We start from the raw sequence: 57,671 nt of genomic DNA on the forward strand, positions 1-57,671 counted from the left end.
GCTTCTTAAAATCAAAAGATCGCAGCCTGCGGCAGCTCCTACAGGAAATGGGGGGTACCGGGAGATTGGAGTCAGGTCTGGAACCATTCGTGGCGTTCGTTGAAGGTGTGCTGGATGAGTTCGACCAGCGTTTGCACTTCGGCCACGTCTCGGGATTCAACGTTGACTGCCAGCCATGCCTGTAGCTGCATCGCCTCAGTAAACAGCCCCGGCAGCGCAATCAGCCCGCGATCGAAGCGGCTCATGTACGCCGGCAGCAAACCGATGCAGGCGCTGCAGCGGATCATTTCCAGCATCAGCTCATAGGACTGCATCTGCACCACGCCGGCCAGACGTTGTTCGACCAGCTCATTCCACGGCCGGAAGCCGTCGATCTGCCTGTCGTGTTGCCATTGCACCAGCATGAAATCACTCAGGTCGTCAGCGCTGGCGGGGCGTGCGGTGACGCGGGAATAGCGTTTGGCGATGTGCGGCAGGTAATCCAGGCGCGCCAGGGCTTGCGGTTGGCTGGTGGCGAAGGTCGGGCCCGGGCTTGGGCTTTCGCCATGGGCCAGCCACAGCACCACGTCGGCGCTGACCGCGCGCAACGACAGTTCGCTGTCCAGTGCGATGATTTCCAGGCGCACGCTGGCGTTGCGGCGCAACAGCGCGATCAGGTCGCGACCGAGGATGTCATGCAGGATCGACTCGGCGACGGCCAACCGAATCAGCGGCTGCTCGACCACCGGCAGTTTGCGTTCGTGGGCCAGCGCCACCAGTTGCGCCTGAAGTTGCTGGCCCTCGCGGGTCAGGCTCAGAGCGCTGCCCTGAAAGGTGAACAGCGAGTGCTGCAGCGCTTGCTCCAGTTGCGCCAGTTGTTTGCGCAGCAAGGTCGAACGCACGTTAAGGCTGCGCGCCGCCTGCATGAAACAGCCACAGCGGGCACTGACCAGAAAGTATTGTGCGACATCGGCATCGATGGTCGCGGCTTGCGCCAGCCACGGCTCGCGCTCGTCCTGTGCCCAGCGGTAATCGGGGCTACCCTGTCGTCCTGCGGGTTCGGTGAATGACATCGATGACTCCCTGTCGATCTTTGTATTTAGACATTGCGCAGATCCCTTGTAGGAGTGAGCCTGCTCGCGATAGCGTCGGCACAGCTGACATCTCTTTGCTGACACACCGCTATCGCGAGCAGGCTCACTCCTACAGGGGGTTGTGGTGTGCCGGTTTTCTAGAGCTTGGTTTCCATGACTTTGTTCAGCTCGGCCCCATCAATACTCAGCGTCGCCGTGTCAAGCATGCCATCCAGATACGCCTGGGCAATCTGCTCCTGACGCTGGGCGCGCAAGGCCTGGGTCAGTTGGTCGCGCAGCTCGTCGAGGGTCGCGGTGCGCGCCGGTTGCTGTTCGGTGAGTTTGATCACATGGAACCCGGCGCCACTCTGCAGCGGCTCGGAAACACCGCCGACCTTGAGCCGCGCCACCGCGCCCCGCACCTGCGGCACCAGTTGCTGCAACGGTTGCAGGCCGGTATCACCGCCGCGCTCGGCGGTCAGTCGGTCCTGCGAATATTGGCTCGCCAGCGCGGCAAAATCCCCCGGCGCGGCCTGAGCCTTTTTGCTCAGCTCCATCGCCTGTTTGCGCACCGCTTCGAGGTTCTGCGGGTCATTCACGGCGAGGAAAATCTGGCTCACCCGGTACAACGCCGGGGTTTGCCATTCGGCCTTGCCGGCGTCGTAGGCCTGTTGCAACTCGGCCGCACTCGGGTAGTCCGACGGCACTTCGCTGACCGAGCGCAGGTAATCACGGAAGACGATCTGCTCGGTGGCCGCTCGGGTTTGCCGCACCACGTCAGGACGCTGCGCCCAGCCTTGGGCGTCAGCCTGCTCCAGCACAGCCTTCTCCGCCAGACGTGTGCGCAACCAGCGCTCCAGTGCTTCACGGTTGCCGCGCAGTTGCTCGCGGGTTGCCGGCGGGACGGTCGCCAGCAACGCCTGCAACTCCTGCGGCGTTACCTGCTGATTGCCCAACCGCGCCACTGCCGGACCCGCAGCAACCGCCGCCAAAGGCGACGATTGCTGCGCGGCGACCGGGCCTGTGCCCGGTCGCAGCACCAGCGCGACGGCTACCACCAACAGCGCCACTGCTCCGGCGCCGATCACCATGGCAGGCTTTTTCACAGCGCGACTTCCTCTTGCTCGGCGACAGCGACCTTGGCCGTCGAGGTTTGCGCGGCCTGGCTGAAATCACGCAGGTAGACGATGAACTCCTGCAGCAGGCGATCCCACAATTCCAGATTGCCGCGCAGGTGATCGTTGCTCACCCCGGCCGCCACCACCACGTCCATTTCCATCACCAGAAACTCGCCCTGCAACGACAACCGCGCAAAACGCCGGGTGGCGTTCCACTGCTCGGCCACACCCTGTGGCAACTCACCTTGCACCCGCAGCGCGCAGCTGAAAGTGAAATCGACGTAGCTGCCCTCCTCCACCGCCGGGTTGCCGAAACGCACGGCATAGCCGATGCCCTGGCTGGCGCTGAGCAACTGCACGATGCCGTTCTGTTCGGTCTGGTTGACGCGATAACCGGCCGCTTGCAGGACTTCGGTCAGCGATTGCGGGGAAACGTGGGTGATCAATTGAGTCATGACTTCTTCCTTGTTTATCAGTCTTTTAAATCAGTGCGCGAGCGCGGCTTGCGGCGCGTCGAATTGAGTCTTGTAGAGCTCGTCACCGAACCCCTGGGCCAGTTCCTCGAACTTGACTCGGGCGCTGCCCGCAAAGGGCTGGCGGATCTTCATCACCTCGGCCACATCGATGTTTTCGTAGGCGGTGAGGATCTGCTTGGCGACGCCGTACATCTGCTGATTCTTGACTGAACATTGCTGCACTTGTGTGTCACGTTCAGCCAATTGCGCCTGAAGCTTAGACCGTTCTGTCTCTTTGGCACGGGCCATGACCAGCAACTCGTCGTAGGCCTTCTTGAACTTGCCGACCTGCTCGTTGCTCGCCGCGACTTGCGCCTGGGCCTGGCTGTGCAGGTTCTGCTGCTGGTCGACCAACTGCTCGGCAACGCCCTTGGCCTTGGCCAGCTCGGCGGTCAATTGCTTGATCTGCGCCTGCGCGGCCCTGGCCTCGTTCTGCGCCGCCAGTTGCGCGGCGCTGGCCTGGGCCTGCTGGCTTTGCAGGGCCTGCAATTGCTGGGTGGTGCTGCGCAACTGGGTGCGCAGACGCTCCTCCATGCCTTCGGCACTGGCCCCCTGCGCGATGAACAGACTCAGCCCCAACAGTAAAACTCGTGCGTGCATGACCGTACTCCCGGCGCCTTAGAAGCGCGTATTGATCTCAAGCTGCAAGACGTCGATGTCGAACGGCGCGCCGTACACCGCCTCAGTACTCATCCAGCGGCCGGTGGCGTAGACGTTCTTCGCCAGACCGTAATTGCCGCCGAGGAAATAGCCCTTGGCGTTGGTGCCGCCGAGGTGGAACGAGGAATCGTTGAAGCCGTCCGGCAAGGCGTCCGGCTGGATGTACTTGTAGCCGGCGAACAGGTTCCAGTCGCCCTGCTTGTGCAGGTCCAGCGCGTTGCCGAGGGTGAACTGCACCATCCACGCGTTGGCGCCGCTTTCGATCTCGCCATTGCTGTTGAGGTTGTTGACGATCTGCCCCTCGGAGCGCTTGCGCATGTCGCCTTCGTCGTAACCGAGGTTGTGGATGTAGTTGCCCTGGCTGCGCAATTTGAAGTCTTGCGGCAGATCGGCGTCCCACACCAGGTTCAGGTCGAGCAGGTTGAACTCCGATGCGAGGCCGACGAATTGCGGCTGCGGCGTGGTGGTCGGGTTGGCCGGGTTCGGCGTGATGTCGCGCAGCAGGAACACGCTGTTGCCCTTCTGCATGAACGCTGCGCGGGTGCCGTCGGTGTCGCAGCCCGGGGCGCCGGCCCACGGTGTGCAGGGGCTGGAGCGCTGCCCCTGAATGTCGTCGAAACGGTAGTAGGCCAACGCACCTTTGAGACGGTTGTTGCTGTTGATCGCCCATTTGGCGCCGAGCTGCGCGCCATACAGCCACTTGTTGTCGCTTTCTTCCTTGTCGAAGCCGTTGCTGGTGGTGGTGTCGTTGGTGTAATCCACCGGGAACGCGCCGACGGTGCCAAACACCCCCCAGTCGCGGTTGAGCTTGTGGTCGAAAATCGCTGCCACGCCATCGAAGTTCAGGTCGTTGGAATACAGCATGTCGGTGGACATGAACGGGTTGGCGAAGCGCCCGCCGGTCAGGGTCAGCTCATCCGTGGGTTTCCAGTTCAGGTAGCCCTGATCGAGCCAGATGTCTTTCTTGGCGAAACCACCACCGAGGTTTTGGGTAGTCGACACCGGGTTGTTGTCCGAACCGGTGCCGATGCGAATGCCGGCGGTCCAGTCCGGCGAAATCACCGCTTTCATGCCCAGCCGCGCACGAATGCGGAACTGATTGGTGCGATCTTCGCGGGTGTTGAGCAACGGTGGCAGGCTGGTGCTGCTGTTGGGGTTCACGTCGTACGGGCCGTTGTTGTTGAGTTTGGCGAAGTCGACGATTTCGTTGCTGTTGCTGCCCGAGTAGTAGCGTGATTCGTCACGCAGGCGAATGTCGCCGTCGAAGCTGATGCGCGACGCCCAGTCCGGAAAAGTGTTGGGCGCCGCCCAGTTTTCCTGTTTGGCGGTAGCCATGACCTCAGCCTTGACCTGATCGCGAATCTGATCGCGCACAGCGGCTGGCACGTACTGCACACGCACATCGCCCGGTGCGGCCACCGGACCGGCTGCGACCGCTGTGGACGCTGCGGCCTGTTTGGCCTGCGCGGCTTCGTTCTGGGCCTGGGCGATCAGCGCGTCGGCCTTGTCCTGTTTCAAAATGCCCTGCTCGACCAGCAAGCGGATCAGATTGATCGTGGCGTTCTCCGAGGGCGCAGGCGCTGCCACGGCCTGACCGACCAGGGTCGCGATGACCATGCCGACCGCCAGGGACAATCGATTCACATTGGAAATCATCTGCACACAACTCCTTTTGGCAAAGCTTGAATGCTTGGCAATGAATAAATTGGGTTAACCCGGACGCCGCCCTTGCAGGGACAGGCGCACGGGCAAGGTCATGGAGGCCGGAGGCCGTTCGCTTAAATGCGGCGCGTTGCGCAGCGCCGCCAGCACCTGGGTGTCGATCTCGGGGTTGCCGCTGGACTTGATCAGCTCCACGCGAGTGATCTCGCCAACGCTGCTCAGCCACACATCGGCCTGCAGCGAAAACGCGAGGTTGCGCAGGTCCGGGTTCTCACGCAGCAGCTTCTGAAAGGTGAACGCGAGGAACTGGCTGTAGGTGCCGGTGCCCAACCGCCCGCCTCCGGCACCGGCCATGCCGCCGCCCTTGCCCGCACCGATGTTGAACGCGTCGCTGCCGCTCTGGGCGTCGCCGTCCATTTGCATCGGGTTGGCCAGATCGTCCGCCGGCGATGGCGGTGCTTCCTCTTCGGGCTTGACCTCTTGCGGCTCGGGCGTGGGCTCGGGCTCGACGATTTTTTCTTCCACCGGGGTTTCCGGCTCCGGTGGCTTTTCCGGGGACGGCGGCGGTGGTGGCGGCAACGGAATGATCGTCGGCACCTTCGGCGCTTCACGGCGGATGCCGCTCATGTCGTTAGCCCACTGCCACAGCCAGTACGCGGCCAGCGCGCCGAGCAGCAGCCCGGCGCCCCACTTCACGTAACGCAGCGGCGAGCGTTTCACCGGCAGTGGCTCGATCGGAAGTTGTGCGGTCATCACTCAGCCCTGCGTCGGTTTGCCGGTCACCAGACCGACCTGGGACAGTTCGAGCCGGCGCAGCAGATCCAGCACTTCGATGACTTTCTGGTATTGCACCGTGGCGTCACCGCGCACGATCACCGGGAAGTCAGGGTTCTGCGCCTTCTCGATGCGCAGGCGTTCTTCCAGCTCGGCCAGGGTCACCGGGTAGGCATCGAGGAACACCTGACCGCCGTCGTTGACTGAAATCGCTTTGGTCTTGGCTTCGGACAGCGACACCGAAGCGCTGGCCTTGGGCAGGTTGATCTGGATCCCCGAGACCTGCGCGGTGGCGGTGAGGATGAACATCACCAGCACCACCATCAGCACATCCACCAGCGGGGTGATGTTGATGCTGTCCACCGCTGCATCTTCGTCATCGTCGTGGGAGGCATTTACAGACGCCATGTCAGTGCTCCTCAGGCCGGTACGGAGTGGTTGGCGTGATGACCGCGCTGATGCGCCGCTTCACTGGACTGGCCTTCGCCGTGCATCTCCGCCAGGCGCGTGATGAACTCGTCGACGAACACGCGCATGTCGGCGCTGACTTCCTTGTTGCGGGTGATCAGGCGGTTGTAGCCAAACAGCGCCGGGATCGCGACGAACAGGCCCATCGCGGTGGCGAGCAACGCTGCGGCCATACCCGGAGCGATGGCGTTGATGTTGACGTCACCGGCCATGGCGGTGCCGAGGAACACCACCATGATTCCCAGCACGGTGCCGAGAAGGCCGATGTACGGGCCGCCAGCGATCGCGTTGGACAGGGTCGAGAGTTTCGAGCTGAGGGCCTGGTTCTCGCGGGTGCGCACGCCGTCCATCGAACAGCGGATGGCTTCGATGGTTGCGGCAGACACAGAAGAGGTATCGGCGCCCTGCTCGCGACGGGTGCGGATCTCCTTGACCGCCACCGAGTACAGACGCCACAGCGGCGAGTGCTGCAGACGCTGGGCCAGTTGTGCGTCGTCGGCGAACATTTCCAGGCGCGTGCCGACCTTGGCGAACTGTTCGCGGAAGTCTTCATTGGCCTTGCTGACACGGCTGAGGGTGTGGTTCTTGCGCAGCATGATGATCCACGACTGGAACATCATCAGCACCAGCACGGCGATGATCACCCAGGCGTCCACCGGCACCGCGTTAAGCAGGAAACCGAGGCTGCCGAAGCCGAAACCGGACTGCTCTTCGTCAACGCCGTAGGTCACCAGTTTCGACTCGGCGCCTTGCGAGGTGGCATCAGCCAGCAGCAACGCCGCCGGGCGGGCGACTTTCGACAGGCGCAGTTCGTCGATGGCGCCCACGAACGGCTGGAACGGACCTTCGTGCAGATCCGCCCCCATGGCCATCACCGAGTTGAACGCCGGCATCGCCTGAGCGAGCGTCGCGCCTTCACGACCATTGATGAACAGGCTGACTTTCGCCCCCTCGGCGGTCAGCGCGACGTGTTGCCATTGGCCGGGATTCAGCGCCTGAGTAGCAACCGCGCGCTGGCCGTCGATCTCCACGAACGGCACGCCCTGATTCACGCCGACCAACAGGCTGCTGGCGCCTTCACGACGGGCGAGGATCAGTTGCTCGCCATTGGCTTGATCCAGACGCAACCAGGCGCTGAAGGTGAACGCGCTACCAGCGTTGTGCTGCAACGACGGGCTGGCCGGCAGCAGCAACGGCTGACCGCTGAACTGCAAGGCGCGCCCGACGACACCGTCAATCGCCGCGCCGGTGGCACTTTGCGCGGTGTTGCCGTAGGCGGTGGTGTCTTTGGCCGGGGTGCCGGTGGCGCCGTCAAAGTGATACAGCGCGGTGTAATTCGGATCGAACGTCAGTTGACCGTTGCCGGTAGCCGGGGCTTTCTGATTGCCGTAATACATCCAGATGTCCTGACGTTGCCCGCCCTCGACATTCGGCACATCGACCCAGATCAGCGCCATGCCCATCAGCGCATCGAAGCTTTCGATCTGGTGGTTGAGCACGGTTTTGTCATCGGCGGCGACAAAGCGCAGGTCCGAGCCGTCTTCCTTGACGCCATCGAAGGTGAAGTTGCCGGTGTGCAGACGCACCAGCAGCGCGGTGCGGCCCAGGGCCTGATTGATCCCGGCGCCTTGTGGCGTGGTGTCGACGGCGATCTGTTTGCGGTAGTGCCAGTCGTCCTGCCACCAGGCCTGAGCCGTGGCCGGGAGCACGAAGCCCAGGCAGATCAACAACGAAAGAATGAGGCGCTGCATGAACGTGCTCCTTTAGAAAGTGGCTTGAAGGTTGAAGTGCAGGCGCGATTCCTGCTTCGAGGTGTTCGGCCCTTCGAGCAGCGGATAGCCCCAGTCGACGCTGCCGGACAGCCATTTGCTGAGGCTGGCGCGGGTGCCGAGGCCGACGCTGGCCAGGGCGTAACTGGCGTCCTGGTCCGGCAGTTCGTCGCGCAGGTACAGTTGCGCGCCTTCGGCAAAGGCGTAGAAGCGCCACTCCTGCATCCAGCTGCCGGCGTATTTCGCGAGCGACGGGGTGCGCAGTTCCTGGCTGAGCAGCACGCCGTCGTCAGCGGTGCGTTCGGCGGCCAGATAACCGCGCACCGAGGTCGCGCCGCCGGCGGAGAATTGCTCGTTGGAGACCAGTGGCCCCGACGCCAGCTGGAACGCGCCTTTGCTCGCGCTCTGCCAGTCGTTGTCGAAGGTCCAAGTGAAGTTGCTGTCGCCCTTGAGCACGGCAAAACTGGGCTTGGCGCGGTAGCGCTTGTAGTCGAAATCTTCGTCGGAGCTGCCGTAGCCGAAGAGGCTGCGGGTGGCCACCACCAGGCTCAGACCGAGGCCCAGCTGGCTCTTTTCGGTGTAGCGGAAGCCGTTGTAGGCGAAGGTGAACGGTGCGTATTTCAGCGGCACCTTGTCGCTCTCGCCAGACAGGGTCAGGCGTTCGTCGAAGTCCTTGAAGTCGATGCCGGCCGACAACGAGTTCGACCAACTGCCGCTGGACGGCAGCGTGTAGATCGCCGACACGCCGTAGGAATGGCCCTTGCCCAACACGTTGCTGCCGCCGATGGTGGCGACGTTGCTGTCGGACTGGTAACCGGAGAACTGCACGCTCCAGCGATCGGTCAGGGGCGCGGTGTAGGAGCCCGACCAGACCTTGGCGTTGTCGGTGTCCTGCGGCGCGGTGAAGTACGTCAGGTTGATGCTGTGGCCGAGCTGCCAGAGGTTGTTGTAGCCGAGGCTGGTTACGGCGCGCAGTTTTTCGGTGTCGGCGCTGTAGTCGTTGTTGAGGCCGACGCTGGCGCTCCACGGGTTCTGGTCCTCGACCTGCAAATCGACGTCCATGGTGCCGGGGCGCTGGCCTTCGCGCACCAGCGGCATGACCTGGCGGCCCGGGGTTTTGTTCAGTTGCGCCAACTCGCCCTGGACCTTGGCGAAGTCCGGCACCTCGCCCTCTTTCAGCGCCGGGACGTTGTCGCGGATGTCCAGCGGCGAATAGTGTTTAGCGCCGACCACGCGCACCCGTCCGACCTTGGTTTCGCTGACTTGCAGGTAGACGATGCCGTCGGCCACCGCTTGCTCCGGCAGTTCGACGAACACCGATTGGTAGCCGCGTTCCTGATAGGCCTTCTGCAACGCATCGCGAGCGCCTTCGATGTCGCTCATGGCCTTTTGCGGGCCGAGAAACGGGTAAACCGCCTCTTCAATCGCCCGGGCATCGAGCACGGTGTTGCCGCGCACGAAGTATTCGTTGACGTCCACCAGACGCTGCGGCGCGGCGTTTTCGGTAGCCTCATCGGCGAACGCTGGCTGAGCGCCGGCCGTCACCAGCAGCCAGCCGCACAGCGCCAGCCGTGACGTGAAAATCTGATCCACACTACCCCCTGAATTCGCGATGACCTGTTGGCGCTGTCGCGCGCCTTGTGTGTTGCGTCAATGGCTGGCGCGGCTAATTGCTGATGTGCGCGGCACCGCTGTGCCTGCCAAGCCAGGTGTGCAACAGCGCGAAGTTCAAGGAGAACTCGGGCATTTGCAGCAAGGCACCGCAGAACACTTCGCCGATGATTTTTTGAATGAGCAGCACCGCACGCGGCTCGTTGAGCAGCGTGGCGATGTCGCGACTGAGGACGTTGAAGCTCCAGACTTTCTGGTTCAGACCGAGGCCGACGAACCAGCGGAACAGCAGGTTGTAATTGAGCTGTTCATATAACTGCTGCTCGCTGGGCACCGAATACAGCAGTTGCAGGAGCAGAATGTGCATGACCGTTTGCGCGGGAATGAGCATGCCGGGCTCGGCATTGAGGTCGTGCAGAAGGCCTTGGTGGGCGTCGAGCAAATCGTCGATCTGCGGGCGCAGCAACACCAGCGAGTGGCCTGGCGGAATGTAGCTGGAAACCTCTTTCAAGGCGCCCTGCCAGTCATCCTGCGACACGATCCAGACCCACGGCGCACCGTAGCGATACACCGACACCGGCTTCTTGCGCGCCGCTTCGACGATCTTCGACAGGCGCTGATCAAGCTCCTGCATGCCCACTTTCGAGTAGCGTTCCATAGTCCCCATTGCCTCACTCCCGGCGTCCCGCCTCGGCTTGTGAAAAGCGCCCCGTTGGGCCCCTCAAGCGCGTTACATAGGCATGACCGGACTGGCTATGTGCTACCGAACTTTTGTCATAAAAGCTTCATTACTGAATGGGGATCAAGATCAAAAGATCGCAGCCTGCGGCAGCTCCTACATGGATCGCATTTCAATGTAGGAGCTGCCGCAGGCTGCGATCTTTTGATCTTTGCTGTTCAGGTGTAGACCGGCCAGGTGTCGACGATCTTGCCGTTGCGCACGGCGAGCAGATCGCCGAATTGCAGAAGTACGGCTTCGGTCTGGGTCGGGCGCAGGAAGACCTGGTCTTCCACAGTGAGTCCGACGGCGCTGGATCCGTTGACCATCTCCTGATTGGAACTGCGCCCGTACACGCCGTTGCTCTGCAATCCCGGCGGCGATTCGAACTCGGCCATCCAGTTGCCGCCGTAGATGAAAAAGGTCTGGCGCTGGTTGGTGTCCCACCACGAGAACAGCTGCGACTTGTTGTCCAGCGCCGGGATGTTCACTGGGCCGGTGCTTTTTAGAACGGGCGTGGCGATGTAGACCGCGGGCACATGCTCGCTCAGCGACGGCAGGTCATAGTGCGTCGGTTTGAGCATCGCGGTTCCGACTGAAACCTCGCTGCTGAGCTTTTCGTTTTCATGGATACGATAACTCGGGCTACCAGCGGTGTTCAGACACAAACCGTCATGCCACAACGCGGGAAACTGCTGCTGGGTGTAATCAACGCACCTTTGGTAAATCGCCATGACCTTGGCAAACAGTTCGTCGGGCGAGCCGAGAATCCCCGGCACGCCCATGCCCACGAACGGGTCGTAGCCCATGAGCCCGGAGAATTCCAGATGCTGCGGGTTGGCGCTGATCAGCGTGAGCATCTGCCCAAGCACCGTCACATCACTGATCCCGCCGCGGTGCAGGCCGACGTCCAGTTCGATGTTGATGCGCATCCGCGTACCCAAACCCTGAGCCAGCGCGAGGTATTGCTGCAATCGTTCGGGGCCGTCGAGCAGCCATTGCAGCTGTTTCGCGGGATCGAACGGGCCTTTGTGGGTTTGATAGAACAGCTCGGCCGAGCGCACCGGCAATGGCTTGCCCAGCAAAATGTCGGACTGCGGGAACACCTGCGCATCGTGATTGAGAAACGGCTGATGAAACGACATCAGTTTCTGCGTCCCGGCACGCTGCGCGATGTAGTTCAACAACCCCGGCGATGGCAGCGACTTTTCCACCAGGCGCAGCTGCTTGCCGCCGCGCCTGACCGACTGCATCACCACATCAATGTTGTGATCGAGGCGATCCAGGTCGATCAGCAACACTGGGCGCATCGGGCCTTTGTCCTTCAACTCATTGTTCAGCGCACGAAAATAATCGCTGTACGGCGCGCCATGATCGCCCGGTCGCAGCCATGCGCCAACGCCTGCCAGCAACGCACCGAAACCCAACGTGCCAAGCAGAAAATTGCGTCGATTGACCGCCATCAGTTCACCCCCAGAATCGACGACAAATGCGCATTGAGAAAGCGCCCGCTTGGATCGAGCGCCTGACGCACATCGATAAACTCGCGCCAGCGCGGATACAGCGGCTGTAGATTCTTCGCGTTGAGCGTGTGCAGCTTGCCCCAGTGCGGCCGGCCGTTGTACTTCCAGAAGATCGGCTCGACCGCCGCGAAGAAGTTGTGATGATCCATCTGGTAATGCTGGTGCACCGAGATCGAACAGCTGTCGCGGCCCTCGAACATGCTCAGCGGGATGTCGTCGGCCTTGACGTAGCGGTACTCGATGGGAAACCAGGTGCGCAGGTCCTTGTCCTGAATCAGCTTGAGGATTTCGCGCAGGCAGGCCGGGCCGTGTTCGGCGGGCACCGAGTACTCCATCTCATTGAAACGCACGGTGCGCACGTTGGCGTAGATGTCGAACGAGTCGCCCACCCGATCATCGAAGCTGGCCAGATGGCGCAGGCTGTTGAGCAGCGTGCGGCGCATGTCAGGGAAGTCGCTGCCGTATTTGTCGATCTTCTCGATCAGGGTCACGAACTCGTTGCCGCCCTCCTCTTCGGGCGGAATCGGCGGTGTGGCCGGGTCGCTGGTTTCGTTGAGGGCGATGGACAGCGCATAGTCGGAATGGGTGACCACAAGCATTTCCCAGTGCTGGTTTTCCCGGGTGTTCTTGTCGAGGTCTTCCAGCAATTCTTCGGTCTTGGCGATCCACTGCCGTTCACGCAGACGATAGGCCGGGCGATTTTGCAGGCGGATTTTCGTCGCCACGCCCAGTGCACCGAGGGAGACGCGCGCGGCGTTGAATACCTCGGGATGGCGCTGGCTGTCGCAGTCGAGCACCTCGCCGCTGGCCGTCACCAGTTGCATGCCGCAGACGTGCGCCGAGTACGACTGAAAGGTTTTGCCGGTGCCATGGGTGGACGTGGCGATGGCTCCGGCGAGGGTCTGGTAATCGATGTCGGCCATGTTTTGCAGGGCCTGACCGACGCCCTTCAACGGCACGCCCATGCGCGACATCGGCGTGCCGGCGGCGAATTCGGCTTGCAGGGTTTTCGCGTCGTGATCAAGCAGCCCGTTGAAGTAGCTCAGCGACAGCAGCGTGCCATCGGTGGGCACCAGGGCGCTGAAGGAATGTGCCGAACCGACCGGGCGAATCTTGCCCTGGGCCTGGCGAATTACCGTCGTCAGTTCATCGAGATTTTTCGGCGCCAGTCGCGCTGCCGGCAGGCAACTCTGCCCGCCTGACCAGTTACGCCAGGGGATCAGTCGCGGTGCGCGCATCAACTGGCCCAATGCCGGGTTCGCCGCCAGTGCACTGAACGCGCCAACGATGCTTGCCCGTTGCAACAACTGACGCCGTGTCAGATCCATGGTCATGCGCGGGCCCTTACTGTGGGAGGGGCTGGTCGGCCATGAAGCCGATCAGTTGCAGGAATTGTTCTTCCGAACATTCGATGCACTGGCCCATCGGCGGCATGCCGTTGTAGCCATTGATGGCGTGGTCGAGCAGCGTGTCGACGCCCTGCCGAATTCGCGGTTCCCAGGCTTTGCGATCGCCAGTGAGCGGTGCGTTGGCGGCCGGGTTGGCGTGGCACAGCTGGCAGCTGTTGGTGTAGATCTGCGCCAGTGCCGGGTCGGACGGTGTGGCGTTGCGAGTGGTCGCTGGCGGCTCGGCTTTTTCGCCGCAGCCGCACAGCGTCATGGACAGCGCCAGCAGTAAAGTGAATCGGATGGCCCGCATAACGATCCTCAAGGGTGGCATCGCTTATTGTTGTGATCACACCTTAAGGCAGCGACGTCAGCGGGTTGAGGGCATTGCGGGACAACGAGGGGGCCATCCGGGGACATCCCCCCAGTAGGAGCTGCCGAAGGCTGCGATCTTTTGACTTTGTTTTTCAAGAGCTAGATCAAAAGATCGCAGCCTTCGGCAGCTCCTACAGGGTTGGGTGTGGGCATTGCCGCTCTGTTCCGGGCCTTCGCGTGACATTCGCGTGACATTCGCGGGTTTAAATTTCAACGTATTCAGGCGTATAACCTGTAAAGACTTTTTGATCTGTATGCGGACATCAACACGGGGTAGCGACATGACCACAGCAAACATCCTTGGCAACCTGTTCCCTTCTGTCAGCGACATCCCGGAAAAATACCGCCTCGACGGTCAGGTCGAGCAACGCGAATACCTCGTCGATGGTCAGTTGCGGCGCTGGGACGGCCCGCTCGCCCAGGTGCGCAGCCCTGTGTACCTGCACAGCGAAAATGGCGCTGAACAAGTGATCCTCGGCAGCACGCCGCTGCTCGACGCCGACACGGCCCTCACCGCCCTCGACGCCGCCGTGCGGGCCTACGATCGCGGTCAGGGCCTGTGGCCGACCATGCGCGTAGCCGAACGCATCCAGCACGTTGAAGCGTTTCTCGGGCGCATGCGCCAGCAGCGCGATGCGGTGGTGAAACTGCTGATGTGGGAGATCGGCAAGAACCTCAAGGACTCGGAGAAAGAGTTCGATCGCACCTGCGACTACATCGTCGACACCATCAACGCACTGAAAGAACTCGACCGCCGCTCCAGCCGTTTCGAGCTGGAACAGGACACCCTCGGCCAGATCCGCCGCGTGCCGCTTGGCGTGGCATTGTGCATGGGGCCTTACAACTATCCACTCAACGAAACCTTCACCACGCTGATTCCGGCGCTGATCATGGGCAACACCGTGGTGTTCAAGCCGGCCAAGCTCGGTGTGCTGCTGATCCGCCCGTTGCTCGAAGCGTTCCGCGACAGCTTCCCCACCGGCGTGATCAACGTGATCTACGGCAGCGGCCGCGAAACGGTCAGCGCGCTGATGGCCAGCGGCAAGATCGACATCTTCGCCTTCATTGGCACCAACAAGGCCGCCAGCGACCTGAAAAAGCTGCACCCGAAACCGCACCGTTTGCGTGCTGCCCTGGGGCTGGATGCGAAGAACCCCGGCATCGTGTTGCCGGAAGTCGATCTGGACAACGCCGTCAATGAAGCGGTGACCGGTTCGCTGTCGTTCAACGGCCAGCGCTGCACCGCGCTGAAGATCCTCTTCGTGCATGAAGACGTGGTCGACGCCTTCATCGAGAAATTCAACGCCAAGCTGGCGACGCTGAAACCAGGCATGCCTTGGGACAGCGGCGTGGCACTGACACCCTTGCCGGAGTCGGGCAAGGTCGATTACCTGCACAGCCTGGTGGCCGATGCGCAGAGCAAGGGCGCGCAAGTGGTCAACCCGAACGGCGGCGAAAGTCGCGAATCGTTCTTCTACCCGGCCGTGCTGTACCCGGTAACGCCGCAGATGCGCGTGTACAACGAGGAACAATTTGGCCCGGTGGTGCCGATCGTGCCGTACCGTCACCTCGATACCGTAATCGACTACGTACTGGAATCGGATTTCGGCCAGCAACTGAGCCTGTTCGGCACCAACCCGGTGGCGATCGGCCGACTGGTCGACACCTTCGCCAACCAGGTCGGGCGGATCAACCTCAACGCCCAGTGCCAGCGCGGCCCGGACACCTACCCGTTCAACGGGCGCAAGAACTCCGCCGAGGGCACGCTGTCGGTACATGATGCATTGCGGGTGTTTTCGATCCGCACGCTGGTGGCGACCAAATTCCAGGACAGCAACAAGGATCTGCTCAGCGAGATCATTCGCGGCCGCGATTCGAGCTTCCTGACCACCGACTACATCTTCTGACGAGGACCTTGCACTGAGTATATTCAGCACCCACCGACTGCCACCGCTGTTGCGGCGAATCCTGCGTCCGCTGCTGGACCCGTACCGCCGCTACCAGCACGCCCGGCTCATTCACGCGGTGCGCGTGGCCTTGGGGTTGCTGGCGACCATCCTGCTGACCACCGGCATCAACCTGCCCCACGGTGAGTGGGCCTCGGTGACCATGCTGGTGGTGATCGGCGGTCTGCAACACCACGGCAACATCGGCAAGAAAGCCGCCGAACGCGCCACCGGCACGCTGATCGGTGCCGGCGTCGGTCTGGTGCTGGTGGCGCAACAGGCGTGGCTGGGCCTGCCATGGCTGACGTACTTTGCCATGGCAGTGGTCTGCGGATTTTTCTCCTATCACGCCATCGGCAAGGGTGGTTATACCGCCCTGCTCTCGGCGATCACCGTGTTCATTGTCGCCGGGCATGGCGACAATCCGATCACCGACGGCTTGTGGCGCGGGGTCGACATCCTGATCGGCATCGCCCTGGCCCTCGCATTCTCCTTCGCCCTGCCGCTGTACGCGGTGTATTCGTGGCGCTACAACCTGGCCGATGCCTTGCGCGACTGCGCCACGCTGTACGGGCGGATCATCAGCGGCCAACCGGTCAGCGCCGATGAACACCTGAAGCTGATGGGCCGGGTGACCACGGTGATGGTGCAACTGCGCTCGCTGATGCCCTCGGTGTCCAAGGAAGTGAAGATTTCCATGACTGAGCTGGATGCGATTCAACGCAACCTGCGCATGTGCGTCAGCACCCTGGAAATCCTCGGCAACACTCGACCGGATGCCAATGACCCCGACGCCATGGCGCACCTGCAATCGGCGCTGCGGGCCGAGCACCGGGTGATTCGCGTGCAACTGATCGGCATGGCCCGGGCCTTGAAGTCCGGCGCGGCGCAACGCCTGGAACGCCCGCTCGAGTTGCCCGACGCCAGCCTCGACACGCCGGTCTACAGCACCCTGGACGGCTACCGTCTGCTGACCCGGCAACTGGCGGCCAACATCGGCGAACTGCGCCAACGCCTGGGGAAAACCGCGCCGCGCTGGAACATCTGAGTTCTCGGAAAAAACCCATGTAACAAAGCCGACATCATCACTACAATGCGGCTCACAACGGATGTGTACATGGATGCAAAATGCAGTTCAGGACGAATATCAATGCGTTACGTGCGCTCGCCGTTTTGGCGGTCGTGCTGTTCCATTTCAGGATTCCAGGTTTTGAGGGCGGGTTCGTTGGCGTAGACGTGTTCTTCGTCATTTCCGGCTTCCTGATGACCGGCATCATCTTCAACGGCGTGCAACAACAGAATTTTTCCCTCCTCGGTTTCTACGCCTCGCGTGCCCGACGCATCATTCCCGCCCTGCTGACCCTGTGCATTGCGCTGCTGATCTTCGGCTACGTGTATCTGCCACTGGACGACTTGCGCGAGACGATCCGCACGATCAAGAGCAGCCTGCTGTTCAGCTCGAACTTCAGCTTCGCCCAGAGCGGCAACTATTTTGCGGCGCCGCTGCATGAAAACTGGTTGCTGCACACCTGGTCGCTGTCGGTGGAGTGGCAGTTCTATATGTTGTATCCGGTGTTGATCATGGGCTTGCACCGGTTTTTCGGCGCCGACAGAACCCGCTTTGCCTTGATCGCCCTGGCGCTGACCTCGCTCTGTGCGTCCATCGTTGTGACTGGCCTCAACCCGACCTTCGCGTTCTACATGCTGCCCACCCGGGCGTGGGAAATGATCGCTGGCGGGCTGGTCTTTCTGTTTCCCCTGCGGCTCAGCCTGCGCGGCGGTTTGATCGGCGAGGTGCTTGGACTGGCGGCGATTGCCGCCAGTGTGCTGTGCTTCTCCGAACAGGATCTATGGCCGGGTTATCTGGCACTGGTTCCGGTGCTCGGGACGATGCTGGTGATTCACGGCAATACCCGGTCGCTGTTCAGCAGCAATCCTGCGCTGCAATTTATCGGGAGCATTTCCTACTCGGTGTACCTGTGGCATTGGCCGCTGGTGGTGTTGCTGTACCTGTGCGGGCTGTTGACCAGTTGGCCGCACGTGATCGGCGCGGTCATCGCGTCGCTCGCTCTCGGCGCCCTCTCCTTCTACCTGGTTGAATCGAAGGTGAGAAAAGGTCCGACAGCGACACGCACGGTAATCAAGTTCGCTTCGCTGACGGTGGGTGTGGTTGCCCTGTCGGCAGTGATGTCTTCGCTGGTCAAGCAACACCCCGATTGGCGCCCGGCGCTGGTCGAACTCGGCCAGCCGCAATACACCAGCAAACTGTATCCACAGGAGTGCTACGCCAACACCTATGCGGCGGCGGATTGCAAACTGGGCACGGGCGAAGTGTCGGTGATTCTGTACGGCGACAGTCATGCACAATCCACGGCGGCGGCGGTGCAGATGGAAAACCCTCAGGCGGCACTGTCATGGTCGCGGGGCGGTTGCCCGACCCTGGCCCATTTTGCAATGCACGACAAAACCGTCGAAAGCCAATGCCGGGGCTTCAATCAGGAAAAGCTGCAGCAGCTCAAAACCGCCTACACGGGCATTCCCGTGGTGCTGTTCAGTCGTGCGGCGCTGTACGCGGATTCGGGTCGGGAAAACAGCTATCGGATTTCCTTTCCCGAGCGGCCGGTGCCGTTTGCCGAGGCTTACACCGAAGAGTACGTCAGCACCGTCTGCTCGATCGCAGAAAACCACCCGGTCTATATCGTCAAACCGATCCCGGAAATGCCATTCAGCGTCTACAAGGGCTTGAACCTGAATCAGCGATTGTTTCGACAAATCAGCGACATTTCACTGCCGTTGCAGGCGTATGAGAAGCGCAACCGCATCGCCATCGCAACAATTGAAGAAGCGGCCAGGCGCTGCCACGCGACGGTAATCGACCCGACGCCGTATCTGTGCCCCGACGGCAATTGCATGGGTTCCAGGAACGGCGTGCCGCTGTATTTTGATGACAACCATCTGGTGGATGCCGGCAACCAGCAGTTGAAAGGACTGTTCCGCGATCTGATCAAACCGATTTGAGCTGACGCCAGGCTTTCAGACCCCAGCCTTGCTGCATCCCGGCGGCGGCCAGCAGAATCGCGGCCACACCCAGCCATTGCAGCGGTTCCAGGCGATGGCCGAAGGCGAACCAGTCGACGAAGATCGCCGCAATCGGGTAGATGAACGACAGCGCACCGGTCAGGGCCGTCGGCAGTTTCTGGATCGCGCCGTACAGCAGCACGTACATCAGGCCGGTGTGGACGATGCCCAGCGTCACCAGGCTGGCCCACGCGCCGCCCGTTTGCGGCAAGCCATTGAAGTGCGCAAATGGCGCGAGCAACAACACCCCGGTGCAGACCTGAATCAGCGCGATCAGATGCGGCGGCGTGCCGGTCAGGCGCTTGATGATCAGCGCCGCTATCGCATAGAGCAACGCCGCACCCAGCGCCAGCGCAATCCCCAACAGATAGTCGCCACCACTCTCGCCCTGCCCGCCGTGGGCGCTGACGATCGCCAACATGCCGAGAAAGGAAATCGCCAGCCAGAACAGCTTCTGCAGAGTGATCTTCTCACCGAGAAACAGCGCCGCCAGGCCGACCAGCATGAACGGCTGCACGTTATAGACCGCGGTGCCGATGGCAATCGAAGCCCGGGAATACGAGGCGAACAACAGCACCCAGTTGCCGACAATCGCGACGCCGCTGAGAACCGCCAACAGGAACGTGGTGCGGGTCAGAATGCCCGGGCGCAGGAAGCCGAACGCGGCGCAAATCAGCAGCAAGGTGCCGGCACCAAACACACAGCGCCAGAACACCACGTCCAGCACCGGTTGCCCGGACACCAGCACGAACCAGCCGATGGTCCCGGAAATCAGCATGGCAGCGGTCATTTCAAACGAGCCGCGCCGGATTGTGTTGTCCATCATCGTTCTCCCTAAGCGTTTGACGAAAGCGTGGCAAAAGTATGCCAAGCCGACAGCGCACGCCTCCAGCGCAAAAAGCAGGCTAAACTCGATTTCTACCTTTTTTATCGCGGGTGGTTTCCTTCAAATGCCTAATACCGGAGTTACCCCATGACCGACGATATCGACCAGATCCTCATCAGTGCCTTGATGGAAGACTCGCGCCGCTCGCTCAAGGCTTTGGCGCAGATCAGCGGCCTGTCGTCGCCCAGCGTGGCCGAACGATTACGCCGCCTGGAAGAGCGCGGCGTGCTCAAGGGTTATACCGTCGAAATCGACCCCAAATGCTTCGGTTATCAATTGCAGGCCATCGTCCGGGTACGGCCACTGCCTGGGCAATTACAGGAAGTGGAGCGGCAGATTATGTCGATTCCGGAGTTCACCGAATGCGACAAAGTCACGGGCGAAGACTGCTTCATCGCCCGTCTGCACGTGCGTTCGATGGAGCAGTTGGACACCCTGCTTGACCGGCTCAACACCCTGGCAGAGACCAACACCGCGATCGTCAAGAAAACCCCGGTCAAACGCCGGTTGCCGCCGATGGCGTGAGTGCTTTTAACGCATGTTCGGCGTAGATTGAGGTTTTTCCGGCGAAGGATTGGCGGTAATGAACATTCAGACAGTGCTACTGGCGGCATTGATGCTCACCGGGTGCGGGACGGTGCAGACCGTAGCATTCAGCGACAAAGCCTCCGTCGACCAGTTGAAGGCAAAAAAAACCTACTGCGGCGCCGTACCGCGAATCTACAGCGGAGCAACCTACGACTTTTGCATGCTGCACGCAGAACGACCGGATGACGTCGATGCGTTCAACTACAACAACGCCTCCCCCGGCCTGGTGGTCGATGCAGCGGTGTCGGGGGTGCTCGATACCTTGTTGCTGCCCTACACGATTTACAAGCAACAGACCGATGGCAGCATCGTGATCAACTGATCGCGCCTGTTGTTTTTCGCAGACAACAAAAAACCCGCCTAAGCGGGTTTTTCGTTATTTCAGGACAGCGATCAGTCGTCACGGCTCATGATGCCGAAGATCTGCAACAAGCTGATGAACAGGTTGTAGATCGATACGTACAGGCTGATGGTCGCCATGATGTAGTTACGCTCGCCACCGTGGATGATGGCGCTGGTCTGGAACAGGATGCACACCGACGAGAACAGCACGAAACCTGCGCTGATCGCCAGCTGCAGACCGCTGATCTGGAAGAACATGCTCGCCAGCGTTGCACCCAGCAACACGAAGAAACCCGCGGTGATGAAGCCACCGAGGAAGCTCATGTCCTTGCGGGTGATCAACACGTAAGCCGACAGACCGCCGAACACCAGCGCGGTCATCGCGAATGCCGAGCTGACCACTTCAGCGCCGCCCTGCATGCCCAGGTAACGGTTGAGGATCGGGCCGAGCAGGAAACCCATGAAACCGGTCAGCGCGAACGCGGACACCAGGCCCCACGCGGAATCACGGAGTTTGTTGGTGAGAAAGAACAGCCCGTAGAAACCGATCAGCACCACGAAAATGTTCGGGTAGCCGACGCGCATCTGCTGGGCCACGAAAGCCATCACACCGCTGAATGCGAGGGTGAGTGCGAGCAAGCCGTATGTGTTGCGCAGGACGCGGCTAACCTCTAGCTGCTCAGCCTGCACGCTGTTGTGAACTGCGTAATCCTGTTCGCGCATGGCGACACTCCTGTTGGTTTGAAACGTTCAGTCGCAAAGATCATAACAGACGCTCTGTAACAAGCCATGCACAGAGTTTGACAGTGTGTTTCATTCAGGTATTATGGCGCCCGCAACGCAAACGGAGGTGTGGCCGAGTGGTTTAAGGCAACGGTCTTGAAAACCGTCGACTGTAACAGGTCCATGAGTTCGAATCCCATCGCCTCCGCCATCTTATGTACGACAAAGCCCTGATTATTCAGGGCTTTGTCGTTTCTGGGGTTTGAGATTGTGGGTTCTCGCTTCCTGGATCGTTTCCGCATCTTTTCGGGCATTTCCGCAACCCTACATTCCAGACCGCCCTCTTCCCGTCAATTTTTCAAGCGCCAGATTTGATGAGATGGACGAGTTTAGAGTGAGGCGCAAGGCTACTTTCTGCTGTGGATTCAACCGGTCGACGCAACACGACTCCATAATTCCCACCCGAGCGTGCATCATCGCGCTCGCCACGATCCCGTCGTGGTATCGAAGCCATCAGTGCAGAACCTGCCCGCCCGCCAAAACGAGCCTTTTGAAATGGAAGTCATCTCATGTTCGAACGTAACAAACTGATTCCGGAGTTATTGGTCACCAACCTGGATAGCAGCCTGGCTTTTTGGGTTTCTCGTTTGGGGTTCAAAGTAACTTATCAACGCCCGGAAGATGGATTTGCATATCTTGATTTGAATGGTGCTCAAGTAATGCTTGAGCAGGTTGATTCGGACGCGGGTCAGTGGCTGACTGCGCCGTTGACCAAGCCGTTTGGAAGAGGCATCAACCTACAGATTGATGTTGAGGCTGTCGCACCCATCATCCAAATACTTGATCAGGCTGGATGTCCGCTCTATCAAGAATGCAAGGACACCTGGTATCGGGCTGACAATGTAGAAGTAGGCCAGCGCGAATTCATCGTCCAAGATCCCGACGGTTATCTCGTAAGGTTGGTAGAGAGGTTGGGTGAGCGACCGGCTTGCTCAAAGTGAATCTGAATCTGAGCCAAGCCGACCGTCAGCTTTGGGTCGAAAACGGTCTCTCCTGACCATTGGGGCCAACGAAAGCCGCGATCCGCGCCAACGGAACACCATGCGCAATCTGGCGTTTGCCTCGGTATTGACGCTGGTGACGGCTTTGCGTACTGGCTGCTGCCCCGGATGTTCTGCTCCGCACTTTTAAGCGCTATGTGTGAGGTGTCGCCCAGGGCCAGCAATAAGGAGCGGCCGAACTAATCGCTAATCGGTCTGACCCGGGCCCAATACGGGCAAAACGCCACACTACACTTCCTTTCCTCTGCTGATGGTTCAGCATTTCCAAGGAAAGGAGATCTGCAATGACTGTTGCCGAAAAATCCGGAACCAACACCCCAACTATCACCGTGACCAACCAGAGCGGCGGCGACCTTGCCGTAGTCAGCGCCTACAGCGACGATGACGCCAGCGCCCAGCAGGTCTACAACCAGACCTTGAGCCTGCTGAAAACCAGCAGCGGCAATAGCACCATCGCCAGCACCGCGGCCGCCGACGTAGTACTGGTCGGCGCAACTGGCCAGGTGATCTTCGACCTGCTGTATTCCCGCCCGGCCAACCTCTATCCGGTGTGTAATGCCTCGCTACTAGCCATCGGCAGCTCCCCCCAGGCGCTAACAGTGACGGCGCAAAACGCCGCCACCATGACCAACGCATTTACCTTCATCCAGACCCTCTCCGCCTACCCGTCCTCGATCCTGGCGCAGAACTACGCGGCGGCGGCGCAGAGCGCCTCCAACAGCACCTCGAACCAGGGCATCGACTCGGCGATGAGCGCGTTCTTCGCCAGCACCAGCAAGTTCAAGGATCTCGACGTGGTCACAGTGACCACCGCCCAGACCTACCTCAGCGCCTTCCCTTTCGGCTGGGCGCAGAGTCAAGCCAAGTACACCTATTTCTTATACGCGCCCGGTACCGCCAGTAGTGGTAGTGACAGCGCTTCGCCTAGCCAGCTCGGCACCCTGACCATGGTGCAGAAGAGCAACCTGCCAGTACCCGCCGACCCCACCGATCATTCCGGCGGCTACATCCTCAGCTTCATCGACAGTCACAAGCAGGTCACGCCACTGTTCTATTCCAACGGACAGTTCGTTTCCAGCCTCACCGACGACGTGCCAGCGCTGTGCTTCAAGGGCCTGTTCACGGTGAAGAGCCAGATCAGCGGCAACACCGACGACACCGAGGTGCTACCGATCCTGCACGGTTCGATCAACGGTGTCACGGTGCTCGGTCTGAACTTCCAGCTGCCGGCCAACGACGACAGCAACGAGTGGTACGCGCTATTCCACCCGAAGAATTTCTACCAGTTCCTGCAATCGACCGCATTCATCGTCGGCGTGCTGATGGCCACCGAATGGATCGGCAGCAAGCTCGTCGCCCTGGGCAAATACATCAAGAACAAGTGGAACGGCGAAGTGCCTAAAACCCAGGAGCAGCAACTCAAGGAGGTCACCGACCGCCTGGAAGCCAACCAGAAGGAATTCTTCGACAAGATGGCCGAGCGCTTCGGCCCGCAGGACCCAGTGAACGTGCCAGAACCCGCAGCGCTTGGCCCAAGTATCGAGGAACTGCGCGCCAACCAGGTTGCCGAGCTGTCGGACGTGCAGCGCGATCGTCTGAACGACTCCATCGATACCCAACTGGGGCAGATCGAGGATCTGGCGAGGATCTCCGACACCCCGGCGCTCAACGAAGCGGCCAGCAAACTCGCCCAGGCGCGTGACGACCTGAACGATGCCTTCACTCCCGACGAGATGCAGCAAGCACTGAACGAAGCCACCACCGCGGTGAATGACGCGCATACGACCATCGGCGAATCGATAGAGACCAATGCCCAGCACTTGAACCAGGAACTCAAGCAACAACTCGACGAGGCACAGATCGCGGTCGAAGACGCGCAGAAGCTGAACGAAGACACCGAAGCGGAAAAAGACGGCGTCAAGGACGGCGAGTTCGATGAAGACCTCAAGCCGATCGAAATCTGACCCTCCCCCTTCATTTCCCCCAGATCGGCTACCTATCGGGTAGCTGGTCGCGCACATGGAAGCGCCAACATGACCAATACAATGATCACAGTGGTCAACCAACTGGATTTTACCCTGGTTGTCTATGACACGATGTCACAACCCGTCGGCGATCCGCCAAGCACCAACCCCGCTGATTACTACCCGGTGTACAAGCAACTGGGCACAGTCGCCCCCGGGCAGAGCGCGCAGATCCCCAGCCCGGAAATCCTCCCGCGGCTGGTAATGACCCGGCAGAGCGATGATTTCCCGGTACAGCTGTTCGTTCCAGATCTGGTCCATGAGAACTTCAGCACCACCGTCACCAGCACCGACCTCGCCTCGACCAACGCCGCCTGGGCCTTCTACCAAAGCTATGTCAGCCAGCCCTATGGGCCGCTGGCGCTGCAGTTCAGTGCGCTGGTGACCGACCCGGCGAACATGCTCACGCTCGACCAGCAAGTCTCCGGGCTGCTCTCCACCAGCCCATACAAAGGCGCCGACTACGACGCCTTCAACATCGTCTCGTTCTGGGCCGGCAACTCGCTCTACGCCTGGAGCGGCACCTACTACTGCTACGAACCGACCACCAATGGAGGGCAATTGGTACTCCCGCAAACCACGGTCGGCACCTTGCTAATCCAGGACGGCAGCGCGACCTTCACCGACAGTCTCGGCGCCAAGACCAGCGTGACCTTGTATAACCTGCAACTCAGTTCCAGCGGCGCCGGTAAAACCTCCGGACTGATCGTCACCGGCACCCTGCGCGACCTCAGTTGGGAAGGCAAACCCGATCAGTTGGCGATGTGCTGGTCCGGTACCTACAACGGCAACGTATTCATCGCCCAGCCCTACCAGCAGCCGACCATTCCCTGGTGGGCGGCGGCCTACGACATGGCCTTCATCGCCTTCGAGGGTGTGCAGATCGCCATGACCGTGGACATGGCCGTGCACGTGCTGCAAGGCGCAGCCAGTGGCCTGAAATGGCTGGGACAGAATGCCCAGACGCTTTACCAGAACGTGTCACAGCGCCTGCAGTCGGTGGGCGAAAACGCCAACCCGCTGGGCGATATCGGCGACCCGGTCGACCCAATCAACGTCGATGTGGATGTGGACGTCGACGTGGATATCGATATTGACGTGGACATTGATGTTGACGTGGACATCGACGTGGATATCGACATCGACATCGACATCGATGTGCTGGTGGTGGACATCGACGTGGACATCGATATCGACATCGACACCGACAACGTGGTGGACAACGTTGACGTGACCGACACCGATGTCGACGTTGACATCGACACCGACGTCAACGTCGAACCGGGAATGGTCCAGGGCCTGGTCAACAAGGTCGGCAACTGGATCATGACCAAAGGCTTCCCGGCACTGGTCGAGAACCTCACCATTATGGTCGCCTTCCAGACCGCCGGGCAGTTGCTCAACGCCTGGAAAAGCTCCTCCGAGCAGTACCTGGCCTCGCTTGCGCCACAGCAGTCGACCGGCGTCGGCCTGCTGGTCAACAGCATGCTCAACGAAGCCAACTCGGTGCAGATACGCTGGACCACCTTCGCCCAGTACGTCAAGGAAGCCGAGCCGGACAACACCACCCAGCAGATGAACATCGCCACTGTGCTGATGACCGCCAATGCTGCCGCCGACAATGCCCAGCAGGCCTGGCGCTGGTCGAGTGATGACGAGAACGCGTTAGTCGGCCAGATGGCCGCCTGCAGCAGCGCCGACCAGGCCTACATCCTGCTCGGTGGCAACACCTACAAGGGCCAGGTGTTGCCGATCAAGGTCGGTTGCAGCGTCGCGCTCAAATACCTTAATCGGGTTGCCGGCTAAGCCTTAGGAGAGGAATTTCCCATGATCCGTTCTACAGCAACGTCAGCCGAGGCGGCACCCGCCTATGCCAGTAAGCAGGAACACGCCCAGGCCTGGGAAGCCCTGGCCCGCGACATCGCCCGCCAACTTCCGGCCTCGGAAACGCCGCCGGCCACTACCACGCGCCAAGCTGCCGGGCAGTTGACCATCATCGGCTCGGGTATCGAGGCCATGGGCTTCAGCGTCGGCGACGAAGCACTGCTCAAGGCTGCCGACAAGGTCTTCTATTGTGTCGCCGACCCGGCCACCACGGTCTGGCTCAAACATCTGCGCCCGGACGCCTTCGACCTCTACGTGCTCTATGACGACAACAAGGTGCGCTATCACACCTACATGCAGATGAGCGAGGCGATGCTGCACCCGGTGCGCCAGGGCGAGAACGTGGTGGCTGTGTTCTATGGCCACCCGGGGATCTTCGTGCTGTCGACCCACCGGGCGATCGCCATCGCCCGCCGCGAGGGTTACAGGGCGGTAATGCGTGCCGGCATCTGCGCCCTTGACTGTCTGTGCGCCGACCTCGGCATCGACCCCTGTCATCCCGGCCTGCAAACCCACGAAGCCACCGACATGCTGGTGCGCGATCGGGTGCCGGACACTAGCCTGCATGTGGTGCTGTGGCAGGTCGGGCTGATCGGAGAAATGGGCTTTCGCCGTGAAGGCTACCTCAACGAGAACTTCTCGATTCTGGTGCAGTACCTGCAGCAGCATTATGGCGACGACTACTCGATCACCCATTACATCGCCTCTCGCTACCCGGGGGTCGCGCCGATCGTCGAGCATTTCCCGCTGAGTGCCCTGCATGACCCGCAAGTGCAAGTACGCTTTACCGGCATCTCCACCTTCTACATCGCACCCAAGGTCAGCCGGCCGAGCAACCGCGAGATGGCAATTCGACTGGGCCTGCTCAAGGACCACGAAATCCTCAAGACGCCGACCAACCCGCAGCGCGAGGTCGACCGCTATGGCCCGCGCGAGCTGGCCGCGATCCGCCAGTTCGAGAGTTTCAAGGTACCGCTGGACTATCACTGGCAGGAGTCTACCCCCGCCAGCCATTTCATCCTCGCCCTGAAAAACGACATCGGCCTGCGCCAGCGTTTTGCCGCCGACCCGCGAGGCACCGTCGACAGCGATGTGTTTCCCGGTCTGAGCGGGCGCGAGAAACGCCTGCTGGCCACCGGCGACCCCGGCGCCATGCAGATCGCCGCCAAGGGCGTGTTCGCCAAGGACTCGAACAACAAGGCATTCCTCTTGCAGATGCTTCGCAGCAAACGCCTCGCCGGCGAGGTGCGCAAGGCCTGCCTGGCCTGTGACAAGAGCACCGGCAGCCAGCACCTGGAAGAAGTCGCGCGCTTCCAGGGCTGGCAGTTCGATGCCGGCAGCCTGGCGCAGGACATCGTCCTGCTCAACCGTCACGACAGTCTGCCCTGGACCGGAGTCTATTTCAGCGCCGCGGCGCAGCGGCTGATCGTGATCATCGGCGACCTGGGCAAGCCCGAGCAGTGCTTGCTATACGTCGACGGCCAGCCGGTGTGTCAGGCGCGCTACGAGAAAGGCATTCTTAAGTGGACGGCGGCCAGCGGCAACCCGCATAACGGGTTCCTGCGCACGGACCTCGGGCCTGGGCGCAAGCGCCGGCTGATCGGCTCGATCTGGGGCGAGCAGGACAACCTGCCGGCCGAGCATGCGCTGATCGCCAACGAACTGCATCCGGGCGGGCTGACGCCGGTGCATCTGGTGGGCGCGCATCGCAACCAGTTGGGCGACTGCCTGCAGATTGCCGTGCGCGATCAGCAGGTGGTCGCCCAACTCAATGGCCGGCCGCTAGGTGCGGGGCTGAGTATCAGCGGCTGGTCGCTGTGCGTGGGTGACGCGCGCTTCGACCTGCAGGCACTGGGCGCGCCGCCGCAGCTGGGCCAGCTCTACCAGCGGCAGGCGCCGCTCGCCGATGAATACTGGGGCAGCTATGTGCTGAGGAACCAGCTCGCTGACAGCCCGGCCGTCGTCCTCAACTGGTCGGAGCAGGGCCTGACGGTAAATAGCCAGGCCGTGGGGGAAAGCCGCTTCGCGGACTATCGCCTGAGTTGGAGCGGCGGCCCTGCGATGGCTGCCAGTGGCACGCTGGAGCTGCTCTGGGACCCGATCACCCTCGACGTGGTGCTGTTCGGTAGCATCGGCTTACCGGCCAACGGCAAGGTCAACTGCATCGGCGCGCGGCTGGGCGCGCGGAGGCTGCCGACGGTTAATCCATGGTCCGATCAAGGGCTGTCCGCGCAGGCCTGGGAGTGGCTGTACCGGCTTTGCGCCGCGGCCAACAAGGAAGGCGGCGGGTTGATGCTCTGGCAGAAGTGGCAGAAGTATGCGTGCAGCACGGCGGTTATGAACCGTCAGTTGCATGCCGTGCTGCGCTAAAGGGTGGCAGGCCATGGACCTGTTTCGTCACCAACGGGCCGGCGGGCCGGCTGGGGTGTGGATGGCCAGGGTAGAGTACGACACCGTGGCCTTCCCGTTTCAGCAGATCGTCGCGCGGGACATTTATGGCGTGAGCGAACTGGCCCTACTGCATCGGGCGCAGGCTGAGTGTGAACAGTGGCGCGGAGATGAGCGCGCCGGCTATCACGCCAACCTGCGCCTGCGCGAGCGGATGAAGGGGCTGGCCGAGGACTGCCAGTTGTACCAGGCCTACCATGGTTTTGCCCGGAGCGTGATTGCGGCCGCGTTTGGCGGAAAGATCGCCTATGCGAACCAGCCGAAATGGCGGGTGCACCTTGCGCATACCTGCAGTGTCAGTGCCTGGCACTGCGACGCCCAGGTTACCCGGCGCAGCGATCAGTTGACCGTGTGGGTGCCTTTTGTCGATGTTGACGAGGGTTGCGCGATGCATGTCGAAACTGGGTATGGCCGGGGCGATTTCGCACCGGTAACACTGCGTTATGGGCAGGCGTTGATCTTCGATGGAGGGTATCTGGCGCATGGCACGGTGCACAACCATACCGAGGTCACGCGGGTAAGTATGGACATGCGCTTCGCCTGCCATCGCGGCACCACCGCGAGCTTTGAGCGCTTACGCGAAGCGCGGCCTTCGCCGCTGCCGACCTGGGCGTAGATTGCGGCGGCCCTGCTCGCTCCCATAGGAATAGTGCTGTACCTGTAAATACCGTCTTGACTCTCTCATCGCGCAAGCGCGAAGTTTGGATCAAACGGTACGCCTGACTTGAGCTCTCCATAGACCAAATGTTACAGCTTGCGCATCGCTGCGCAGAAGATCAGGTCAGCAGGAAGACGTTGCGCACGCGGCAGCACATGAGATCCACGCAACACCCGACTACCCTCCCCCGAACAAGTTCCGAGCGTACATGCTCGACAGCATCAACCCTCGCGCTGCGTCGGCGGCGACAAACACTTCGATCACCATCGCCCATCTCCTCTGCGTATAGCTACGGATAAATATACAAAGCTTTAGCTAATACTCAGATCGTGAGCGTGCTTCGTGTCGACCTATGCCAGGTTCTGTACGAAATCCCGAGAAACTCAATCGTCGCCCCTCGAACGCTGAGACCTTGGAACCAAGGGGCGCACTTGATCGACCCTGTCGGTGAAATTCACGGCGGGCATTCGTGAATAACGGCTGATATTGCTGCAGTAGGGGCTTGAGCAGTGCATAGGCCACGCAGGCCTGCTGATACGTCACGCCCCTGCGCCGGCCCTGATCGGCGCACTTCAACATGCCGGCAGACACCAAGACCGGGGAAAACCACAGAGCGCCTTGCATTCACTCGTATATGGTCTTAACTGTGCAATGCAATAAAAGTTACAGGTTAAAAAAGCCACAGAAATGCATTCCATTTTTCCCTAGATAAAAGTCCTCGACGAGTCAACCTAACTACTGATTATCAGTGGAGATGACAAGTCTGCAGAATTTTAAATAGGGAGCCTACTCATGGAACACTCAATTCAAAAAGGAATATGAATATGAGCATCAAAATCACAAATGGGGCCACCAGAGAGGTCCAAGTCGCAGTCAGCTTTTGGTATACAGATAGTGACGTCAGTGATACCTATTACCCACTGAAGCCCGGCGATGGTGAAGGATGGAAACGCAATGACTCAAGAGGTTACTTGATGACCATAAAAGGCCAATCCCAAGCAGGTGTATATTACGTTGCCTTTGACAGCGAAATCCTCATAGAAGACAACCGTGTAAAGGACCGCGGCGAAACCCTTACCCGACTATCTTTGCAGGCTCAATAGTATCGAAAAGCTTTAAAATCAATAAATAGACATACCAAATGACCAACATCGTACATGATGTTGGTCATTCCTGTGTGGAGTAACACTGAAGTCCCTCATCTGACTTACCCAGCAGGAGTTTTTTCGGCTGAGTGCTAAGATTTGGCATAATGTTCGAAAACAACTACTACTTATCTGTGGCAACCTCTTTGACATAGGCTCGGCACGCGCCCAGTGCGATCAGTCCTTGGTCACCGTCGTCAGTGATGGCGATAATTCGTTGAGCATGCGCGGGGTCAAGTCGGGCGCGTACGGCTGCATGATCCACGCCGCCGGCACCAGCGGTGGCTGACACCCCACAGCCTTTGGCAGTGTCGGTTGCGTCGAGTAGGACTGACAGCCGCAGATCAGAAGTGGCAAGACGATCGCGCAGGCGATCCTGGTTCTTTTGAGCATCGGTCATTTTCTCGAAGTGGGTTTGCTCACTGACAGCCCGCCGCTGCTCAAGCGCCAAACGCTTGTCCTGCTCGACCTGCTGCACTGTCGCGGCGGTCTGGGTCAGTTGATTGAGGGTTTCGGCGTGCTGCTGGGCTTGCTGGGCCAATTGCTTCCCGTAGCGCCAGTCCTGAAACTGCCAGGCGCTGCCGGCACCGATCAGCACCAGCACCACTGCGCCCACCGTCTTCCACGGAACGACCATCACGGCACATCCTTGAAGAAGACGTGCCCGCCCAGCTTGAGGGTCTGCTTCGCCTTCGCCGCCCAAGCTGGCGCCTCGATGCTGGTGGCGTAGTAATGCGTGGCGCCGCCGGTGGGATCTGGCACCTTGCCGTCGATCACCTGGTCAGCAGCGATCCGACATTGCGCCAGCTCGCGAAACGGGATTTCCTTCACGCCGATCAGGAACTGATAGTTCGGGTCGGTCTTGTTCCAGCAACTGAACTGATACGGCTTCTGGCAAACGCCGGCGTAGCCCTCGCCCCACCAAGACTTTTCCTTTCCATCAAATACACGGTTGCAGATCGTCCAGGCCACGGCCACTTGGCCGGCCGTCCCTTCGCCGCGAGCCTCGCCTCAGATTGCGCGAGCGAGGATGTCGCGGTCTTTTTCGGTGACAGCCATCACTTTTCTCCAGACAAAAAAATACCCGCTCAGTGGCGGGCAACTATTGGGGCGTTTAGCCTTGTTTCTACGGCTCAGACACAAGCCTGACGATACAATTCGCCGATTAAAATATGGCTTGGCATCGCGGATCGGCGTGTTGTCCAGATAGTTGTCGTATTTGTACTGCCGTGCCTAAGGATCAGGTGAGTACGATCGAGCCATGGCACACCGAAAACAATGACCTCCGATGGCCTTCCGTACAGGTCGCCTATAGGGCTACCCTTTCCGCCGAATGCCGGTTGAGCCCCGGACAAATCACCTCCCCCAGTGCGGCCGCCCCGGCAGCTTAAAAGTTGCAGCTGTATTGATATTCGAAAGGGAAAAAGACGGTGTCGACCACCAAAGAAAACGGCGCATCGATTAGTAAAAAGGGAATCAGCTTTCCCTTGGATGTGCCTACCAGCCACCAGTCAAACCGCAATCCGATGTAGGGGCATCGGTGCTTGTCGTAATCCATCCGCATAGCGGTTGCCATGCACCCGCTCAAGCTGGCAATCAGCACCAGAAAAATCGCCTTTCGAATCACGTAACGTCCTTATTACTTCTTTGCGCAGAACTGCGTAGACGCAGCCACGCAAAGTTAGTCACCCATCCCCGACACACTCCCCTCCGTGCCTAACGGCAACCAGCGGAGCGGATGAGTGCATCCGACTGTTGTAGGATCCCCCCCACTCTGGAGACGACCATGTCAGCTCTACGCACGCCTATCCCGGAAGACGACTTTCTCGATACGTAGGCTGATCAGGTGGGAAGACGGCGGGATTTTGCACACCTGGCCGAGGTGTTCAAACATTCACCAGCGGTTGCCGATGATTCTGATCGGAGCCGATTTCGAAACTCGGGATTGGATGCTCAGGCGTGTCGCGACACCATATGAACCTGGCGAGAAAGTGTCACGAGCATTTCAAGATCGAGTCTGGCGGAACTACAGCGGGACCTGGGCGACGACGCGATTTTACACAACGCCCACCTTCGTTATCAAACCTTGCCACAACCGGTCACGGAACGACGCCTAAACGGCCAGACCTACAGAAGCATCCTTTTTACCCCTCCCCACTACCTCCACCTGCGCGATTCTGATCTCGTTAATGATGTACAAGGCCTGACCGCCATCGTAGTTCTTCATCACGTCTCTTTCCGCTTGCTCAGCTAAAGCAAAGAGATCAATACCCAGCTCCTTTGCAGCTTCCATAAACGAAACCAGTGCCTTGGCACGCGCATCCGCGACAACATCACCCATAAATTCTCCTCGTTCCGGCTCCATGCCGGGCCGAACACAAATACCCTAATCCAAACCAAATTGCCACCATCGGTCACGGAGGGCGGCGCCTGGCTGGAGAAATCCATGAATAGCCCCCGCGCATACGTCCGACAGCACGATCAGGTGCCCACCGAAATTAGCCGCCGCGTCATCACTCGCAAGAACAGCATGTGCCTACCGGGGCCTCAGTGAAACGATCAATCAACCGGGCGCACCAGCGCTGCCGACAGACCTGGCCGGACTTCCGAAAGCGGCCTCGGAAATCAGCGATATGGGTGACACCAGCCTGCTGCTTGAGCACACAAAAGGCGACATTACTGAGCGAGTTCATTGCCGCGTCGGCGCCATCGCGAAGCCGTCAAAATAGACTAAAAAGAGTTCCATAACTCGAAACGTGCCCCTTGTAGAATGCGGCATGTAAAGGTGCTCGAAAATCAGAATAATGGAACGAAAAATCGCTATAAGCCGCGTATTTACTGGTTTCTATCGCGGTTTTGAAAACCGTCGTCTGTAACAGGTTCGTGAGTTCGAATCCCATCGCCTCCGCCATTCATCGATGGCAACGAACGACTCCCCTCATCTTCGTCACACCGCTGCGGCTTCAATCGCTCTGGAACGCCAGGCAAAAGCCAACACCATCAGCAGCCCCAGGCCTGCCATCGCCGCTCCGGCCAGGGAAATCGCCGGATAACCCAGACCCGCGTTGATCACCGCTCCGCCCAGTGCTGCGCCAATCGCATTGCCAAAATTGAAGGCGCCAATGTTCACCGCAGAGGCCAGATTGGGCGCGTCCTTCGCTGCTTCCATGACGCGCATTTGTAGCGGCGGCACCAGGGCAAAGCTGGCGCCCCCCCAAATCAGGATGGCTATGGCGGCCGGCAGCGGCCAACGCATCAGTACGGTGAACGCCAACAAGACGAGAATCAGCACGCTCAACGAGACAATCAAGGTGCGATCTATCGAACGGTCGGCGGCCTTGCCGCCCCACATGTTGCCCAGCGTCAACCCGACACCGAATAGCACCAGCATCGCGGTGATGAAGGCGGTGGACGCATGGGTCTCGCTGCTGAGGATCGGCGCGATGTAGGTGAAGACGGTGAACATGGCACTCGAACCGACGACGGTCAGGGCCAGCGCGCCCAGCACCGGGCCACGCCCCAACACCCGAATTTCCGCCATGGCTCCGACGCTTTGCGGCGTCTTCAGGTTAGGCAGGGCGAACCACAGCGCGGCCATGGTCACCACGCCGAGGCCGGTAATACCCCAGAAAGCGGTGCGCCAACCGAACAGTTCGCCAAACCAGGCGGCCAGCGGCACACCGCCGATGGTCGCCAGGGTCAGGCCCATGAACATCGCCGCAACCGCCCCGGCACGTTTCTCCGGGGCGACCACGCTGGCGGCGACGATAGAGCCAACGCCAAAAAATGCACCATGGTTCAGTGAGGTCACCACCCTGGCGACCATGAGGCTGTAGTAATCGGTGGCCAGGGCTGACATCAGATTACCCAGGGTGAAAATCGCCATGAGCCCGATCAGCAGATAGCGCCGGGGAATCCTGCCGGTGGTCAGGGTCATCAGCGGTGCGCCGAGCAATACGCCCAGCGCGTAAGCGCTGACCAGCAAACCGGCGGCGGGAATGGAAACGCCCAGATCCGCAGCGATACCCGGCAACATGCCCATGGGGGCGAATTCTGTTACGCCGATGCCAAAGGCACCGATTGCGAGTGCGACAAGTGGTGGATTGATACGCATGGAAAGCTCCTTATCTATGCCGCTGATGCTACGATCCAGTCTTTTCAGGCGGTAGATAGTATTTTTGGCAACCACCTTTGCGCAGGAGGCACAAGTGGATTTCAACGGCAGATCAGGTGAAATGAGCGTGTTCACCACCGTGGCGCAGGAAGGCAGCCTGTCGGCCGCCGCGCGTGCACTGGGCCTGACACCCTCGGCAGTCAGTCGGATCATCGCGCGTACCGAGCAACGTCTTGGCACCCGTCTGCTGTTGCGCACCACCCGAGCGATCACCTTCACTGCCGAGGGCGAAGCGTTCCTGCGCGGCGCCCGGCGTATCCTGGCCGACATGAACGAGGTCGAAGAAGCCATCGCCGACCAGGGCGTACCCAAGGGGCGGTTGCGGGTCAGTGCCGCCCTTGGCCATGGACGGCTGGCCATCGTTCCCTTGGTCGCAGCATTTAGCGCCCGTTACCCGAACATCGTCGTCGACCTCACCCTCGGCGACGAAGTGGTCGACATTCTCGGCGGGCAGGCCGACGTCGCGATCCGCTTTGGCCATCTGCCCGACAGTCCGCTGACCGCGCGCAGGATCGGCACCACCGGCCAGGTCGTGGTGGCATCGCCCGAGTACCTGCAGCGCCACGGCATCCCCCAGGAACCGGAAGACCTGCTACAGCACAACTGCCTGCGCTTCAACTTCCGGCGTGCCGAACCCAACTGGCCGTTCATCCGCGATGGAAAAGAGTTTTCCCTGAAGGTCAGCGGCAACATCGAATGCAGCAGCGGCGAAGCGCTGGCACAACTCGCGCGAGTCGGTGCCGGCATTGCACGTATCGGTGAGTTCAGCGTGAGCGAGGATCTGCAGCGCGGCGACCTGATTGCGCTGTTGGAAACCTCCAACCCCGGGGACCAGGAACCGATTCATGCGGTGTTCGTCGGCGGGTCGGCAATGCCGGCGCGGGTGCGATTGTTCGTGGACTTCTTGCTGGAACATCACCGGATGTAAGCACGCTCACTGGCCTGACCAAGGTGGCCATCGTCTTCCCCGAAAGCAGGCTCTCGCTGATGCAAAACCTACTCAGCGTTGGCGAAGGCCATTTCTCCCGCGGCGCTCAACAAGCCACCGATGTGGTCGGGTGCGCGTGAGCAAATCTCCAGCGATGCATGTCCACGTTACTCATGACTGTAACTGCACGGTCATGGCGCGATATACATTCAGCCCCTGCAGATCGCTGGCCCTGGCCTGAGCGCAATCCAGTTTTGCCAGCCAGCGGTGTGCAGGGGTCTTGTCCAAGGCAACGGCGTGCAGCGCTAAAGGCGTAAGGCCTAACTCAATCAGCACGTGAGGGCCTTGTTCACTGATCAACAGGAATTCGTTCGTGCCCACGGCAACTACCTGGTCCGGCCCGGCATAGAGGTTGCGTCTCCAATCAGTGATGTGCGACTGCCAGCGGGAAAAATTGCCACCTCCTTTTTGGCGATACTCGTCGCTTTGCAATACGGCGAGCGTATCGACTGAATGTAAAGCCAGGTAGGCCGGGCAAGTGCCGCTCAAGGCTTTGAAACGCTGTGAGGCGCTGAAACCGCTCACCGAGATCAGCGCCGGCAGTTTTTCCAGGCTGTAAAAACCATTCCACTCGGCTTCGCTGGCGGGGTCAGCGTAGTTGCATTCGACTGTGTAAATCATAAAGTCACCTCACTGATTGATGTTCCATCATGCTAGTGGCACGGTAATGACCCTTAAAACGATTTTTCGGCACCACTTAGTGACCAAAAATCAAGGTGGCTGTCTTGACTCCAGGAAAGACCATGCGTCGAAAACTCCCCAGTAACGCAGCACTGATTGCCTTTGAAACAGCAGCCCGCCATGGCAGCTTTGCCCGTGCCGCAAACGAATTGGCCTTGACCGAGGGCGCAATCAGTCGGCAGATAGGCCGCCTGGAAGCCTTTCTGGGCGTCACCCTGTTCGAGCGCGTTGGCAACCGCGTGCGGCTCTTGCCTAACGGTGAGCGCTACGCGGCGCAAGTGCGCGAACTACTCGACCGCCTCGACAGGGACTGCCAGTATTTGATGGGCCAGCCCAGAAACGGCGCAAGCCTGGATATCGCCGTCAGCCCAACCTTTGCCCTGCGCTGGCTAATCCCGCGTTTGTCTGGCTTCAACCAGCAACACCCAAATATCTGCGTACACCTCTCGGAACGCATGGAACCGTTCGTACTTGCCGGCAGCGGCTTTGATGCCGCCATCCATTTTGAGCACCCGGCCTGGACAGGCATGCACACGCACCGCCTGTTGAACGAAGTGTTAATTCCGGTTTGTCACCCTGCCCTCCTGAATCAAGGCAAGCAGGCAACGGCTCTGGATTCACTGCCGCGATTACACCGACGACAGAACCCGGATGCGTGGCAGCGCTACGCTCAGGAAACCGGGATTATCCTGACCAACCCGGCGATGGGCGCGCACTACGATTTGCATGCGATGTTGATTGAGGCCGCACTGGCTGGTCTCGGTGTGGCACTCGTACCGCGACTGTATGTGGAAGCAGAGCTGGCGCAAGGCCGTCTGGTTGCACCATGGCCGCAGGAGAAGAATGTCGCCAAGACCTTTTGTCTCGTGTTGCCTGAACCACTCAAGCTGAGCCGCGCGCCCGTCCAGGCCTTTGCACATTGGCTGTTGGAAGAGGCGCAGGTGAAGTAAGGTCCCGAATCTTTCTTTGCATTGAATGGCATTGCGTCACTTTTTGAGCTTGCTGAAACGTTTCATCACGTTTATAAAAAGGGCACAACTCCAAGAAAGGCTGCTGCCATGACCCCGCTCAAACTCTTCGTTGCCCTCAGCGCACTGTCCGCTGCCTCCCACGCCATGGCTTGGGATTACGTCCTGCTCGATACCGACAACGCCGCCCGGAACTGGCAGGTCACCAGCCAGCAACTCGGCATAAAAACCGACAAACCCTTCAGCGTGTCCCTGCGCACCTTGCATGGCGGTCGACAGGAGGGCGTCAGCATTGTCGACATCGATAACGGCACGATGAAACTCTCGGTAGTGCCCACACGGGGAATGAACGTCTTGCAGGCCTCGGTCGGCAATGTGCGCATGGGCTGGGATTCACCGGTCAAGGAAGTGGTCAATCCGTCCTTCATCGAACTCAATGGCCGCGGTGGTCTGGGCTGGCTGGAGGGTTTCAATGAGCTGGTCACCCGCTGCGGATACGAATGGGTCGGCCACCCTGGCGTCGACAATGGCGAACTGCTGACCCTGCACGGTCGGGCCGCCAACATTCCTGCGAACAAAGTCACCCTGCACATCGATGAAACACCACCGTACGCCATCACCCTGCGCGGCGAACTGAAGGAGCAGGCGTTCAAGAAGGTCGACTTCTCCGTCGCGACCGAACTGGTCACCGCACCCGGCAGCGTAGCGTTCGCCCTCAACGACACCCTGACCAACAACGGCGACTATCCGAAGGAATACCAGGCGCTGTATCACAGCAACTTCAGCACCCCGTTCCTGGAACAGGGCGCTCGTTTCGCCGCGCCCGTGAAACAGGTGTCGCCGTTCAACGACAAGGCCAAGGGCGATCTGCCCGACTGGCAAACCTACCGCGCACCGACCAAGGACTACGACGAAACGGTCTACAACGTGGTGCCGTATGCCGATGCCAAGGGCGATACGTTGGCCGTGCTGCACAACAAGGCCGGCAGCCTGGGCGTTTCGGTCGGTTTCAATACTCAGACACTGCCGGTGTTTTCCCTGTGGAAAAACACCGATACCCAAGGTCAGGGCTATGTCACGGGGCTGGAGCCGGGGACCAGTTTTTCCTACAACCGCCGTTACCAGCGACCACTGAACCTGGTACCAACAATTGGGCCGAAGGAACACAAGCAGTTCCGCATCAGCTACAGCTTGTTGGCGGATAAGGCGGCTGTGGACAAGGCCTTGAAGCAGGTAAACGAGATTCAGGGTGGGCGCGAGACCGAGGTGCGGCAGACGCCGCTGGTTGATCTGAGCAAGGGGTGATACTGGCTAGAGCATTGCCGGCCGATATTGCAGCGCCTCGGCCAGATGTTCGCGCCTGATCCCGTCAGCTGGTTCAAGGTCCGCCAGCGTGCGCGCGACCTTGAGCAGTCGATGGGCTGCTGTTTGCCTGATGACGTAATCGGTCATTGTCCGCTCTGGCCGATTGCTGCCTGTCATGACTGACCGAAATCGACGCCTCACGGCAGACAGCCCGGCCACTGGTATCAAGTGTCGGATTGATGAGCAGCCCAGTGCTTCATCTCTTCTGCAATGAAGTGATTCACCAGGTCGCTGTACATTTTCTCGATTGCATCTGGATTCAGACCCTCGGCCTCTGCCCACTCGCGTCGAGTGACCAGCATGGCCTTGAATCGCTCCGGCGCACGTACTGAAGTCGCCGAGGTCTTGAACTTCGAGGCCGCGAGTACGTAGTGAAAGCGCTTGCCCAACAGCTGGATGACAGCCTGATCAAGGGCATCGATCTCGCGCCGGATGTCCTCCATGCCTGCACACGCTTCGGGCTGCAAATGATTGATGACTTCCATGTAGGGACACTCCGTTTGTTGAAAAAATCCTGGGACTTCACCGTCCGGTGACGACCGATTGCAGTGATCAAAGAGCGGTCGCCTTCAGCGCCTGCGCTATTTACGCCTCAATAAATGATAGTGACGAAGGCACCCATACGGATACCCCCGTCGTTTACGGCTATTCGGTTTGCGTGCCACGGGGAAGGACGCTGAGGATTTCCATCAGAAACTCGATAAACACATTAATCCGGCTGGAGCCACGGTGATTAGGCAAGTACAACGCGTTGATGCACGTGCTGGCACTGCCGGGATTGATCTCGTAATGCTCGAGCACCCGGGTCAACCGGCCGGCTGCCACGTCTTCGCGCACCAGCCAGTCGGCCAGCAGCGTCACCCCACCTCCGCCGATGGCTGCTTCGCGCAGAATATCGGCGTTGTTGCTTTGCAGGCGGCCGTGGACGTTGAGCTGAATGGGCGCTTCCTCACTCTGAAAGGTCCAGTGCTGGTGTGTGCCGCCGTAATCGAAACGCAGGCATTGATGCTCGAGCAAATCCCGTGGGTGACATAGCGCCGCGCTACGGGCCAGATATTCGGGACTGGCCACCACCCAGCGTTCGAAATGCCCTACCCGTTTGCTGACGATGTCTTCACTGACCACGGAAGACCCCAGCCGGACCGAAACATCGATCTGTTCGCTGAGCAGGTCACTGACCTGATCGCTCAGCGACAGACTGATCTCAAGACCCGGATGCCGCTCGAGCAAACGGCTCAGGTGCGGCGCGATAAGGCGTCGCCCGAATTCCACCGGCACGCTGATGCGCAGTCGGCCCTGCGGCTCGCTGCCACGGTCAGCGACGACGGCATCGGCTTCGTCGATCGCGTCGAGAATCGCCACGGCTTTTTCGAAATAGGTCTGGCCGGCGACGGTCACGCTGGTGTTGCGCGTGGTGCGATTGAGCAGGCTCGCACCCAGCTCGTTTTCCAGCCCCGCAACTTGCCGTGTCACTGACGACGTTGAGATCCCGAGTTTGCGCGCGGCTGAGGAATAGCCCCCGCAGCGCACGGTTTCAACAAACATCTTCAGTGCCAGCAACTTGTCCATAAGCGGGGTCCGGTCGTAAGGGATCCCGGACGATTGTGCATCACTGCTCGCCCGTCGTCTTGTACCGGCGTGCTTGCACGCCCTCGCCCGGTGTTCAGACATCGGCCTTGCGGCTCACGAACAACCCGAGCGCAAGCGCTGGCAGCAACGCCACCGCGACGGCGGACAGGTTCCAGCCGAAATGCTCGTACAGCGGGCTCGCGACCAGAGACCCCAGCGCGCCGCCGACGAAAATGCTGGTCATGTACACCGCGTTAAGACGCGCACGGCTGTGTGGATCAAGGGCGTACACCTCACGCTGACCGAGCACCATGTTCAATTGCACGGCGAAATCCAGCAGCACCGCACACACCACCAGCCAGACATAGCCGCTGCCCGGTAGCGCGGCGATCAACAGCGACACCGGCGCCAGCAACAACGCGACCTGTGTGCCGCGACGACCATGTCCGGCATCGGCCAGACGCCCGGCAATCGGCGCCGCAATGGCACCCACCGCACCGACCAAAGCGAAGATCGCCACGTGCGCCTGAGTGAAGCCGTGGTGCCGCATCAGTTCAATCGGGGCGAGGGTCCAGAACAGGCTGAAACTGGCGAACAGCAGCCCTTGGTACAACGAGCGCTGACGCAACACCGGATAACGCCGGGCCAAGGCAAACACCGACCCGATCAACGCAGCATACGTAGCTTTATGCGTCGGCAGCCGACGCGGCAATGCCACAGCGGTAATCAGCGCGATGAGCGCCATCAGGGCCGCAGCGCTGTAAAACACCCCGCGCCAGCCGAACACGTCGACCAACAGGCTCGACAGTGGCCGCGACAACAGAATGCCCAGCAGCAGACCGCTCATGATATTGCCGACCACGCGGCCACGGCTGGCCTCGGGTGCCAGGTGCGCCGCCAGCGGTACGAGGATCTGCACGGCCACCGAGGTGAGGCCGATCAACAAGGACAGCACCAGGAACATCGACGGCGAATGGGTCAGTCCGGCGCACAACAGCGTGACACTCGCCGCGAGGGTGAAGCCGACCACCAGACGGCGGTTTTCCATCAGGTCGGCCAGTGGCACCAGCAGCAACAGACCCAGCGCGTAGCCAAACTGCGTGAGCGAAACGATCAGGCTGGCATTGGCGCTGGACAGACCGATCTGCGGCGCAATCAGCTCAACGATCGGCTGAGCGTAATAAAGATTGGCCACGACCGCGCCACAGCAGAACGCAAGGAACGCGACCATCAGGCCGGAAAGTGAAGTTGGCTGTTCGGCGCTGGCCGCAACGGCCGGGTTGCCCGTGAGCATGATGACACCTCATTGAGTTCAGGAACGTGCTGCCAAGGCTACGGCCGCGTGTCGATGAGCAGAATCCATGCGTCAGGCAACGCAGTGATGCGTCCCGCGCAACGTCGCAGCCGTTGCTTTTGGCGCAACGCGCTGTTGCGTGCGCCGGTGATTCTCCAGCACTGGCGGTTTCTCTACGCTTTGGCCCTTGGCGCAGCCGTCTACATCGGCGCCCTTCCCCGGCCGTTACAAGGAGCGTTGTCATGACCCGTATCCCCTCCGTTCTGCCATTGCCTGCCGCGTTTTTCTCTGTCCCATGAGCCGCCCATTCCTGAAATCCAGAACGCTATGGATCAGCGTGGCAGCCGTCGCTGTGCTCGGCCTGATCGGCGCCGCATTGCTGATGTGGCGCCCGGCAATTGCGCCCATCGAACGCCCGGCGACGTTCGAGGCCACACAGTTGCAACGCGGGGCGCGAGTGGTCGAGGCCGGTGATTGCGCGGTCTGCCACACCCGCCCCGGCGGCGAATACTTGGCCGGTGGGCTGCCGTTGGTGACACCGTTCGGCACGCTGTACAGCACCAACATCACCCCGGATGCACAGACCGGTATCGGCCAATGGTCCCTGCCGGCATTCGAGCGGGCGATGCGCCAGGGTATTGCCCGCGACGGTCACTTTCTCTATCCGGCATTTCCGTACGTGCACTACCGGCGCATGAGCCAGGCGGACATCGCCGACGCCTATGCCTACTTGATGAGCGGCCCCGCCGTGCACGCGCCGGCCAGGCAGAACCAGATGAATTTCCCGATGAACATTCGCCCGCTGGTGTCGTTCTGGAACCTGCTGTTCCTGCACGGAGAACCACTGACGCCAGTGGCACAGCGCAGCGAGGCGTGGAATCGCGGGCGTTATCTGGTCGACGGCCCGGGCCATTGCGCCGGTTGTCATTCGCCGCTGAACCTGATTGGCGCGGAAAAATCTTCGGAATATTTGCAAGGTGGCAGCGTTGACGGCTGGCAAGCGCCAGCGTTGGTCGGTATGGGCCAACGCGCCGCGCCGTGGAGTCGCGAGCAACTGGTTGGCTATCTGCGCGCCGACGTGGTCGATGGCCACGGTACGCCCGCCGGCCCGATGCGGCCGGTGAGTTTGAGTCTGGCACGCTTGCCCGCCAGTGAAGCCGAGGCGATTGCCGAATACCTGCTCAGCCTGGAGAACCCGAGTTCGGTGACAGAGACGACACTAAAGCCCCCCGCCAGTGAACCGGCAGACCACTCGACCGGCGCCCTGCTCTTCAACAGTGCCTGCGCCGGATGCCATGGCCCGGCAGCGCCGATGCGCGCAATCGATGGTCGCCCGGGACTGCAAAGCACCTCGGCGCTGCAAGCGGCCAGCTCGCGCAACTTTCTCAAGACCGTGCTCGAAGGCTTGCCTGCAACGCCCGGATCGCCCGGCCCGGTGATGCCACCGTTCGCCGCCAGCCTCGACAACACGCAACTCGGCGCACTCGCCGCGTATCTGCGCCAGCAAACCAGACCCGATCAGCCTTGGGCCGACCTCTCTTCCACTATTGAAGCGTTACGTCAGGAGACGAAATGAGCCAGATCACTCTCAACGTCAACGGAGCCGCGCAACCGCTGGAGCTGGAGCCGGACATGCCGCTGCTGTATGCGCTGCGCAACCACTTGAACCTCAACGGCGCCAAGTACGGCTGCGGTCTGGGTCAATGCGGCGCCTGCACGGTGATCGTCGATGATCAACCGGTGTTCGCCTGCCTGACGCCCTGCGCCGGCCTCGAAGGCAAAAAAGTCCGCACCGTGGAAAGCCTCGGCAGCGCCGAGAAACCTGGGCCTTTGCAAGCGGCGTTCATCGAGAAACAGGCCGCGCAATGCGGCTACTGCATTGCCGGCATGCTGATGCGCGCGCAAGCGTTGCTCGAGCGCAATCCACACCCGGATGAGCAAACCATCCGTGAACACATGGCCGTCAATCTGTGCCGCTGCGGTACGCACTTGCGGATCATCGAAGCGATCAAACAGGTGGCCGGGATCAACGGGAGCCTGACATGAGTGAGTCCAATGGTTTGAACCCGAGTCGGCGCGCCTTCCTGCGTGGCGGTGCGTTGCTGGTGGCGTTCACCCTGATGCCGGTGGCACGGCGGGTTTTGGCTGATACGGAAGTCGATACGCTGGGCACCGTGATACTCGCGCCCGACCTCCCCGGAAGCCTGCGCACCAACCCCTGGCTCGACGCCTGGATCCGCATCGGTGCCGACGGCATTACGGTCTACACCGGCAAGGTCGAATTGGGCACCGGGGTGAAAACCGCACTGCTGCAAATTGCCGCCGAGCGTTTGCAGGTGCCGGCAACCGCTATCAACTTGCTCACCGCCGACACCGCGCTGACGCTCAACGAAGGCTACACCGCTGGCAGCCACAGCATTTTCGACAGCGGTACCGCGTTGTATAACGCTGCCGCGCAGGTGCGCGAAATGCTCGTCGATGCAGCTGCCCGCAGTTGGCAGGTTGAGGGGGCGCTGCTGAGCACTCGCGGCGGGGTGATCGAAGGCACGGCCGATCAGCGGATGACTTACGCCGAGGCGGTCAAGCATGTCGATGTGCACCAATACGCCAAGGCAAAGTCACCGGCGATGGCCGCCGCAGACTTCAAACTGATCGGGCATTCGTTGCCGCGCCTCGACATCCCGGCGAAAGTCAGCGGCGGTGCGGCATTCGTCCAGGACATGCGTCTGCCGGGCATGCTGCATGCGCGGGTGATCCGTCCGCCACGTCCGGGCTGCACGCTGCAAGCATTCGATGAGGCGTCCATCGAGGCACTGGCTGGCGTGGTCAAGGTGATCCGCGACGGAAACTATCTGGCGGTGGTTGCCCGTGATGAGTGGCAAGCGATCAAAGCCATGCGCAGCGCCAGCGAAGTTGCGCAGTGGAGCGGCGGCGAGGCGATTCCCGAAGCCGCCGAGATTCATGGCCTGCTCAAACGTCTACCCTCGCGACGCTATCCGATCAGCAACGACGGCACGCCGAGCGGCAAGGCCGACACGCGTTTTCAGGCGCGGGTCACCAAGCAGTATCTGATGCATGGCTCGATAGGCCCCTCCTGTGCGGTGGCCTGGTTCAAGGACGGCATTCTCACCGTCTGGACCCATACCCAGGGCGTGTATCCGTTGCGCGCCGGCATCGCCGAAATGCTGCACCTGCCCCCTGAGCGGGTGCGTTGTATTCACACCGAGGGTTCAGGCTGTTACGGGCACAACGGCGCCGACGATGCCGCCGCCGATGCGGCCTTGATTGCCATGCGCGTGCCCGGAACGCCGGTGCGCGTGCAATGGATGCGCGAACAGGAAAATCTCTGGGAGCCCTATAGCTCGGCGATGGTGGTCGAGGTCGACGCGGGGCTGATGAAAAATCGACTGCAGGATTGGACTTACGATCTATGGACGACGCCGCACAACGAACGCATCGTCAACGCCGGGCGCCTGTTGCCGGCGCGCTTGCTCGCCCGGCCCTTCGCCTCGGCGCCATCAGTGCCGATCGCCCAGCCCGAAGGGGATGGAGATCGCAACGCGGTGCCGCTGTATGACCTGAACTCGACGCGCATCAACATGAACTTCGTCACCGAAATGCCCTTTCGTACCTCGGCCATGCGTTCGCTCGGTGCGCACATCAATATCTTCGCCATCGAGGCGAGTCTCGACGAGTTGGCGATCAAGGCCGGAATCGACCCGGTCGCGTTGCGTCTTGCCCATCTGAGTGACCCGCGTGCCCGCGCGGTCGTGGAGCGTGTACGGGATGCGATCGGCTGGCCGCAAAAAAGCAGCGAGCCCGGCGCCGGCATCGGTTTCGCCTTTGCTCGCTACAAAAACATCATGGGTTACTGCGCCATCGCGGTGAAGCTGCGGGTGCATCCGCAGACCGGCGAGATCCGCATCGATCATGTGGTGACAGCGGTGGACGTTGGCCAGATCGTCAGCCCCGATGGCCTGCGCAATCAGGTCGAGGGCGGCATCGTGCAGTCCGCGAGCTGGACCCTGTACGAAAAAGTCGCCTACGACGCGGGGGGCATTCGCAGCTACGACTGGAGCGGTTATCCGATTCTGCGTTTCACCCAATTGCCGAACAAAGTCGATGTGCATTTGCTTGACCAGCCGGGAGAACCCTTCCTCGGTGCCGCTGAAATCGTCCAGGGTCCGATGGCCGCCGCCCTTGGTAACGCCGTCGCCAACGCCACCGGCCGGCGCTGGCTGAACCTGCCGCTGACCCGTTCGAACCAACCCGTCTGAGCCACGCCCGTGTTCATCGCTGATGAGCACGGGCGCCGTTGCGTAGCGCGCAAAACAGCGTAGCGCCGGCCACGGATTATCACACCCGCTGCCCCCGGTTAATTTACCTGCACTGAGTCGCAGCCCTGCTGCTGCGTTTGAATCCCGTTGATTGAATCTGGAGCTACCCATGACACGTCGTCTGTTCCAACCCATCGCACTGGGTCCTTACACCCTCGCCCATCGCGTCGCCATGGCGCCGTTGACTCGCTCACGCGCCGGTCAACCGGGTGATGTGCCAACGACGATGAACGCCGAGTACTACCGCCAACGTGCCAGCGCGGCGCTGATCATCACCGAAGCCACACAAATCTCCCGCCAGGCTCAGGGCTACGCGTGGACGCCGGGCATCTACACCCCGGAACAGGTCCAGGCGTGGCGCGCAGTCAGCACCGCGGTGCATGAGGCCCACGGGCTGATCTTCATGCAACTGTGGCACGTCGGTCGTGTTTCCCATCCCAGCTTTCAACCCGACGCCGGCCTGCCCGTGGCGCCTAGCGCTCTGCCGGTGCCCGGCAAGACGTTTATCGTCGATGAAAACGGCAACGGCGTCTGGGGTGATGTGCCCGTGCCGCGCGCTCTGGAAACGGCGGAAATCGCAGACATCGTCGAGGACTATCGCGTGGCCGCGCGCAACGCGTTGAATGCGGGCATGGACGGCGTGGAAATTCATGCCGGCAATGGCTACCTGCTCGACCAGTTTCTTAACAGCAACAGCAACCAGCGTGACGATGCCTATGGCGGCAGCGTGGAGAATCGCGCGCGTTTTCTGCTGGAAGTGGTTGCGGCCGTTGCTGAAGAAGTCGGTGCCGAACGGGTTGGCGTACGCCTGACGCCGATGGGGCGCTTTATGGGCATGGGCGATGACACCCCAGAGGCGACGTTCGGGCACCTGGTCGAAGCGCTCAATCAATGGAATCTGGCGTACCTGCACCTGGTCGAGCCTGCGATGGTCGGCACGGTGAAAGACGAAAACTTCGACCCGCGCTGGGACGCGATCATTGCCCAGTTGCGCAAGACCTGGAACGGCGTGCTGATCCTGGCTGGCGGTTACGATGCGCAATCTGCCGAACAGGCGCTGATCTCCGATCGTGCCGACATCATTGCGTTCGGCCGACCATTCCTGGCCAACCCTGACCTGCCGCGTCGGCTTCACGATGGCCTGACACTCAACACGCCAGACCCAGGCAGCTTTTTCGGCGGGGATCAGCGTGGCTACATTGACTATCCATTTCATGCCTGACAAGCACATGCCGGCACGGGTTTCATGACTTTCAAGGTTTGCTTGAGGACCTTGAAGGTCGGCAGCGGACAGACTTTCCCGAATGATCAGGAAAGCCGCCACGCTAGACGAAACCAAGCTATCACTGACTGCGCGAGAGCCATCATGTTATAGCTTGGTCGTGCTGCATCATCTCCTGTCGTCAATCCTCAATGTAGAAACTTTACCCAGCCAGCAACTGCAAGTGACGCAAAACAGGTCCAGCCTGAGAAAAGCCAACGCCACACGAGCATCCGCGGGACAAAACCCACACCTCTCACGAAGGCCACACTCATGGCTGCGAACAATGCAGTTGCCAGAGCATGGTCAGGCTTCCCGTCAGGGGCGGCCATCATGGGGGGATAGAGCGTGCAGGCGAGCATGATGACTAAAGCGATTACCAGACTCAGCAAATGAATTTGTGAGGATGGTGGTGGGTTAGCCACACGCGGCATCATGACCGTGTCTCGTCGTTGTCGCTCAAGGCTCGGCCAGCTTCGTTCTCGCCCCACATCGCATTCAATATGGCCAGTAGCAATGCAAAACCGACCCCCAGCATCCAGGCGAAATACCACATGCTTATTACTCCTTTGCCATCACTTAGTAGGCGGAATGTTCGTTGGCTTTGATCTGTGCGGCGGTGACCTTGCCCCTCATGACGCGATACGCCCACGAGGTGTAAATCAAGATCAGAGGCATGAAGATCAACGTGGCCCAGAACATGATGGCCAGGCTTAAGTGACTGGAGACGCTGTCCCACACGGTAAGACTTGCCGCAGGCATCGTGGATGACGGCATGACGAACGGAAACATCGATACGCCTGCCGTGCTGATAACACCGATTACCGAAAACGATGACGCGATAAACGCTGAAAGCGTGCGGCGCACCATCAGCAACAGGGCGGCACCTGCTGCGCCACTCAATCCCAGTGCGGGCAGCAGCCACAACAAAGGATAGTGACCGTAGTTGGCCATCCAGGCTCCAGCTTCGCGTACCACGGACTTGCTGAGAATGTCAGGCAGTCCGGCTGTATCAACGACCGATGTAATCCGATAGCCATCGATCCATTGCAGCCAGATGCCGGCAACAATAAATGAACACACCAGGACAATCGCCGCACCAACCCCGCCTTTGATTGCCCTTGCCTGGATAACCCCTTCAGTGCGATGCGCCAGATAAGCACCGCCCTGCAAGGTGATCATTGCACTACTCACAACGCCGGTCAGAAGCGCAAAGGGATTCAGCAGTTGCCAGAAGCTACCGGTGTAAGTTGATACCAGAAGGTCGTTGAAGTGGAACGGTACACCTTGCAACAGGTTGCCAAACGCAATCCCGAACACCAGAGGCGGCACTGCCCCACCCACAAAGAGCCCCCAATCCCAAGTGCTGCGCCAGGTGGCGTTGTGAATCTTGCTGCGATAGTCAAAACCCACCGGGCGGAAGAACAGCGCCCAGAGGACCAGAATCATCGCCCAGTAGAACCCGCTGAATGCCGTGGCATACACCACAGGCCACGCCGCGAACAATGCGCCGCCCGCGGTGATGAACCACACCTGATTCCCATCCCAATGCGGACCAACGGTGTTGATGACAACGCGGCGCTCCATGTCATTGCGGCCAACAAAGGGCAGCAGCGTACCTACCCCCATATCGTGGCCATCCATGATGGCGAAGCCGATCAGCAATACACCAACCAGTGCCCACCAGATAATTTTCAGAGTGAAGTAATCAAGCATGGTGGAGCTCCTTCAAATGGGCATCGTGAACATAACGGCCGGTACCGAGGCTGCCAGGACCCTGACGGGCAAACTTGACCATCAGGAACATTTCAACCACCAGCAGCACGGTGTAGAAAACGATGAATCCGGCCAGCGAGCCATAGAGATTGTTGACGCTAAGCGTGGATACGCTCATGTGGGTCGGCAGCACGCCGTAAATGGTCCAGGGCTGGCGGCCGTACTCAGCGACGAACCAGCCCAATTCGCAGGCAATCCATGGCGCAGGCAGCATGCAGAGCGCCCAACGCAGTAACCAGCGGCGTCGCGTGCAGGTCGACTTCAAGGTATTCCAGAAGGCAAGCCCGAAGAGCATAAGCATGGTAAAGCCAAGGGCTACCATGATCCGGAACGCCCAGAACATAGGTGTCACGCGCGGTACGGTATCGTTTACGGCCTTTTCGATAATGGCCGGCGTGGCCTGGTTGACGTCCTCGACATATTTCTTGAGCAGCAGACCAAAGCCCAGATCGGCTTTGTATTCTTCGAATGTCTTGAGAGCTGCCGAATCGGTGCGATCGGCCCTGACGGCTTCAAGGGCATTTACGGCACTAATGCCTCGGAGAATTCGAGCGCGGTTCTTTTCTTTAATCTCATGAATGCCTGGAATTTGTTTGCTGACTGATCGTGTGCCGATCAGGCCCATCAGCCATGGCACTTCAACTTCCCAGTTATTTTTGGACTCGGCTTCATTAATACTGGCTACCAATGTCAGGCCCGCCGGAGCAGGCTTCGTTTCCCACATGGCCTCCATGGCAGCCATCTTGGTTTGCTGCGCTTCACCCACCGTGTAACCCGACTCATCACCCAGCACGATCACGCTCAGCACTGAAGCCAGACCGAAGGCCGCCGCCACCCGAAAACTTCGTTTGGCAAACTCGACATCCCGATTCTTGAGCAAGTACCAACTCGAAATCGACAGCACAAACATCGAACCGGTGACGTAGCCGGCTGAGACGGTGTGGACAAACTTGGCCTGTGCTACCGGATTGAAAACCACCGCCCAAAAATCCACCATCTCCATACGCATGGTGATGTAACTGAATTCTGAACCCACCGGGTTCTGCATCCAGCCATTGGCGATCAAAATCCACAAGGCTGAAAGGTTTGTACCCACCGCCATCAGCAGCGTGACCAGCAAGTGGTGCTGTTTCTTCAGGCGATCCCAACCAAAAAAGAACAGGCCGATCATGGTCGATTCAAGAAAGAACGCCATCATGCCTTCGATTGCCAGTGGCGCACCGAAGATGTCGCCGACATAGTGCGAGTAATACGCCCAGTTGGTGCCGAACTGAAATTCCAGGGTAATGCCCGTTGTCACCCCCAGGGCGAAGTTGATGCCGAACAACTTGCCCCAGAAGCGCGTCATATCTTTCCAGATAACATTACCGGTCATCACATAGACGCTTTCCATGATGACCAGTAGCCAAACCATGCCAACCGTGAGTGGTACAAAAAGAAAGTGGTAAAGCGCTGTGGCTGCAAACTGCAGCCGAGACAAATCCACCAGGTGTTCTGAAATCACTTGCTTGCCCCTTGAGTCGAGGTGGGTACACCGAAACGGTTGCCGATGGTGTTCGAGTCGACACTGACGTGCGAATCCCGGATGAACAGCCACCACAACACTGTCAGCACCAGTAGCTTGATCACTACTGCCGTGAGCAGATGGCGTCGCAGTCGTTTGTCGGAAATGGTCATGTCTATGCAGTTAGCACACCGCATGCCAAGGGGGAGCAATCTTGTTTTATCGTGTTAAAACAATTAGTTAGACAATAATCCAGCGATGCGCGGAACGAGTTGGCAGGTCAGTGCGCTGCCAATCTGCCAGGGGCTGGCAGTCATTGGCAGACTAGTGGCATGAGCGCTGGCTACTAGGCCAGCCCCTGCTCTTTCAGGCGCCTGTACAGCGTTCGTTCGCTAATTCCCAAGTGCTTGGCCAACTCACCGCGGGTACCTTTGAAAGTAGCCAGTGCCTGTACCAGCGAGCTGCCGTCGAACGGAGTTGAAGGAGAGGCATGAGCAGGTGCCAGCACGGATGCCTGGGGCAAATGTATGGAGCGGATCACACCATCGTCAGCGAACAGACTGGCTCTTTCCAGAACATTGCGTAATTCACGGATATTCCCGGGCCAGGAAAACCGCTGTAATTGCGCCAGAGCATCCGCATCTATCGTTAGCCGACGCTTACCTGTACCGGCACGTTGCAGAAATGAATCCACCAGCAAACCAATGTCTTCAACGCGGTTGCGCAACGGCGGCAATTGAATTGGAAAGGCGCTGATGCGGTAGTACAGGTCCTGCCTGAACTCGCCCTTCTCCATCATTTTTTCCAGGGGTTTGTGGGTCGCCGCAATTAACCGGAAGTTGGCATGTAGCGTCTCGACACCGCCCACACGGCGATAGGTGCCCGATTCGATCAGGCGCAACAGTTTCACCTGCATGGCCAACGGAACATCGCCAATCTCATCGAGAAACAACGTGCCGCCTTGGGCCGTTTCAACCAGGCCAGGCTTACGCGTGGTGGCACCGGTAAATGCTCCTTTTTCATGACCGAACAGTTCGCTCTCAAATAACGTTTCGGTCAATCCAGAGCAATCAACGACGACAAAGGGTCCAGTGGCCCGGTCGCTGGTTTCATGTACCGCACGGGCGAACAGCTCTTTGCCCGTACCGGACTCGCCCAGCAGCAGCACCGGCAGCATTGATGGTGCGACCCGCTGCAGCTCCGAAAGGGCACGGTTAAAGGCTGGTGAACAGCCAACCAAGCCTTCGTTGCTGGGTCGCGCTGAGGCGCTGCGGACCAGGGTGAGACGCTCCACATAGGCGGTAATAACTCCGTGCTCGTCTAGAATCGGACGCAATTCAACGTCGACATGCTCGGGGCCCCGAGGTGTGTGGTGAATGTGCAAAACGCGATCCGGTCCGCGCATTTCCTGCGCCTTTTTCATCGGGCAGTTCTCACCCGCCTGATCACACGGTACGTCGTAATGGTGCGAGATTTGATAACACTTATGGCCGATAAAAGGTTTATCAGCGCTGCCAAACTGACGCTGATAGGCCGTATTGGCAGCCAGAATGTTGTAGTCCGGATCGAGCACGATCATCGGCTGGGGTTCGTGCTCAAGGAACGAAACAAGTGACTGCACTTGATCCGAGTGCGGGAGTGAATTGCTTGGGATGGGCAGGATAGTCTTCATCGTGGCTCCTGAGAATCCGTCCATCCTGTTATGGCACTGCCACCGCTGTCAATACGGACTGCCAATGGCAGTAAATCAAGGATGATGCAGAAAAAACAAAACCACTTATAGAAAATTAAACCAATAAAATCATATAGATATGATCCTTACTCTGTACAACTCTAGCCTGGCAGGCTTATTGCTATGTCAGTCCTTAGTGTGAGCGGCTTGGTAAAAGCCCCTAAGGAGACAGGTCATGAGCGTCAAACTTCACGTCGAAGGATTCTTCGATTCTGCTACCAATACCGTCAGCTATCTTGTGCTGGATGAGGCTACCCACCACTGCGCGTTAATCGACAGCGTACTTGATTACGACCCTAAGTCCGGCCACACCGCCACAACGTTTGCCGACAAGTTGATTGCGAGGGTGAACGAACTCAATGCGAGGGTCGACTGGATTCTCGAGACCCACGTCCACGCGGACCATCTCACGGCAGCGCCCTATCTGAAGGAAAAGCTCGGTGGACAAATAGGCATCGGCAGCCAGATTTCCACGGTGCAGGAAGTGTTTGGCACGCTGTTCAATACGGCTGGCGATATGCCCCGCGACGGAAGTCAGTTCGATCATCTGTTCGTCAATGACGAACCGTTTGCCATTGGCTCGCTGCAATGTCACGCGCTCCATACACCGGGCCATACACCCGCCTGCATGACTTATGTGATCAGCGATGGAACCGAAACGGCTGCATTCGTCGGTGACACCTTGTTTATGCCTGACTACGGTACTGCACGCTGTGACTTTCCCGGTGGAAATGCCCGCACGCTGTTCCAGTCAATTAACAAGGTGCTGAGCCTTCCGGCCAATACGTTGCTTTACATGTGCCACGACTACCAGCCAGGTGGGCGCGAGGTGCAATTCGTCAGTACCGTGGCCGACCAGCGCGCGCACAACGTTCACGTGCGTAATGGCATCAGTGAGGAGGAGTTCGTGGCGATGCGCACAAAGCGCGATGCATCGTTGGAAATGCCGACGCTGATCCTGCCTTCGGTTCAGGTCAACATGCGCGCCGGGCACTTGCCTGAGCCCGAATCGAACGGGACGCGCTACCTGAAAATCCCGCTCAACGTCGCCTGACGTTGCCTTCCCCAAATTACACATAAGAAAAAACCCATAACGGAGTCACTTATGGACATTCGCCCCCTTGCGCCTGGACTGTCGGTATCCGAACAGATTTTTCCCAACCAATTGGCCGAACTGAAAGAGGCCGGCTTTCGTACCGTCGTGTGTAACCGTCCCGATGGCGAAGGCAGTGATCAACCCTTGTTTGCCGAAATCAAACGAGCCGCCGAAGCCGTCGGCATCGAAGCGCACTACCTTCCTGCGGAATCAGGCAAAGTCACCGACGAACAAGGTATCGCCTTCGGCAAGCTTCTTGAATCGCTTCCAAAACCGGTGTTGGCCTATTGCCGTTCCGGCATGCGCTCGACAACGATGTGGGCACTTTCACAAGCGGGTAAACAATCCTTGCCACACATCGTCGAGACGGCCAAAAAAGCCGGGTTCGATATGAAAGGTGTCATTCGCCGGATTGCCAATCAGGGCCGCACGCCGGTCGAAGTGGCTGAGGCGCAGCATACCGTGGTCATCATCGGAGGCGGTGCGGCAGGTATCGCGACTGCATCCAGTTTATTGGCGCGAGATCCTGGGCTCGACGTTGCCATCATCGACCCGGCAGATGTGCACTACTACCAGCCTGGCTGGACACTTGTCGGCTGTGGAGTCTTCGATGCGCCGCAAACTGCGCGCACAATGGGCACGACCATCCCCCGCGGTGTGCATTGGATCAAGTCGGCGGTCGCCGCTTTCGAACCCGAGAGAAATGCCGTCATTCTGGATGGATGCAGAGTCGTCAAATACGAGCAACTGGTCGTGTGTCCTGGCCTGAAGCTCAATTGGCATGCCATCGAGGGTTTGTCGGACACCCTGGGCCGCAACGGCGTGACTTCAAATTACCTGTATCACCTTGCGCCTTATACGTGGGAACTGGTGCAGCAACTGCGTGGTGGCCGTGCGGTTTTCACGCAACCGCCCATGCCAATCAAATGTGCGGGGGCACCGCAAAAAGCAATGTACCTGTCTGCCGATCACTGGAAACGTACCGGTGTACTGGACAACGTCGAGATCGAGTTTTGCAGCGCCGGCGCGGTGCTGTTCGGGGTTCCCGACTATGTGCCCGCACTGATGGAATACATCACGGCCTATGGTATCGACCTGAATTTCGGCAACACACTCACCAGCGTGAATGGACCCGCACGGACTGCAACGTTCAACTGCGTGAATCCGGATGGCAGCTCCCAACGTGTTACGCGCGACTTTGATCTCCTTCATGTGGTGCCACCGCAGATTGCGCCGGATTTCGTTCGGGTCAGCCCTCTCGCTGACGCGGCTGGCTGGATCGATGCCGATCCTGCCACGTTGCGCCATAAGACCTGGGTCAATATTCATGCATTGGGAGACGCCATCAATACCAGCAACGCCAAAACCGCGGCAGCAGCACGCAAGCAGGCGCCCGTCGTTGCCCATAACGTGTTGGCGGCAATGGGTAAAGCAAAAGGCAGCGCCCATTACGACGGTTACGGCTCCTGCCCGCTGACGGTTGAACGCGGCAAGATCGTACTGGCTGAGTTCACCTATGGCGGCAAGGTCGCCCCCAGCTTTCCATCCTGGCTGATTGACGGTACCCGGCCATCGCGGCTGGCATGGCTGCTCAAAGAGCGGATTCTTCCACCGCTGTATTGGAAGGGAATGCTCAAGGGCCATGAGTGGATGGCGAAACCTGAGATGGCCGACGTATGAAATCAGACCTGAAAGCAAGGAGACTGAGATGATCGTTGTCTTACTGCTCGGGCTTACTGTCGGGGTCATCCTGGCTCTGACCGGTGCCGGAGGAGGAATACTGGCTGTTCCTTTACTGGTATTCGGCGTGGGGTTGAGCATGGCCGAGGCAGGGCCAATCGGTTTACTGGCTGTCGGTCTGGCCGCGACCCTGGGTGCCGTAATGGGGCTCAAAAACGGCACCGTCCGTTATAAAGCCGCGCTTCTGATTGCAGGAGCGGGGATCGTGTGTTCCCCCCTTGGCCTTTGGCTGGCACAGCGCACCCCTAACCGTCCGTTGACGATCATGTTTGCCTTCGTGCTGATGTACGTTGCATTTCGGGTATATCAACGGTCGCTCCCGCCCTCCACGGAGTCAAAGCCCCCCGTCACATCCAAACCGCCGCCTTGTCTATTGGACGTGAACCGGGGAAAGCTTAACTGGACGCGTCCGTGTGCGTGGGCACTCGCCGTCTCTGGCGTTGTCGCGGGCGGGCTTTCGGGCTTGCTCGGTGTGGGCGGTGGCTTTGTGATGGTGCCGGCGCTGCAGCGATACACCAATTTGACAGCGCAGTCAGTGCTTGCGACGTCACTTGCCGTTATTGCGCTGGTTTCAATTTCCGGCGTTGCGGCAAGCTCCGCAGCCGGGCACTTGCAGTGGGCAGTCGCCATTCCGTTTTCCACTGGCGCACTGGTCGGAATGCTCGGTGGGCGTCTGATTGCGGCCCGGCTGGCGGGGCCACACTTACAAAGAGGCTTCGCCGCGGTTTCCATGGTGGTGGCGGTGGCCTTGCTGGTGAAAGCCGTTTAGTCATGTACATGAGCTGCCGTGACGTAAAGCAGGTGTTCTATCGCATCAGTCGTCACGCAGCATTGGCAACCCTCCAAACCCGTTACCAACAATTTTTCGCCGGAGAAACTTCATGAATGTCGACTGGCTCAACTTCACTCCCTGGTCCTCCCTTGCCGGTGGCGCTTTGATAGGCCTGGCGGCCAGTCTGTTCGTGGTCGCCAATGGACGTATCGCAGGCATCAGTGGCCTCATCGGCAGTGTTTTACAGCGCGGGAGCGAGGGGAGAAATGAGAAGGCACTTTTTCTCCTGGGCCTGCTTATCGCGCCGCTTCTGTGGGGAGTGTTCGGCACGCTGCCACACATTGAGTTCAAAAGTGGCTGGTTCGGACTGATCGTCGCCGGTGTATTGGTGGGCATCGGCACACGATACGGATCAGGTTGCACCAGTGGTCATGGCGTCTGCGGCATATCGCGCCTTTCGCCGCGATCGATGGTCGCCACTGTGTGTTTCATGTTCAGTGGTTTCGTCACGGTGTTTGTCTTGCGTCATCTGATGGGGGGGTGAACATGACCAGACTGACCGCGTTCATTGCTGGCCTGCTGTTCGGCCTGGGCTTGCTTCTGGCCGGCATGGCCAACCCGAGCAAAGTACTCGCTTTCCTGGATCTAACCGGTGCCTGGGACCCTTCCTTGGCGCTGGTCATGGTCGGCGCAATTGGCTTGGCCTTTGGCCCGCTAACCTGGGCGCGACAACAATCCAGTTCGGTGCTGGGAAGGCCAATGCAGCTACCGATCAAGCGTGAGTTGGACCCGCGATTGATTGGCGGGAGCCTGTTGTTCGGCATCGGTTGGGGCATCGCCGGCATCTGTCCGGGCCCCGCAGTGGCAATTTTGCTGACAGGACACTGGCAAGTGATCGTATTCATATTGGCCATGCTGGCCGGCATGTTGTTGTTTACTGCGCTGGAGACCCGGCGCAGCCATTGATCGGGAGATTGCCATGAAAGCGAACATTGGAACCATTGACCGTAGCCTGCGCATTATCACCGGTCTGCTTCTCATTGGCCTCAGTCTGTCCGGTGTGATCGGCGTGTGGGGTTGGATAGGTTTAGTGCCGCTGGCCACTGGCATCTTCCGTTTCTGCCCCGTCTATACAGTGCTAGGGATCAAAACCTGTAACCGTTGCTGAGCGACCACCATTGCACGCTTGCGGGTGCCTGAAGGTGCCCGTGGTGGGTGGCTGGCGCATCAATCCAGCAGGTGCTTTAGCGCAGCGACGCCAACAGGCGGCTCCGCGGCCCAGGGCACCAAAATGACAGCATGGCTGGTTTGCTCCGCGACTCGATTCATCTGTTTTTGCTCACTATCCAGACGCGCTCGCAGCAGCGGATCGGTGGTGTCTGTGGCCAATAGCGACTTATTGACCACCCAGGCAAACGGTTCGATGCTGGCTCTGCGCAAGTCATCCTGCAGCGCTGCGGCCTGAGACACGGGTGTGGCTTCGGGCAGCGTCACGAGAATGATTTTGGTGTAGTCCGCATCTTGCAGGCGCATCAATGGCGTGACGATATGGTCCGAGGCTTGGCCTTTGAATTCTCGAAGCATCTGACGGTGATAGGCGCCTGTGGCATCCATCAATAGCAGCGAATGCCCTGTGGGAGCGGTGTCCAGCACCACGAACGAGGTTCTGGCTTGAGAAACCACGCGGGAGAAAGCGTGGAACACAGCGACCTCTTCGGTACAGGGCGAGCGCAGATCCTCGATAAGCAAGGCTATTTCATCTTCAGTCAGGGCCGAAGCGCGGGAAGCCACGATCTTGTCGACGTATTTTTGGGTTTCGACCTTCGGGTCGATGCGGCCGACGCTGAGCCCTTGAACATCGGCGTTGAGGGTCATCGTCAGATGCGCCGCAGGGTCCGTCGTGCTCAAATGCACGGACTTGCCGTGCTGCACCAGGCCAAGTGCGATGGCGGCGGCAATGGTGGTTTTGCCTACTCCCCCTTTGCCCATGACCATGATCAA

General features: G+C 60.0%; 55 protein-coding genes, 1 tRNA gene and 2 pseudogenes (1 of these 58 cut by a window edge). 26 read left to right on the forward strand and 32 right to left on the reverse strand.

Translation table 11 applies throughout. The annotated features are described in order from the left end of the window. Positions 1-71: 71 nt before the first annotated feature. From NN484_RS22785 to NN484_RS22845, 13 genes are all read right to left on the reverse strand, one after another. The gene (locus NN484_RS22785; protein ID WP_274657960.1) at positions 72-1,052 is read right to left on the reverse strand and encodes a LysR family transcriptional regulator; all 981 of its coding nucleotides are present in this window, start codon (positions 1,050-1,052) and stop codon (positions 72-74) included. Positions 1,053-1,210: 158 nt separating this feature from the next. Then, a complete protein-coding gene (locus tag NN484_RS22790; protein WP_274657961.1) occupies positions 1,211-2,158 on the reverse strand; it encodes a peptidylprolyl isomerase in 948 nt (315 codons plus the stop codon). After that, entirely contained in the window at positions 2,155-2,625 is a 471-nt protein-coding gene (locus NN484_RS22795; RefSeq protein WP_274657962.1) for a YbjN domain-containing protein, read from the reverse strand. Before NN484_RS22795 ends, NN484_RS22790 begins: the two co-directional genes overlap by 4 nt. Before the next feature lie 30 nt (positions 2,626-2,655). Continuing rightward, the gene (locus tag NN484_RS22800; protein WP_274657963.1) at positions 2,656-3,285 is read right to left on the reverse strand and encodes a DNA repair protein; all 630 of its coding nucleotides are present in this window, start codon (positions 3,283-3,285) and stop codon (positions 2,656-2,658) included. An 18-nt stretch (positions 3,286-3,303) separates the two neighbouring features. Next, entirely contained in the window at positions 3,304-5,001 is a 1,698-nt protein-coding gene (locus NN484_RS22805) for a putative porin (RefSeq protein ID WP_127646959.1), read from the reverse strand. A 54-nt stretch (positions 5,002-5,055) separates the two neighbouring features. Next, complete coding sequence (locus tag NN484_RS22810; protein WP_274657965.1) at positions 5,056-5,760, reverse strand: energy transducer TonB family protein; 705 nt, start codon at positions 5,758-5,760, stop codon at positions 5,056-5,058. 3 nt (positions 5,761-5,763) lie between these two features. Continuing rightward, complete coding sequence (locus NN484_RS22815) at positions 5,764-6,189, reverse strand: ExbD/TolR family protein (RefSeq protein WP_127646955.1); 426 nt, start codon at positions 6,187-6,189, stop codon at positions 5,764-5,766. Positions 6,190-6,200: 11 nt separating this feature from the next. Then, complete coding sequence (locus NN484_RS22820) at positions 6,201-8,000, reverse strand: DUF2341 domain-containing protein (protein ID WP_274657966.1); 1,800 nt, start codon at positions 7,998-8,000, stop codon at positions 6,201-6,203. A 12-nt stretch (positions 8,001-8,012) separates the two neighbouring features. Beyond that, positions 8,013-9,611: a ShlB/FhaC/HecB family hemolysin secretion/activation protein gene (locus NN484_RS22825; RefSeq protein WP_274657967.1), complete on the reverse strand. Its 1,599-nt coding sequence runs from the start codon at positions 9,609-9,611 to the stop codon at positions 8,013-8,015. Between the two features lie 73 nt (positions 9,612-9,684). After that, positions 9,685-10,296: a transposase gene (locus tag NN484_RS22830; RefSeq protein ID WP_127646949.1), complete on the reverse strand. Its 612-nt coding sequence runs from the start codon at positions 10,294-10,296 to the stop codon at positions 9,685-9,687. Between the two features lie 230 nt (positions 10,297-10,526). Further along, positions 10,527-11,735, reverse strand: a complete 1,209-nt coding sequence (locus NN484_RS22835) for a DSD1 family PLP-dependent enzyme (protein ID WP_274659327.1) — start codon at positions 11,733-11,735, stop codon at positions 10,527-10,529. A 74-nt stretch (positions 11,736-11,809) separates the two neighbouring features. Beyond that, complete coding sequence (locus tag NN484_RS22840; protein WP_164747819.1) at positions 11,810-13,138, reverse strand: D-arabinono-1,4-lactone oxidase; 1,329 nt, start codon at positions 13,136-13,138, stop codon at positions 11,810-11,812. Positions 13,139-13,214: 76 nt separating this feature from the next. Beyond that, complete coding sequence (locus NN484_RS22845) at positions 13,215-13,568, reverse strand: c-type cytochrome (RefSeq protein ID WP_215500275.1); 354 nt, start codon at positions 13,566-13,568, stop codon at positions 13,215-13,217. 343 nt (positions 13,569-13,911) lie between these two features. Here NN484_RS22845 and NN484_RS22850 point away from each other — a divergent pair, with 343 nt between their 5' ends. The 3 genes from NN484_RS22850 to NN484_RS22860 all read left to right on the forward strand — a co-directional run bounded on the left by NN484_RS22850 (position 13,912) and on the right by NN484_RS22860 (position 18,594). Next, positions 13,912-15,537, forward strand: coding sequence for an NADP-dependent glyceraldehyde-3-phosphate dehydrogenase (locus NN484_RS22850; protein ID WP_274657968.1), 1,626 nt, complete (start codon positions 13,912-13,914; stop codon positions 15,535-15,537). A gap of 46 nt (positions 15,538-15,583) precedes the next feature. Then, positions 15,584-16,624, forward strand: a complete 1,041-nt coding sequence (locus NN484_RS22855; protein ID WP_274659328.1) for an FUSC family protein — start codon at positions 15,584-15,586, stop codon at positions 16,622-16,624. A gap of 80 nt (positions 16,625-16,704) precedes the next feature. Further along, on the forward strand, positions 16,705-18,594 hold the full coding sequence (locus NN484_RS22860) for an acyltransferase family protein (protein WP_215500277.1): 1,890 nt from the start codon (positions 16,705-16,707) through the stop codon (positions 18,592-18,594). Here NN484_RS22860 and NN484_RS22865 read toward each other — a convergent pair. Next, the gene (locus NN484_RS22865) at positions 18,581-19,477 is read right to left on the reverse strand and encodes a DMT family transporter (RefSeq protein ID WP_274657969.1); all 897 of its coding nucleotides are present in this window, start codon (positions 19,475-19,477) and stop codon (positions 18,581-18,583) included. The genes NN484_RS22860 and NN484_RS22865 overlap by 14 nt on opposite strands. Positions 19,478-19,627: 150 nt before the next feature. Between NN484_RS22865 and NN484_RS22870 the strand changes: the two genes are divergently transcribed. Continuing rightward, positions 19,628-20,065: an Lrp/AsnC family transcriptional regulator gene (locus NN484_RS22870; RefSeq protein ID WP_038368669.1), complete on the forward strand. Its 438-nt coding sequence runs from the start codon at positions 19,628-19,630 to the stop codon at positions 20,063-20,065. 58 nt (positions 20,066-20,123) lie between these two features. After that, positions 20,124-20,450, forward strand: coding sequence for a YceK/YidQ family lipoprotein (locus NN484_RS22875; protein ID WP_215500279.1), 327 nt, complete (start codon positions 20,124-20,126; stop codon positions 20,448-20,450). A 71-nt stretch (positions 20,451-20,521) separates the two neighbouring features. Here NN484_RS22875 and NN484_RS22880 read toward each other — a convergent pair whose 3' ends face one another. Next, entirely contained in the window at positions 20,522-21,193 is a 672-nt protein-coding gene (locus NN484_RS22880; protein ID WP_027613775.1) for a Bax inhibitor-1/YccA family protein, read from the reverse strand. 123 nt (positions 21,194-21,316) lie between these two features. Between NN484_RS22880 and NN484_RS22885 the strand changes: the two genes are divergently transcribed. From NN484_RS22885 to NN484_RS22915, 7 genes are all read left to right on the forward strand, one after another. After that, a tRNA-Ser gene (locus tag NN484_RS22885) sits at positions 21,317-21,404 on the forward strand. Between the two features lie 358 nt (positions 21,405-21,762). After that, positions 21,763-22,194 carry a bleomycin resistance protein gene (locus NN484_RS22890; RefSeq protein WP_274657970.1) on the forward strand — a complete coding sequence of 144 codons (432 nt, stop codon included), beginning with the start codon at positions 21,763-21,765 and terminating at the stop codon, positions 22,192-22,194. Positions 22,195-22,538: 344 nt separating this feature from the next. Continuing rightward, a complete protein-coding gene (locus NN484_RS22895) occupies positions 22,539-24,218 on the forward strand; it encodes a hypothetical protein (RefSeq protein WP_274657971.1) in 1,680 nt (559 codons plus the stop codon). Positions 24,219-24,287: 69 nt separating this feature from the next. Further along, on the forward strand, positions 24,288-26,084 hold the full coding sequence (locus NN484_RS22900) for a DUF748 domain-containing protein (RefSeq protein WP_164747808.1): 1,797 nt from the start codon (positions 24,288-24,290) through the stop codon (positions 26,082-26,084). 21 nt (positions 26,085-26,105) lie between these two features. Continuing rightward, positions 26,106-28,532: an SAM-dependent methyltransferase gene (locus tag NN484_RS22905; protein WP_274657972.1), complete on the forward strand. Its 2,427-nt coding sequence runs from the start codon at positions 26,106-26,108 to the stop codon at positions 28,530-28,532. Between the two features lie 13 nt (positions 28,533-28,545). Continuing rightward, on the forward strand, positions 28,546-29,226 hold the full coding sequence (locus NN484_RS22910) for a phytanoyl-CoA dioxygenase family protein (RefSeq protein ID WP_274657973.1): 681 nt from the start codon (positions 28,546-28,548) through the stop codon (positions 29,224-29,226). Positions 29,227-30,092: 866 nt separating this feature from the next. After that, entirely contained in the window at positions 30,093-30,371 is a 279-nt protein-coding gene (locus NN484_RS22915; protein WP_215500284.1) for a hypothetical protein, read from the forward strand. 166 nt (positions 30,372-30,537) lie between these two features. Here NN484_RS22915 and NN484_RS22920 read toward each other — a convergent pair whose 3' ends face one another. From NN484_RS22920 to NN484_RS22935, 4 genes and pseudogenes are all read right to left on the reverse strand, one after another. Beyond that, positions 30,538-31,050 carry a lysis system spanin subunit gene (locus NN484_RS22920; protein ID WP_274657974.1) on the reverse strand — a complete coding sequence of 171 codons (513 nt, stop codon included), beginning with the start codon at positions 31,048-31,050 and terminating at the stop codon, positions 30,538-30,540. Beyond that, positions 31,050-31,472 (reverse strand): annotated as a pseudogene (locus NN484_RS22925) (cell wall hydrolase). The gene NN484_RS22920 and the pseudogene NN484_RS22925 overlap by 1 nt, the downstream one beginning before the upstream one ends. A gap of 328 nt (positions 31,473-31,800) precedes the next feature. Next, positions 31,801-32,040 (reverse strand): YceK/YidQ family lipoprotein, encoded by a 240-nt coding sequence (locus tag NN484_RS22930; RefSeq protein WP_274657975.1) that lies wholly within the window; start codon positions 32,038-32,040, stop codon positions 31,801-31,803. 486 nt (positions 32,041-32,526) lie between these two features. Next, positions 32,527-32,754, reverse strand: a complete 228-nt coding sequence (locus NN484_RS22935; RefSeq protein WP_215500287.1) for a hypothetical protein — start codon at positions 32,752-32,754, stop codon at positions 32,527-32,529. A gap of 265 nt (positions 32,755-33,019) precedes the next feature. On the opposite strand from NN484_RS22935, the pseudogene NN484_RS22940 reads away from it, so the two are divergent. Beyond that, positions 33,020-33,142, forward strand: a pseudogene (locus NN484_RS22940) (integrase); the annotation flags it as partial. Positions 33,143-33,360: 218 nt separating this feature from the next. Here the strand turns inward: NN484_RS22940 and NN484_RS22945 are convergent. Next, the gene (locus NN484_RS22945) at positions 33,361-34,527 is read right to left on the reverse strand and encodes an MFS transporter (RefSeq protein ID WP_274657976.1); all 1,167 of its coding nucleotides are present in this window, start codon (positions 34,525-34,527) and stop codon (positions 33,361-33,363) included. 94 nt (positions 34,528-34,621) lie between these two features. Here NN484_RS22945 and NN484_RS22950 point away from each other — a divergent pair, with 94 nt between their 5' ends. After that, positions 34,622-35,515: a LysR family transcriptional regulator gene (locus tag NN484_RS22950; RefSeq protein ID WP_274657977.1), complete on the forward strand. Its 894-nt coding sequence runs from the start codon at positions 34,622-34,624 to the stop codon at positions 35,513-35,515. 171 nt (positions 35,516-35,686) lie between these two features. Here NN484_RS22950 and NN484_RS22955 read toward each other — a convergent pair whose 3' ends face one another. Then, a complete protein-coding gene (locus NN484_RS22955; protein ID WP_215500290.1) occupies positions 35,687-36,196 on the reverse strand; it encodes a sugar ABC transporter in 510 nt (169 codons plus the stop codon). Positions 36,197-36,318: 122 nt separating this feature from the next. Between NN484_RS22955 and NN484_RS22960 the strand changes: the two genes are divergently transcribed. Next, positions 36,319-37,206 carry a LysR substrate-binding domain-containing protein gene (locus NN484_RS22960; protein WP_274657978.1) on the forward strand — a complete coding sequence of 296 codons (888 nt, stop codon included), beginning with the start codon at positions 36,319-36,321 and terminating at the stop codon, positions 37,204-37,206. 108 nt (positions 37,207-37,314) lie between these two features. After that, a complete protein-coding gene (locus tag NN484_RS22965; RefSeq protein WP_215500292.1) occupies positions 37,315-38,529 on the forward strand; it encodes an aldose 1-epimerase family protein in 1,215 nt (404 codons plus the stop codon). 6 nt (positions 38,530-38,535) lie between these two features. On the opposite strand, the gene NN484_RS27260 is transcribed toward NN484_RS22965, so the two are convergent. The 4 genes from NN484_RS27260 to NN484_RS22985 all read right to left on the reverse strand — a co-directional run bounded on the left by NN484_RS27260 (position 38,536) and on the right by NN484_RS22985 (position 41,452). After that, on the reverse strand, positions 38,536-38,871 hold the full coding sequence (locus tag NN484_RS27260; RefSeq protein WP_343228787.1) for a magnesium chelatase subunit ChlI family protein: 336 nt from the start codon (positions 38,869-38,871) through the stop codon (positions 38,536-38,538). Further along, positions 38,754-39,074: an isochorismate lyase gene (locus tag NN484_RS22975; RefSeq protein WP_127646915.1), complete on the reverse strand. Its 321-nt coding sequence runs from the start codon at positions 39,072-39,074 to the stop codon at positions 38,754-38,756. The genes NN484_RS27260 and NN484_RS22975 overlap by 118 nt, the downstream gene beginning before the upstream one ends. 160 nt (positions 39,075-39,234) lie before the next feature. Then, positions 39,235-40,158: a LysR family transcriptional regulator gene (locus tag NN484_RS22980; protein ID WP_274657980.1), complete on the reverse strand. Its 924-nt coding sequence runs from the start codon at positions 40,156-40,158 to the stop codon at positions 39,235-39,237. Positions 40,159-40,252: 94 nt separating this feature from the next. After that, positions 40,253-41,452 carry an MFS transporter gene (locus tag NN484_RS22985; protein WP_274657981.1) on the reverse strand — a complete coding sequence of 400 codons (1,200 nt, stop codon included), beginning with the start codon at positions 41,450-41,452 and terminating at the stop codon, positions 40,253-40,255. Positions 41,453-41,789: 337 nt separating this feature from the next. On the opposite strand from NN484_RS22985, the gene NN484_RS22990 reads away from it, so the two are divergent. The 4 genes from NN484_RS22990 (at position 41,790) to NN484_RS23005 (ending at position 47,011) form a co-directional block, all read left to right on the forward strand. After that, positions 41,790-43,028: a c-type cytochrome gene (locus NN484_RS22990; RefSeq protein ID WP_425518794.1), complete on the forward strand. Its 1,239-nt coding sequence runs from the start codon at positions 41,790-41,792 to the stop codon at positions 43,026-43,028. Continuing rightward, positions 43,025-43,498: a (2Fe-2S)-binding protein gene (locus NN484_RS22995; RefSeq protein ID WP_127646907.1), complete on the forward strand. Its 474-nt coding sequence runs from the start codon at positions 43,025-43,027 to the stop codon at positions 43,496-43,498. Before NN484_RS22990 ends, NN484_RS22995 begins: the two co-directional genes overlap by 4 nt. Next, a complete protein-coding gene (locus tag NN484_RS23000; protein WP_274657983.1) occupies positions 43,495-45,729 on the forward strand; it encodes a xanthine dehydrogenase family protein molybdopterin-binding subunit in 2,235 nt (744 codons plus the stop codon). Before NN484_RS22995 ends, NN484_RS23000 begins: the two co-directional genes overlap by 4 nt. 169 nt (positions 45,730-45,898) lie before the next feature. Continuing rightward, positions 45,899-47,011, forward strand: a complete 1,113-nt coding sequence (locus NN484_RS23005) for an alkene reductase (RefSeq protein ID WP_215500297.1) — start codon at positions 45,899-45,901, stop codon at positions 47,009-47,011. Positions 47,012-47,199: 188 nt separating this feature from the next. Here NN484_RS23005 and NN484_RS23010 read toward each other — a convergent pair whose 3' ends face one another. From NN484_RS23010 to NN484_RS23035, 6 genes are all read right to left on the reverse strand, one after another. Continuing rightward, positions 47,200-47,487: a cyd operon YbgE family protein gene (locus NN484_RS23010; RefSeq protein WP_215500298.1), complete on the reverse strand. Its 288-nt coding sequence runs from the start codon at positions 47,485-47,487 to the stop codon at positions 47,200-47,202. Beyond that, positions 47,484-47,606 carry a cytochrome bd-I oxidase subunit CydX gene (gene cydX, locus NN484_RS23015; RefSeq protein WP_127646899.1) on the reverse strand — a complete coding sequence of 41 codons (123 nt, stop codon included), beginning with the start codon at positions 47,604-47,606 and terminating at the stop codon, positions 47,484-47,486. The genes NN484_RS23010 and cydX overlap by 4 nt, the downstream gene beginning before the upstream one ends. A gap of 23 nt (positions 47,607-47,629) precedes the next feature. Next, entirely contained in the window at positions 47,630-48,766 is a 1,137-nt protein-coding gene (gene cydB / locus NN484_RS23020; RefSeq protein ID WP_274657984.1) for a cytochrome d ubiquinol oxidase subunit II, read from the reverse strand. After that, entirely contained in the window at positions 48,759-50,330 is a 1,572-nt protein-coding gene (locus NN484_RS23025) for a cytochrome ubiquinol oxidase subunit I (protein WP_215500300.1), read from the reverse strand. The genes cydB and NN484_RS23025 overlap by 8 nt, the downstream gene beginning before the upstream one ends. Further along, positions 50,327-50,503, reverse strand: a complete 177-nt coding sequence (gene cydP, locus NN484_RS23030; protein ID WP_010459233.1) for a cytochrome oxidase putative small subunit CydP — start codon at positions 50,501-50,503, stop codon at positions 50,327-50,329. The genes NN484_RS23025 and cydP overlap by 4 nt, the downstream gene beginning before the upstream one ends. A 173-nt stretch (positions 50,504-50,676) precedes the next feature. Then, positions 50,677-52,002, reverse strand: coding sequence for a sigma-54 interaction domain-containing protein (locus NN484_RS23035; protein ID WP_274657985.1), 1,326 nt, complete (start codon positions 52,000-52,002; stop codon positions 50,677-50,679). A 235-nt stretch (positions 52,003-52,237) separates the two neighbouring features. Here NN484_RS23035 and NN484_RS23040 point away from each other — a divergent pair, with 235 nt between their 5' ends. The 6 genes from NN484_RS23040 (at position 52,238) to NN484_RS23065 (ending at position 56,838) form a co-directional block, all read left to right on the forward strand. Next, positions 52,238-53,116 carry an MBL fold metallo-hydrolase gene (locus tag NN484_RS23040; protein ID WP_274657986.1) on the forward strand — a complete coding sequence of 293 codons (879 nt, stop codon included), beginning with the start codon at positions 52,238-52,240 and terminating at the stop codon, positions 53,114-53,116. A 51-nt stretch (positions 53,117-53,167) separates the two neighbouring features. After that, positions 53,168-54,838: a bifunctional protein tyrosine phosphatase family protein/NAD(P)/FAD-dependent oxidoreductase gene (locus NN484_RS23045; protein WP_274657987.1), complete on the forward strand. Its 1,671-nt coding sequence runs from the start codon at positions 53,168-53,170 to the stop codon at positions 54,836-54,838. A 28-nt stretch (positions 54,839-54,866) separates the two neighbouring features. Continuing rightward, entirely contained in the window at positions 54,867-55,667 is an 801-nt protein-coding gene (locus tag NN484_RS23050; protein ID WP_274657988.1) for a sulfite exporter TauE/SafE family protein, read from the forward strand. 112 nt (positions 55,668-55,779) lie between these two features. Beyond that, the gene (locus NN484_RS23055) at positions 55,780-56,214 is read left to right on the forward strand and encodes a YeeE/YedE family protein (RefSeq protein WP_127646885.1); all 435 of its coding nucleotides are present in this window, start codon (positions 55,780-55,782) and stop codon (positions 56,212-56,214) included. 2 nt (positions 56,215-56,216) lie between these two features. Continuing rightward, entirely contained in the window at positions 56,217-56,636 is a 420-nt protein-coding gene (locus tag NN484_RS23060; protein ID WP_274657989.1) for a DUF6691 family protein, read from the forward strand. Between the two features lie 13 nt (positions 56,637-56,649). Next, positions 56,650-56,838 (forward strand): YgaP family membrane protein, encoded by a 189-nt coding sequence (locus NN484_RS23065; protein ID WP_274657990.1) that lies wholly within the window; start codon positions 56,650-56,652, stop codon positions 56,836-56,838. A gap of 59 nt (positions 56,839-56,897) precedes the next feature. Here NN484_RS23065 and arsA read toward each other — a convergent pair whose 3' ends face one another. Continuing rightward, positions 56,898-57,671 carry the 3' portion of an arsenical pump-driving ATPase gene (gene arsA, locus NN484_RS23070; protein WP_274657991.1) on the reverse strand. It continues 987 nt past the right edge of the window, so the window shows 774 of its 1,761 coding nt (coding positions 988-1,761); its start codon lies off the right edge, out of view; its stop codon occupies positions 56,898-56,900.

Origin of the sequence: Pseudomonas serboccidentalis (assembly GCF_028830055.1) — a bacterium.
GTDB lineage: Bacteria > Pseudomonadota > Gammaproteobacteria > Pseudomonadales > Pseudomonadaceae > Aquipseudomonas > Aquipseudomonas serboccidentalis.

Bases quoted from the DNA above. Each gene is read 5' to 3' on its own strand.
- NN484_RS22785 (WP_274657960.1), bottom strand. From the start codon at position 1,052: ATGTCATTCACCGAACCCGCAGGACGACAGGGTAGCCCCGATTACCGC.
- NN484_RS22795 (WP_274657962.1), bottom strand. From the start codon at position 2,625: ATGACTCAATTGATCACCCACGTTTCCCCGCAATCGCTGACCGAAGTC.
- NN484_RS22800 (WP_274657963.1), bottom strand. From the start codon at position 3,285: ATGCACGCACGAGTTTTACTGTTGGGGCTGAGTCTGTTCATCGCGCAG.
- NN484_RS22805 (WP_127646959.1), bottom strand. From the start codon at position 5,001: ATGATTTCCAATGTGAATCGATTGTCCCTGGCGGTCGGCATGGTCATC.
- NN484_RS22810 (WP_274657965.1), bottom strand. From the start codon at position 5,760: ATGACCGCACAACTTCCGATCGAGCCACTGCCGGTGAAACGCTCGCCG.
- NN484_RS22815 (WP_127646955.1), bottom strand. From the start codon at position 6,189: ATGGCGTCTGTAAATGCCTCCCACGACGATGACGAAGATGCAGCGGTG.
- NN484_RS22820 (WP_274657966.1), bottom strand. From the start codon at position 8,000: ATGCAGCGCCTCATTCTTTCGTTGTTGATCTGCCTGGGCTTCGTGCTC.
- NN484_RS22830 (WP_127646949.1), bottom strand. From the start codon at position 10,296: ATGGGGACTATGGAACGCTACTCGAAAGTGGGCATGCAGGAGCTTGAT.
- NN484_RS22845 (WP_215500275.1), bottom strand. From the start codon at position 13,568: ATGCGGGCCATCCGATTCACTTTACTGCTGGCGCTGTCCATGACGCTG.
- NN484_RS22850 (WP_274657968.1), top strand. From the start codon at position 13,912: ATGACCACAGCAAACATCCTTGGCAACCTGTTCCCTTCTGTCAGCGAC.
- NN484_RS22860 (WP_215500277.1), top strand. From the start codon at position 16,705: ATGCAGTTCAGGACGAATATCAATGCGTTACGTGCGCTCGCCGTTTTG.
- NN484_RS22865 (WP_274657969.1), bottom strand. From the start codon at position 19,477: ATGGACAACACAATCCGGCGCGGCTCGTTTGAAATGACCGCTGCCATG.
- NN484_RS22870 (WP_038368669.1), top strand. From the start codon at position 19,628: ATGACCGACGATATCGACCAGATCCTCATCAGTGCCTTGATGGAAGAC.
- NN484_RS22875 (WP_215500279.1), top strand. From the start codon at position 20,124: ATGAACATTCAGACAGTGCTACTGGCGGCATTGATGCTCACCGGGTGC.
- NN484_RS22880 (WP_027613775.1), bottom strand. From the start codon at position 21,193: ATGCGCGAACAGGATTACGCAGTTCACAACAGCGTGCAGGCTGAGCAG.
- NN484_RS22890 (WP_274657970.1), top strand. From the start codon at position 21,763: ATGTTCGAACGTAACAAACTGATTCCGGAGTTATTGGTCACCAACCTG.
- NN484_RS22895 (WP_274657971.1), top strand. From the start codon at position 22,539: ATGACTGTTGCCGAAAAATCCGGAACCAACACCCCAACTATCACCGTG.
- NN484_RS22900 (WP_164747808.1), top strand. From the start codon at position 24,288: ATGACCAATACAATGATCACAGTGGTCAACCAACTGGATTTTACCCTG.
- NN484_RS22905 (WP_274657972.1), top strand. From the start codon at position 26,106: ATGATCCGTTCTACAGCAACGTCAGCCGAGGCGGCACCCGCCTATGCC.
- NN484_RS22910 (WP_274657973.1), top strand. From the start codon at position 28,546: ATGGACCTGTTTCGTCACCAACGGGCCGGCGGGCCGGCTGGGGTGTGG.
- NN484_RS22915 (WP_215500284.1), top strand. From the start codon at position 30,093: ATGAGCATCAAAATCACAAATGGGGCCACCAGAGAGGTCCAAGTCGCA.
- NN484_RS22920 (WP_274657974.1), bottom strand. From the start codon at position 31,050: ATGGTCGTTCCGTGGAAGACGGTGGGCGCAGTGGTGCTGGTGCTGATC.
- NN484_RS22935 (WP_215500287.1), bottom strand. From the start codon at position 32,754: ATGGGTGATGTTGTCGCGGATGCGCGTGCCAAGGCACTGGTTTCGTTT.
- NN484_RS22945 (WP_274657976.1), bottom strand. From the start codon at position 34,527: ATGCGTATCAATCCACCACTTGTCGCACTCGCAATCGGTGCCTTTGGC.
- NN484_RS22955 (WP_215500290.1), bottom strand. From the start codon at position 36,196: ATGATTTACACAGTCGAATGCAACTACGCTGACCCCGCCAGCGAAGCC.
- NN484_RS22960 (WP_274657978.1), top strand. From the start codon at position 36,319: ATGCGTCGAAAACTCCCCAGTAACGCAGCACTGATTGCCTTTGAAACA.
- NN484_RS22965 (WP_215500292.1), top strand. From the start codon at position 37,315: ATGACCCCGCTCAAACTCTTCGTTGCCCTCAGCGCACTGTCCGCTGCC.
- NN484_RS22975 (WP_127646915.1), bottom strand. From the start codon at position 39,074: ATGGAAGTCATCAATCATTTGCAGCCCGAAGCGTGTGCAGGCATGGAG.
- NN484_RS22980 (WP_274657980.1), bottom strand. From the start codon at position 40,158: ATGGACAAGTTGCTGGCACTGAAGATGTTTGTTGAAACCGTGCGCTGC.
- NN484_RS22985 (WP_274657981.1), bottom strand. From the start codon at position 41,452: ATGCTCACGGGCAACCCGGCCGTTGCGGCCAGCGCCGAACAGCCAACT.
- NN484_RS22995 (WP_127646907.1), top strand. From the start codon at position 43,025: ATGAGCCAGATCACTCTCAACGTCAACGGAGCCGCGCAACCGCTGGAG.
- NN484_RS23000 (WP_274657983.1), top strand. From the start codon at position 43,495: ATGAGTGAGTCCAATGGTTTGAACCCGAGTCGGCGCGCCTTCCTGCGT.
- NN484_RS23005 (WP_215500297.1), top strand. From the start codon at position 45,899: ATGACACGTCGTCTGTTCCAACCCATCGCACTGGGTCCTTACACCCTC.
- NN484_RS23010 (WP_215500298.1), bottom strand. From the start codon at position 47,487: ATGATGCCGCGTGTGGCTAACCCACCACCATCCTCACAAATTCATTTG.
- cydX (WP_127646899.1), bottom strand. From the start codon at position 47,606: ATGTGGTATTTCGCCTGGATGCTGGGGGTCGGTTTTGCATTGCTACTG.
- cydB (WP_274657984.1), bottom strand. From the start codon at position 48,766: ATGCTTGATTACTTCACTCTGAAAATTATCTGGTGGGCACTGGTTGGT.
- cydP (WP_010459233.1), bottom strand. From the start codon at position 50,503: ATGACCATTTCCGACAAACGACTGCGACGCCATCTGCTCACGGCAGTA.
- NN484_RS23035 (WP_274657985.1), bottom strand. From the start codon at position 52,002: ATGAAGACTATCCTGCCCATCCCAAGCAATTCACTCCCGCACTCGGAT.
- NN484_RS23040 (WP_274657986.1), top strand. From the start codon at position 52,238: ATGAGCGTCAAACTTCACGTCGAAGGATTCTTCGATTCTGCTACCAAT.
- NN484_RS23045 (WP_274657987.1), top strand. From the start codon at position 53,168: ATGGACATTCGCCCCCTTGCGCCTGGACTGTCGGTATCCGAACAGATT.
- NN484_RS23050 (WP_274657988.1), top strand. From the start codon at position 54,867: ATGATCGTTGTCTTACTGCTCGGGCTTACTGTCGGGGTCATCCTGGCT.
- NN484_RS23055 (WP_127646885.1), top strand. From the start codon at position 55,780: ATGAATGTCGACTGGCTCAACTTCACTCCCTGGTCCTCCCTTGCCGGT.
- NN484_RS23060 (WP_274657989.1), top strand. From the start codon at position 56,217: ATGACCAGACTGACCGCGTTCATTGCTGGCCTGCTGTTCGGCCTGGGC.
- NN484_RS23065 (WP_274657990.1), top strand. From the start codon at position 56,650: ATGAAAGCGAACATTGGAACCATTGACCGTAGCCTGCGCATTATCACC.